The organism is Riemerella columbina DSM 16469, from assembly GCF_000374405.1.
GTDB lineage: Bacteria > Bacteroidota > Bacteroidia > Flavobacteriales > Weeksellaceae > Riemerella > Riemerella columbina.
Map to the genome: position 1 here is coordinate 57,672 of NZ_KB894251.1, position 57,671 is coordinate 115,342.

The window sequence follows — 57,671 nt, forward strand, 5'->3', positions numbered from 1 at the left end:
AAACCCCAACCTTATAAGATCCTATAATGCCAGAGGCTATAACCCTACTCTATTAGAAACACTAGAGTACGATGTAAAACAGCATTTAGGTATTTCAAATACAGATATTGTTAATCATATTATACCAGAACTAGAGGTAGAACAAGTTTTAAAAACAGACTTAGAAATATCAGAACAAGTAAAAGCAAGTCCCGAAGCCAGAAGCGAGTTTGAGAATATCTTAAAAGATATGAACGAAGAAGAAAAGACGGGGCTTAGATTTTCTACAGAATATCCCTTTCTTAGAGAAAAAGATTGTCCTAATGAATTGAAAATTTTAGCTAATGATGCGATTACAGCATTTCATAATTTCAAAAGTAAACACACAGAGTTATTTGAAAAAGTAGCCAATGTTACTGAGCCTAAACTAGACGAAATCCAAATATTTAAAATCGCTAATGAATTGTTAGAAGATTTTGAAGTGAATAGAGAAATCCATGATGAACTTCAATACTATAAAGAACATCAAGATTTTCTAGCAGAACACCCAATTTTTGAAGATTACAAATTAGAAAAAGAGGTGAAGGCTATGTCAGCTGAAGAGTTAGCAAAGACTAAAAATAATCTAAAATCCAATATTTCTAAAAAGAAAAAAGCGATTAAAGAAGCCGATGATGAAGAGCGAAAATCTAAACTTTCTGAAGACTTATCAATACTAGAGAAAAAGCAAAAGTTAGTAGATGAAAGACTCAAAGAAAAATAAATTTTTCACGCTTTCCTCACTTCATAAAGAAAAGAGGGAAGCGTTTCCAGAAGTTACTTCGGTATATTTAAACAAACATATTGACCGCATTGAAAACCTAAATCAACTCGTTAGAATACCCCAAGAGGGAGAGGTGTTTTTTCTACAAACAGAAAAGGCTTTCAATGCGTTTACCTTCATACCATTTATTGCAAAACTTCATTTTATTGAAGAATTATATGCCAGTACATATAGTATCAGCAGGCGTGTAGTAGAAGCATTGCAAGAACTACAGCAAAATGGGAGAATTGGAAAGGTAAGGTTACTTATTTCCGATTCTATGCCCAAAAGAAATCCATTAACAATTGATGTGTTAGAAGGTGTATGCAGACACAATGGAAACTTTAGTGTCAAATACTCCTGGAATCACTCTAAAATATGTCTTATAAAAACTGATGGGTTTCATTTGGTGTTAGAGGGTTCTGGAAATTGGAGTGAAAACGCACAGCTTGAGCAATATGTACTAACAAATTCTGAAGAAGTTTACGAATTCCGAAAAACTATATTTGAATGATTGAAATATTAAAAATGTTCGGACTGGTAGTCTTACAAAATGCCAGTTTCACACTTGTAAGTAGGGCGAGGAATAGCGATAGTATCACTTTTCATACAATAGCAAGTGTACTAAGTAACGGCATTTGGCTTTTGGTTATAAAAAATGTCGTTCAAAATTTTGATAGACCTATACTAATGCTCACTTATTTGTTAGGTTCTGTGGTAGGTAGTGTTTTGATGCACTATATCTCTATGAATTATTTTGAAAAGAAAAAGAAATGATACTATCAGATGATGAATACACGCAAATAGAAAACCTCGCAGGAGCGGGTTACGGACCTGAGAGAATTGCAATGTATCTGGATGTACCACGAAAGGACTTTATGAAAGAATGGAAAAATCCCAACTCTCAAGTCCGATATTATTACGATCGTGGGGTTTTGATTGTAGATGCTAACGCAGGAATGAAATTAGCAGAAAACGCCATGAGTGGTAATATAACAGCCCACCAGCAACTGGAAAAAGTAAGAAGAGGACAGCGTTTAGCAGAATTGAAAAAAAAGTATATCTATGGCGAAGAAGAAATTGACGGACTATAACCTAGACGATTTATATGATTGGATAGAAAACGGGCGTATGGACAATATGCCTGAAGGGTTTGTTCAATATGTCAATATGTTGGATAAAATTAGGGCTATGCGACTCCGCCACGATGTTTTTGGAACTAAAGAGGCTATCCTAAAACATCTTATTTCGTTTGAGCCAGATTTGAAAGGGAACAGACTTAAAGCCGTTCAACTTTACAATGAAAGTATAGAGTATTTCTACTCCGACAATGAAATTTCAAAGGCCGCATGGCGAAATGTTTATGCTGACGATTTAGACAATGCCTATAATTTAGCCATAGCACTAGCGGAAACAACCGCAGATATAGAGAAAGCATCTAAAATTAAAGAAAGAGCCTTTAAGTTTAGAGGGCTAGACAAAGAAGATCCTATCGAAACGCCAGAGGACGCACTCAGAAAGCCGTTTAAGGTTTATACTATGGATATGGACAAACACTTTGAATTACCAAACGAAGACCGTAAGGAAATTGAATTATGGATAGATGAAAATACAAAAGAACTGACTGAAAAAGCGAAAGAAAGGATAAAGCAGGAAGCATTAATTCTTCCTGTAAAAATATTCCAAGATGAAGAAGAAAATCCTCGTAAGAACTGATTTTAACGATGTAGAAGTGCGTTATGCTTCGTGGCTCAAAACATTAGTAGATGTGATGCAGCCACAAAATTTATTCCTCGTATTAGGGCGTGGTACGGGTAAAACTACGGACTATCAAGCTGAAAGGTTGATGGATGTTTGCTACGATATGCCAGGTTGCTATATTGGAATCGTTGGAGATACCTATACTAATTTGCTTAAAAATGTGGTGCCTTCAATAATAGAAGGCTGGAATCGTAAAGGTTGGGTAGAGGGTATTCATTATGTAGTAGACCAACCGCCTCCACAGCATTTTAAAAAGCCTTATAAAGCTCCACAAACTTATAAGCATACTATATCCACTTTTCTAGGAAATTTCTTTAACTATATTTCGATGGATACGCCCAGTTCTGGTGCGGGTAACTCCTACCAACATTTGGTAGGTGATGAAACGAAATATTTAGAAAAGCGGAGAATAGACCGCCTCTTCCCTGCCCTGCGTGGAGACTCCACAATATTTGGACACTCCGCTTATTATTTAGGATTAACATTTACTACGGATTATCCTAATATTATTATGCCTGGGGAGTATGATTGGATTCTGGATAGGGAAAAAGATATGGATAAACAGCAAATGAAATATTTGCTCCAAATTTCTTTAGAACTTAACGAAGCCAAAGCCGATGCTATCCACTACGCCAGAAAACGAAATAAAAGACTCCTCCAGAAAACTCAGCGGAAAATTGCTAAAATTTCTGAGCTTTGGGAACGGCTTAGGAAAAATTCTACATTTTTCTATATGGCGTCGAGTTTCGTTAATGTCGATATTTTAAGATTAGATTATTTTAAAACGGCTTTAGCAGCATTAGGAACAGTAGAATTTAATACCTCTGTGCTTTCGTTACCCCCGCAAGTAGAAGCAGGACAAAAATTCTATGTAGCGTTCGAGGACAAGCATATCTATGATGATGGTATAAACTTTAAATATTATCAGCAGTTTAACACTGGGGACGATGCAGAATTAACCTCATTAGGGTTACAATATATCAACCCTAACGCTAAATTAGAATTAGGTATAGACTTTGGCGACCAATGTTCTATGGTGGTAGCACAATCCAACAAACAGCTAATACGCGTATTAAAAAACTTTTGGACACTGGCTCCAGAGTCTTCGGAAGCGTTATGCTCTAAGTTTTTAGAGTTTTTTAAACATCATAAAACAAAAGAAATAGATTTGTATTATGATCGTTCAGGAAATCAATATCAGCAGTTAGGACGGGACTGGGCAACGGAAATCAAGAACTTTTTAGAAACAGACAAAGATGGAAACAAAACAGGCTGGAAAGTTAATTTAATGAGCCGAAATCAGGGAAATATTGAGCAACAAACAGAATTTATAATGGCTAAAGCAATTATGAATGGGACTTATCAAGGGTTGCCTGGTTTGGCTATCGACCGCTACCAATGTAGAGAATTAATTTCTTCAATGAATGTTGCCACTCAAATCGTAAAGCCAAACAAAAGAGGCGTTAATCAATTATTTAAAAATAAAACTTCGGAAAAACTCCCGCTAAAAAAACGCCCAATGTATTCTACCAATATGTCCGATGCTTTAAAATACCTTATTTGTCGCCGTCCATTCTTAGCAATTATAAAAAAACAACAGATGGAATGGAGCGACCCAGAAACTATGGGTTAATTTTTTAAAAAAAAGTTGTTAAAAAATTTGCTTATGATAGTATTTTTACTATCTTTGCATAGTCAAACAATATCAAAAACAACTAAAATGAAAAGGTTTAAAGTAAAAGAAATTCTAAAAATGCTAAAAGAAGACGGGTGGTATCTTAGCAAACACAACGGCACAAGTCACAGACAGTTCAAACACCCCACTAAAAAAGGAAAAGTCACTGTAAATGGAAAGCCAAGTGATACTTTAAGCCAAGAATTATTAAACAGTATTTTCAAACAAGCAGGGTGGCGATAAGCCCCCTGCACAAATAAAAACAATATGAAACAATTAAAAGTAAACATCGGTTGGGAAGATAAAAATTATTCTGCGGTATGTGATGATAAAGATATTAATGGTATTGTAGTCTGTACTCATAAAGATTTAGACACTCTAAAAAGAAGTTTTGCTGAATCCTTAAAATTCCATATTGAGGGCTGTATAGAAGATGGAGACCAGTTACCAGAATATCTTACGAAAGGAAATTATGAGTTAGTTTTTGACCTTGAAGTTTCTGCCTTATTACATAAGTTAGACGGGTTAATTACACGCTCTGCATTATCTAGAGTAACTGGAATTAATGAAAGACAATTAGGGCATTATATGACTGGTTATAGAAAGCCACGCCCCGATAAAAGAGAGCAAATACTCAATGGTATTCGGACTATTGGAAAAGAATTAGTAAGTGTATAGATATTGTTTGACAGCGTTTCTTTTACACTTTAAGCCTCCCCGATTTTCGGTGGGGCTTTTTTATTTCCCTAAATGCAACGCTTTGAAATGTTTTTATTATTTTTGTGGAAAAACAATTCTATGAAAAAAATTCTATCATTTTTATTACTAGTTCCTATCTATATATTGAGTCAGAATCAAGAAAAGTTAGATTCTTTACTTTATTACATAGATAATGAAGATAAAATATATACAAAAGTAAGTGAATATTGTACTATTGATAGTTATAGCAAATATCCACAGCCTCCAGAAGATGCCATGCTATTTATTAGTGGTTATTCCTCATGCGATAAATATGGTAGTGGTACATCATATTTTCTTAAAGTTATGTATGGAAGTTATGAATATTATTATCCCGTGAACTTTAATAATAAAGTTTATAGGTTAAATGGAGAAAAAACTTTTGTAGACTATATGGATTGGTATGATGAACTTTCTGAAGATGATAAAGAATTGATAAAACAGGAAGCTAAGAATTTATCCGAAGTATTAGTCTTAAAAGAAAAAAAACGACTATTTGAAAAATTAAACAGATATGAAAATTTAGGAATTGCCATACTTGAAGCAGTTCCTACAGATAATTACTCTATGACTGGAGCAAAATTTAGAATTATTAATTTTTCAAACAAAACAATAAAATATATCACTTTTAATTTTTATGGTATAAATTCAGTAGATGACAAGGTTCTATATCGAAGAGGAACATATAATGCTAGTCGGAAAGGTATTGGACCAGTTGAAAAATATGATATTTCAGAATGGAGTTTTGATGATGTATGGCTAACAGATATAGTTCAAACATTAGAATTAACATCAGTGAATATTCAATATACCAATGGTACTTCTAAAACTATAAAAATAACGAAAAATCATTGGCTTAATGAGGATATAATTGACAGGTACTCGGAGCTATCAAAAGAATTAGATCTAAAATAAAAACTATAATTCAAGCCCTATCAGGGGCTTTTTTAGTACCCAATATTTTTATAATAAGCATCCTCACATTGGCTTAATACAAGCTCTAAATCTTGTATTTCCTTATATTGTTGATATACTACAACCCCTAGAACAACTATTATTAGTAGCAAAACGATATAGATAACTTTCTGTTTCATAGCCTTTTTTTCTTCAAATATAATAATTTTATAGAAATTAAATTTATCCAATAAATAAGTGATATATTTAATTTTTTTTATATATTTGCAACGCTACAATATCGTAAGTAATCTTACATTTTAACGGATTTTAATCATCATAGATTAACCCCTATTGGAGAGACCGAAAGGTCTGTATCGTTCTTACGATGTTGTAGCAACTCCTTTGGGGGTTTTTATTTATTAAACATTTTACATTAACTTTTAAATAGTATTGTCATGCTACAAACAATCAATTTAGAAGGTAATCCAGACTTGGATATCTTCCGTTTTGCCAACGCACAGGCTGCAAAGGGTTTCACGACCAAACTACCAAAATTAGAAACGCCTTGCGAGTTCTATCGCAAAAACAAATTCCGCAGATTTAATTACAAATCACTAGGTAACGGGCTTTATCGCCTCTCGGTGCTTGACCAGCAGGGGCATACCCACTCCGCAGTTTCCAGAAACTTCCAACTTGCATATATCAAGTTACAGCGTCAATTTTATGGGCATTATTAACTAAAAAACATGTAAAAATGGAAGAAAAATTAACTCCGTTACAGTTAGTTGCTCAGCAGGAACTGGAGCAATTACGCGCACTATTCTCACAACAAGAGATAGAAGACTGTTTGTTTGAGGTATTCCGAGATGCCTACCTCTATGACTCTGATGTACCATACATTGAGAGAGAAAAAAGGGCGATGCTCCATGCCGCCCTTAGAAAAATTATCAGAACTCAAAGCAAAAACTCTAACTTAAAACCCTAACATTATGTATTACAGAAATATCATAGATATAGAACACAATGGAGATATTATAGAAGCAGGAAGTCTATTCACTAAAAGTGGTAAAATCCTGACTTTAGTGGATGAAGACCGCACAGCAATTCTTCATTTTAATTCAGAAGACTTCGTAGTAGAAGACAACCCCGATATTATTTCAGAATATAAAATTGTAACGCCTTATTTTAACTCCATTTTAATGCTTAAAGAAGCCCTGCAAGAAACACAAAGTGTCGGAAGCTGGAGTATTTCGTATGACGAAGTGGAGTATGCTTTTATTTTCAAATCTACTCTTACAGAAAGGCAAGTAAAAGTTATTATTTGCAATATCCCCTATATTAGATGTTGAAACTTTAAAAACACTTTAAAATGGCTTTAAAATATCTAAAAACAAGTTTGGCTATTGAAAGATGCTATATGAAAATAACCTCTGAAAATCAATTATATTATAAAGGGGTTGCCGTAGTGTTTAATGGTAACGAAACAAAACTAAAAACTATAATTGCAGAACATTGGCACGATATAGGAGCTTATCAGTACATAACCGAAGAAATTTCTAAAAAAGAATATGACGAAGCCTATAATATGGCTATGGAAATGCTGGAACAATTGTAAATTAGTTTGGCACGGCAACTCAAATGAGTTGCCGTTTTTTGCATTATGGAACAACTGGCTAACAAAGAAATTAATATCTATGATGCACTTAGAGCGATGCGAAAATTAAGTTCGCAAAACATTCCTTTTCGCATTGGATTTATTTCATGTGATAGAAGTAAGCAAAAAAGCAGTGGATATATAGAGTTAGACAGAGTTTTGCTTTCGGCTGGACTTCCAAAAAAGAAAAGTCGCTATGCCAATAATCTTATTGCCTATGAAGATACTGAAACAGGCGATAAAAAACATTTTTGGCTTCCATTACTGATGAAGTTTAACGGAATAAAAATCACGCATGATAGAGTTTATAGATGATCATAATGCGATAAGTACAGATGAACAATGTTCGTTTACTTATGAAGTAATAGATAAAAAGAGAGAAAACCATACGCCATGGTCACCTCTTGATGTTTTTGAGAGTCGCCCAATCGTATCAAGGTATGATGATTGGAATGTATTTCCGTATGGAGAAAACAATCAATTACCGCTTATCATTAGGAATATTGTTTATTCCAATTCTATTGCTCCAGGAATACTTAATAAAAAAACGCAACTGAACTGGGGACAAGGTCCTAAACTCTATGAAGAAAAGTTTGTAGATGGGACTTTAGTCAGAGAGTATCAAGATGACGCTGAAGTACAGAAGTGGCTAGACACTTGGGACTATGAAGGCTATTTAGCCAAATGCGTTACAGACTATTCCCATATAGAAAGCTGTTATACAAAAGTTATTTTAACAAAAGGTTGGCGAATAGGGACTAATCAGAAAGTCGCAAAGTTAGAGCATATAGTACCCTATAAGCCACTGGTGGTAGGTAAAAAGTTTACGCCTACACATATTATTCTACACAATCAAGACGAGCCAAACGAATACAATGTATATCCGATGTTTGATGAACAAAATCCGTTCAAATCGGGTATATCCATTAAGTATTCCAATCTATATACCTTTTGTTCGGACTTTTTTAGTATTCCGCATATATTAGGATCTATTCCTTGGATTATCCAGTCGAGTAATGTTCCTAAATTTTTGGCAGCACTAAGTAAGAATGCAATAAATATAAAATATCATATCACTTCACCTAAAGAATTTTGGGATGCTAAACGCGAAGAACTAAAAGAAAAATGCACTTTGGAAGGCAGAGATTATAAAGAATCTATGCTGAAAGCCCTACGAAGAAAAATATTAAGGGAAATTAAGGAAGTGCTATCTGGAATTGAAAATGCGGGGAAATTTTGGCATAGTGAACGAGTGCTGTATGTGGACGGAGCCAACTTATCAGAATTAGGTTGGGAAATCAATGTAATAGACCAGAAGATGCGGGATGTAGTCCAGAGCCACATTGATATTGCCAACAAAGCCGATGCCTCCGTAGCGACGGGAATAGGGATACATTCTGCACTCGGGAATCTATCGCACGGGGGAAAATCCGATAGCGGTTCCGAACAATATTATGCCTTTAATAATTACTTGCTTTCAGGAATAGATTTGCCAGAAATGGTGGTAATGAAAGTGATAAATGCCGCTCTTAAAATCAATTTTCCACACAAAAGGCTAAAAATGGGCTTTTATCACGAAAGCTCTAAAAGACAAGAAGATATTTCTAAAAAAGACCGTAATAAAATTATCAACTATGAACAATGAAATGCCACCTAAAGGCTGTCGATTGATAGCCGTTTTATTAGTAATATTCGCTGTTTTCTGTGCAGGATTAGGTTTTTATACACTATTAAGAATCATTTATGGACTTATTATTCGATAAAAATAACTTTTCCGCTGAGTTTAAGGAGTTACTGGGCTTTGTAGATGCGGATATTCGTTTTGCAAGGCTAAAATCCGCGTTGCAGTCGGCAACAGATGAAATTGTAGATTTAATTAGTGAAACTACATATCAACAATTGCTTTCTCTCAGTCCTGATGCAGAAATGCTTGAGTTGGTTAAATATGCTATTGCCTTAAAGGCTTACATTATTTACGCTCCAACTGCCGACCTATCCGTAACGAATAATGGCCGCCTAATGCGTAGAGATGACCATACGGTCTCTGCTTTTGAATGGCAAATTGAAGCCAATCAAGAGGCACTAGAAAACTTATACTATCGTCATTTAGATAGATTGTTAAAGTATATGCAGAAAAACAATATCACTATCAATTTAAAAAAGTATGATAGTATAGGATTGTTTATTCCAGATTTAAAAACTTTTGAAAAAGTGTATAATATTGGGGGGTCTCATCTACTCTATTTTAAATTATTGCCAGGACTTAGAGAGTTTGAAAAAATAGATTTGTTGAGTAGAATTGGCAAAAATTATTTTGATGACAGAACACTAATCACAACAGAACTTAGAGACCTAATAGAATTAGCAGCCGTTAATTATGCAATGGCTTGGGGTATTCGTAGGCTTAATATTCAACTATTTCCAAAAGGTGTTTTACAGTATTCCAAAACAGGGAGTGCTAATAAAAAGCAAGGGAGTAAATTAGAATACTTAGAAACAGCAATGGTTTTTGATAAAGATACCCTAAAATATCTTCAAAAGATAGAAGACTATATGAGTAAAAATAAACCTAAAAATATCTTCGTTGAGCCAATCAAGCCCATAGAATGGGATTTGGGTTTTAGCGGAGATGATGCCTTTGTGGATTTATGATTATAATTGATTTTCCAAAAGTAAATAAAACGCTATTCTTGCCAGAGAATTTAGCAGAATGCGACAAACGCCAATATGCAGATATGGCAAAATTGCTCTATATGTATAATGCTGGCGAAATTAACTATTTAGACTTTCGTGTCTTAGCGTTATATGCCTTATTAAACTTAAAGTCACCAAAATTTATTCCTAAAGAAATTTCCGAAGAGGATACAAAATGGCAACAGATTTTTATGTTATCAGAGCATATAGACCATTTTTTTGATAGAACAGAAACACCTGAAGGAACACAATTAGAAATAAAATTAGATTTTTATAATAATCACTTACCTTATCTCAAATTATTCACTACCTTTTTTGGACCTAAAGACGGCTTTGAAGATGTAGAATTTGGTCAATATGTGGACGGGCTAGAAGAATATATCTATTTCTCTCAAACTGGAGATATAGAAGCCCTACGGACTTTATTTGGTATTTTTTATTTAGGCAGGAATGAGCGTTATGAGTTAAAAAATGCCAAGAAAAAAGCAAAAGGTATATTCAAGCATGTGGATATTCGTCATTTATATGGATTTTATCTATGGTTTACCTCGATGCAGCAGTATATTTTAGGTGGAGAATTGATGGTAATGGGACAAAATATAAACCTTAGTATCATCTACCAAGAAACAGGGGCTGAGCAAAAATCCAATATTCCAGGAATAGGAATGCACAGCATCGTACACGATATAGCAGAAAGCGGAATATTTGGCTCTTATAACAAAGTAAGAGAAACAAATATGTGGACGATATTGCTAAGACTATACGAAATGAAAAAACGAAGATTAGACGAAATTCAAAACGAAAAAAATGAGTCCAAAACTATTTAATGAGTTACTTCAGGAAATAAAATCCGAAATAGAGGGTATTAACAAGGCATGGATAGTAGTCGATGATAGCCAACTGGGCAACACTTTAGAAAGAAGAGAAAAAAGTGATAACGCCTATTTGGTGGGCGTACTACCAAGTTATGGCACAGATGCTATCAATGCAGATGCTATAAAAGACACTATGGTGTCTCAAATTATGGTACTGGAAAAAACCGACTATTCCGAACTTTCAGAAGAAGAGTTTATAGAAGTTTTTGAAAGAACCTATCAACTGATGCGAAAAGTCAGAAATATTTTAATTAGGAAAATTTCAGACCCTTGCTATATGCCAATGGCAAATATAGATCTTAATGCTCTGGACTTTGACCCCGTGTGGAAAAAATCCCAGTGTAATGGCTGGAGCCTTGATATACAATTATAGTTATGGGACTACTAGACGAGAGAAAATCCGAAAAAGGTATCATAGAGGGACGATTTATTAAAGCCATGCTTGAACAGTATGGTGAAGATGTTTTAAAATCCAGCAAAAGAGTCAGAAGCAGGAATCAGTTTCGTTCTTCAAAATGGGAAAGGTCAAGCATTAGTGTTTCGGATAATGCGGTGGATTATCGTATTCCAGCCCCTATGCGATTTGTAGATATGAAAACACGAAAAAGCAAAGGCTATACCCGAGGAACACGAAAAGTACCAGGAGGCAAACGAAAAAAGAAAAACTACCCTGTACATAACAAGCCCACTATGGTACATAAGAAATTCCTAGTAAAATCCCTTTCCTATGGCTTTACGGAAGAAGTAAAACAACAATTCCGAGCCTTAGCAAATAGAGAAGGGTTGTTGTGAAAATCACTTTGTAAAAGTGCTAAAAAATTAATTCCAATGAAAAAACCGCTTCGCTGGGGTCCCTTACAACCCCAGCGAAGCGGCGTTTTTTTTTTGACAAAAAAAACGCCTTATAATGGCGTTTTTTCTTTTATTTCTTTCATTGCTTGTAAACATATAGTCCGCTTTAATTCTTTCAAAATACTATGTGTTTGCTCTCCTATTTTCAATTGTTTTTCTATCTTCTCAAGTTGTAAGTATTTTTGATTTATTTTATCATCATTATAGGCATTGTTTAAAATTGGGGTAATGATTTTTTTATAATCTTCCAATCTTAAAAATGGAATTACCGAACCAAGCAAAAAGGTTTCTAAAATTCTGCTTTCAAAAACAATAGTTAATATTTCAAAGGCAAAAGATAATTTGGTTCTAATTTCCCAACAATTTGCAATAGGCTTTTTTAAAGGTCTTCCAGCGTGTAATCCGTGAGATTGTATATAAAAAATATTTTCTTCTTTTAGTGGTTGGCTAATATTGCCGTTATATGTTTTGATAGTCATTTTCTGTATATTTAGGATTTTAAAATTCGTATTCTGCGAAGTCTGAAACATCACTATGATAGTTGATAAATTCAGATACAATTTTATCCGCTACTTCTCTATCGGTTAGATTTGATGTATCTATATTCTTTTTGAAATAGTTGTAATCTATCCAATTGAAATATTTAGAAAATCCTTGTTTTTTCAATTCTTGAAAAACAATATCAGAAATTTTTTGTACTTTTGTGGCTGTTGAGTTCATATGTTTGTTTTACTGCTTACTGTGAATTTTAAACAAAGCCCTCCCACTCGTCACAGTGAGAGGGCATTTTTATAGATTAAATTTGAAAATTAAGAATTTGCGTTTCGCTTTCTTCTAACATTTCATCTAATTTTTGAGAACAAATATCTAATAACTCAGATATAATAGTTCCGTTGCTTATCTCAAAACTTTCCTCATTGTCATTCATTACAAAAAGTTTTTCCCTAAGTCCATCACGAGAAACCATAAAGGAACTTAGGGCATCTCTTTTTTGTTTTAAAAACTTATGCTTATCCGCCATTTTTTGGATAATATCTAAATTTTTAATTCTTTGGTCAGCGGACTTTACAGACAGAATTTTTGATAATTCTTCTTTTTTGTCGTTTAAATCCTGTTTTACTGGATTTTTTGTTTCAGTTGCTTTAACACTTTTCTTTTGTTCTGTGGCAGTTGCTACTTTGTTCACAACTTTGCCGTTTTCTTGTAACTTGTTCATTTTGTTTGTTTTACTTATGTAAAAATACAAAAAATTTATGAAATAAACAAGTAAAAAATACACTTTTTTAACTGATAATCAATTATTTAAATTCATTTAAAATAGTATTTTTTGTTTTATAAAAAATCAACTTTTCAACCTTTAAACAGACTAAAAAAATATAAAACACTGATAACCAACACATAAACCTAAAGCGTAATTTTATGCTTTAGGTTTGTGTTTTTCTCCCTCCGACGCCGCCGAGAATCAAAAAAGCAGTTGCCGTATCCTATAATTTTTTAGAAATATGGCAAACAACCCACCAATAAGCAACTGCCTATGAAATAGGCATCCTTAATTAGCTTGGCACAATACACCACCACTATTACAGAATTTCGCATAAAATATTGGTTATGGCTAAAAAAATATCCGACGAAATTCTATCCTTAAAAGTGGTTGTTAATGGCAATGAGGCTCAAAAAAGAATATTAGATTTAGAAAAGGCTAACAATCTACTAAGTGAAAGAATGAATGAGCAAAAAAATATTATGCGTTCACTTTCAAAAAGAAGGAAAAAAGATTCAGAAGAATATAAGAAAGCAGAAAAGGAACTTGAAGCCCTAACTAAACGATATTTAGAAAATAAAAAAGCCATAAATGCAGAAATAAAAGCAATGGACATTATGAGTCTCACTATGCAACAATTGCGTAGCCGAGCTAGAGACTTACAATTTACTTTAAGCCATATGGCTCCAGGAACAAGGGAGTACAGAGCTGCTCAAGAAGAACTTAGGCGATTAAATAACCGTATGGGAGAACTCCGCTCTGGCACTAGAGCCGCCGGCTCATCATTGGGTAACCTAGCAGACAAGTTTAACAGATATTCTGGCGTAGTGGCCGCCTCAGTAGCCACACTAGCGGGAGTCGCTGTATCTATACAATCTACGATTGACCTAAACAATAAATTAGCTGATGCACAAACCGCAGTTGCAAAAACCACAGGACTTACCGATGACGCTGTAAAAGAACTTACAAAATCATTCTCTGAATTTGATACAAGAACCTCAAAAATAGATTTACTAAAAATAGCAGAAGTTGGTGGACGGTTAGGCGTACCAAAGGAAGAAATAAAAGACTTTACTAGAGAAGTAGATAAAGCATATGTAGCCTTAGGTGATTCCTTTTCTGGTGGTGTGGAAGAAGTGGCTAATAAGATTGGAAAAATAAAGGGTTTATTTAGAGAAACTAAGGACCTTGATATGGCAACGGCTATCAATCAGATAGGTTCCTCTATGAATGAATTGGGAGCGGATGGAGCTGCATCAGAGGCAAATATCGCTGAGTTTGCCACCCGTGTAGGAGCATTACCAGACAAACTAAAACCGACAGTTGCTGAAGCCTTAGCCTTAGGTGCAGCGTTTGAAGAAAGCGGTATCGATGCAGAAAGGTCAGCAACTGCATATTCTAATTTTGTAAGGAAAGCCGCGAATGATACTGAGAGTTTTGCGGAAATTATGAACTTACCTATTGCCAAAGTTAAAGAACTTATCAATACAAATCCTACAGAATTTTTTCTAAAATTCTCTGAAGGCATGAAAGGGCTTGATGCCACAGAAGTAGCCGCTATATTAGATAAATTAAAGTTAAATGATCAATATCTAACCTCTATAATTGGAGCCGCTGGGGAAAATACGGATAGATTTAGAAATAGTATTGAGCTATCTAACCAATCTTTACAAGAAGCCACTTCATTACAAGAGGAGTTTAATAAGGTAAATAATAATGCTGCTGCTATTTATGATAAAGTTCGCAAAAAATTTATAGGAATGTTTACTAGTGAAGCTGTGGTTAATACCCTAACATGGCTTATTGAAACCTTTGGTAAATTTATTGGAGCGGTTGAAGATTCTTCAGGTGTTGTAACTGGATTTAGAAACACTTTAATATATCTACTTAAAATAATAGCAGTTATTACAACTGCCACTGTTCTATATAATGCTTCCATTGGAACATATAACGCACTATTATTAGCTGCTAGAAATAGAGTTGCAGGATTATTAATTGTAGAGAAAGCTAGAAATGTCGTCAATTCAATTGCAAAGGCTCTACAATTAGCTTGGAATGCCGTCACCGGGGTTGCTATTTGGCTAACGGCTCAATTTACTAATAACCTAAAATTACAAATTATAGCTCAAGAACGACTTAATGCAGTTACAAGGGCTCACCCATTTGGTATTATATTAACTGTAATTTCTCTTCTCATTACCGCTTACATAAGTTACAAAACAGTTGTAGGAGAAGCAGAAAAAGCACAAAAGAATCTAAATGATATTACCAAAGAGAGCGTTAAAAACGCCGCTGCGGAAGTTTCAGAATTAGACAAACTATATAAAGCCGCTACAAATGTTAAATTATCTATAGAAGAGAGAACTAAAGCCGCAAAAAAATTACAAGAAACTTATCCAAATACTTTCAAAAATATTTCAACCGAAATTATAATGAACGGCAAAGCCGAAAAAAGTTATTATGCTTTGAGAAATGCTATCATTGAAACGGCAAGAGCAAAAGCTGCTGAAGTAGAATTACAAAAAAGAGCCGCTGAAGATTTAGCAAAAGATGAAGAATGGAGACAGCAATATATGAAAGAAGTAATTGAAAATCAAAAACTAAAAAAAAATAAAGGAAAAAAATATACTAAGAGAGTTGATGGTGGAGATGGAAAAATGATGACTATAGAACTGGACTATGACGATTTAATAGCATCATCTAATGAAAGGTTGAAAATATTAGAAAAAGAAAGATACGATAGGAAATTAAATTTCGCTAAAAACAATAAATGGTTAGCCGACAAATCCTCCTATCAAAGTGATTTATTAGGAAATGATGTAGAAGATTTTAAATCCCCTTATAATATCCCTACTAATGATGATAAAAAAACAAAATCGAAGAAAAAAACAGAAGCAGAACGCAAAGCAGAGCGAGAACTGAAACAATATGAAAACCTTAAAAAGAGAATTTTAGAGTCTGCCGAAAAATTTGCTGAACAAGAAGAGCAACTTGAAATCAGAAAACAAGAAAACCTTACTGAGCTACGCTCGGAAGGATATATAAAAGAATTTAATCAAATACAAGTTGAATTTAGAAAAAAGAAAGCTGAACTTGAAAAGCAAAAAGTATCTAAAAATGCATTAGCACAAATTGACGAAATTATAAAAAGAGAGAAAGATGGAGAGAAGAAAAAATTTGAAGCAATAAGAGATGAGTGGCTTTCCCAAAATAAAAAATTAGAACAATTACAAAAACAAGAGGAACAAATATCGGCCTTAAAAATTGAAGCTCTGAAAGAAAAGTATGAGGCAATTAGACTTCGTAAATTAGAAGAAAATTTCAACAGAGAAATATTCCTGCTAAAAACTAAAGAGAATGAAAAAATTGCAGAACTTAAAACCGTAGCAGAGCAAAAAGCATTTTTACAAGACAAAATATCGGATAAAGAATTAAGTAAAATCCACAATTGGGAAAATGGTAAACAAGCGATACAAAAGCACTTTCAAAAAGAAAACTTAAAACTTCAGGCAGATTACCTAAAGCAGCTGGTAAAGCAATTAGAACAATTACCACCTGCCGACCTTACCGATGAGCAAACTAAGGCTCTGGAAGGTATGCGAGCAAAATTAGCAGAAATAGGTGTAGAATTAGCTACCATCAAAAATGGTGAAGAAAAGGATAAATTCTCTTCTTTATCTAGTTTTGGTGGTCAGGCAGATTTATTTGGATTGACACCAGAACAGTGGGAAGCCATGTTTGAGAACACAGACCAACTGGAAGTAAAAATCCAAAAGATTGGAGCGGCCATGCAAGTGGCAAAAAATATCATGTCCACTTACTTCTCTTATATGCAAGCCAACCAAGAGGCAGAACTCCGAAGATATGAAGTGTCTTCAGATAGAAAAAAAAGAAAGCTACAAGCTCAATTAGATGCTGGGATTATTTCTCAAGAGGAATACAAGCATAAAACAATTGCAATAGAAAATGAATTGGCTATAAAAAAATGGCAATTAGAAGTGGACGCTGCAAGACGAGATAAAGCAATGAAAATAGCTGACACTATCTCAAATACTGCAATGGCAATAATGAGTCTTTGGTCCACACAAGCCAAAAACCCAATTTTAGCGGGCATATTAACTGGAGTAGTATCCGCGTTAGGTGCAGTTCAAGTGGCAACAATTGCCAAACAACCTTTACCCGCTCCTCCAAGTACAGTAGGTGCTGAAGATGGATATTATCCTGTAAGACGATTACAAGACGGCAAATTATTCCGAGCTAGAAAAAAAGAAAGTAGAAGCGGTATTTATGATGAACCAACAATGCTTGTTGGAGAACAGGGCAAAAACTTTCCAGAATTGGTTGTGAGTGGAAAAGCAATGAAGCGTATAGACCCAAAAATCCAAAGGGATTTTATGCAGGAAGTTTACAGAGCTGAAGGTTTTGAAAAAGGAAAATATCCAGCCCCTGAAGAAACTTCAAGAGACTATACCAATGAAATCATTTCTCTATTAAGCCGCACCACGCAGGTTTTGGAACGGATAGAACAATACGGTGTGCGTGGAGTATTTGAAAAATCTGCCCGTACTGGCAAGGATATAGAGGAAATGAGAAAAGATTATAAAAGATTAGTAGAAAAAAATAAACACTAAACTATGGCAATATCAACTGATAAAACTAATTATACGGTATATTACAATATGGAAACTGGTATATTTACTGGGGAACATATAATTCATGTTCAAGGTTCACATGGAAGCTCAATTTTTGAAAGTATAGGGTTAGAATTTCCTACACACGAATTTTATCAAATTTTAGATTTAAACAATATTCCAAATGTTGAATCCGCTGAAGATTTTCCTTTTCATGATAGTATTATCAATTGCGTCATAAAAAACAGAAATTTTTTAGGACAAAATCGAAGATGTTATTTTACAATTACCCTAAACATTGTTAATTCAAGTTTTACCGCTACACCAGAGTATCTAAAATTTAGTGTATCCAAATTAAAAGCAGAAACTAAGTCCGCAGAAATTAAGGTGTCTAATCCAAGTGGAAATAGTTTTGATGTTACAGTTCCTCCGTTCTTAACTTACACAAAAACATTAAATTCAATCACTGTAACTACCGTTAATTCTCAGGATTTAGAAGTAAGCAATAGAACAGAAAATATAACTATTACTCAAAATGGTACTACTATCACCATTCCCGTAAACCTCGTAGTTACCGATATGGTATCTTCGGAGTATGGAGAAATAAATTTTTGTTTAGATAAGAAAAAGTTAAACTTTACTAAAAACTCCACAAACGCCTCTATTTTAAAAGTATCAACATCTTATAGTGTATTTACTGGTAATTCGTTCAAACCTGTTCAAAATGATTATTATATCCCTTTTTATGATGGGAAATGCAGTATTGATATAGGAGAAAAGGTACATCAGCATTTACAGCAGTTTGGTAAAAACATTCTAAACTCGTCAGACAGAAACCATTTGGTAACGCATAAGACTATGGTAAATGTACAAGCAACCGAATTAGATTCTGACTTCAAAGAGCTATCTTCCGAACAGGTAGGCTTAATATCATTCTACCCTGGGAAAAAGCCCAAAGGATTTCCATTGCTGACAAATAATTTAGAAAGAAGAGTTTTAGACAATGACAAACTAATTATAAGTTATATTGTTGGTGAAACGAACCCAAAAGATTGGGGATTATTGGTACCGTTCGATCAAAGTATGTCTCCAGACTTAATAGGAGCATATAAAATAACACCAACAGAAATGGCTATTCCTTCAAGAAAGTCTATTGAAAAACTGAAATTATATAAATTTCCAACTCCAAAACGAAAAATCCACGCACAGTGGATTAACCAAAACTTATGTCCAGAATGGGCTACATTTACTGGAGAGTTTGAAATAAATAACACTTATCAATCTGCTATTAGCCAAGGGGTGTTCAATAATTACAAAAAGAAATTTGACAGCAAAAAAGAGCAAATTATAAAAATAAACACTGGTTTTTTACTTAAAGCCGAAAAAACCATGATTTCTGAACTGATAGAAAGTCCTGTTTGCTACCTTGAACTTGAAGACCGATTTTTAAAATGTATTCCTAACACTGAAAAATTAGTAGAGGAAGATAGTACACTACAATTGATAAGTTTTAATCTTGAAATGATAATAATCGACGAAATATGGAAATAAAATTTTTTACAGACAAAGGCATTTTAGATTTATCGGAACAGAAAATATCGATACAGGAAAACAACCCTGCATTAAGTGATAAAATGCTGACTAAATTTATGTTTCCATTTCAAATTTATGTAGATGATGATTTTCTAATAACTTTTGGAGATTACATAAGCTATGAGTCTTGGAATTTAGAAAAAGAAATAAAGGGTAAACTTCTTTTTGAAGGCAAAGTGCATGATGCTAAATTGGAAATTATCAGTATAGAAAATAAACTCCTTGAAGGGCAAATTGATTTTGGCTTTGAGGATCTTCCCAATTTTGATAAAAAATTGAGTGAATTACCTTTAGAATATTTAGAAGTAACAGATATTCATACCTACGCTGCGGATATTTGTAAAAAAACTTACCCCGAAACCAACTATAATTTTCCGCGTATTTTTACGAAAAAGTACGATACCTCACAAAAAATGTGGGACGCCTTTAATGGCTATTATAATAATACCGTAGGAACTGACGATAATTTGGTTATGATAGGCAACAGGTTGCCTTCAGAAAATAATAATTGGGAAATTGATAATATCAATATTATCCATCCATGTCCGCATATTCTTTATTTATTAAAATTAGGCTTTAAAGATGCTGGATTTGAATTGGCAGGAGATATTCTTTTAGATAAAAATTTAGAGAATGCTTGGGTCTTCTCTGGAGGAGAATATTTTAGAAATAAATATATCCTACTCAAAGAGCATATTGTAAAAGAAACCGAATATATAAGTAAAAATTGTAGTGGTAGTCCTACGCACTGCATCTATGACTATGAGAAAGAATTTATTATAGAGCATAAAGATAAGTACAGGTTTGATTTTAATTTCACAGCGAATGAACACGCAGAAATTAAATATTTAAAACTATTTTTAAATGGCAGCGAAACCATTGTCCCTACAAATAGTGAAAAAAAAGAATTTAGTTTAACCCACTTTATAGAAACTACAACAGAAAACACTACCTGCAAAATAAAATTCCAGTTTGACAGAGCCATGCGTTCTGGACCTTCGGGCGGTGGGTTTAGAACTGGAATTGGTGGTACACCTAATGCGTGGGTTCCAGAAAACATTTTGAGTTTGAAAATTAGATCTACTAAAAGTTATGAAAGTAGTAATAATAGCGATATTCAAGAAACTAAGGTAGTCAATAACGAAAACCTAATAGACTTAAGGAGAGCTGTACCTGACCTAACTTTTGGTGAGTTGGTTAATATTATTAAGAACTGGTTTAATTACACTTTAAAATTAAATCAAAACACAATTGAACTCAACAAAGTAATTAGTAGAAAACCTATAACGCCTAAGAGTTTCAATCAGTATGAAATACTATCCCCAAAACGCACATTACTTGCTGAAAAATCTTTTTTAGTAAAGTTTGAAGACTTAGATAATGAGATAAAATTGGATTCTATGTTATTCAATAATAAGGGGAACAAATTAAATGGTAAAGAGGATAAAAACACCAATATCATCGAAATTAAAGGTTATCCTCTACCTATTAAAAAAGCCAAAGCATTTGCACCAGAAACCGCCTATGTGATGAAAGATTCTGACACAATACTATCATTGGTAGGTTATAAAGGATTAAAAGATGGAAAAAATGATGCAATAGAATTAGATGGGGCTTTATTTCCAAATTTATTGGATAGTTGGGATAAATGGTTTGCCAATAGAATTTATGGCGTTCAATATGAATGGAAGTTTTTAGCCAATACATCAAAATTTAGAGAATATTCAATCAATGATTACATCTATGCTTACAATAATATTCATATTATCAGCTCGATGACAAAAGATAAAATAGCAGACAATACTTATGAGGTCAATATAACTACGGAAACTATGCCTTTCATCCCTACTTATAATGAGGAAGAAAATAACTATACCGCTCCAGAAATCGTATGGGAAGACAATACAACAGACGCAAAAATAGGAATTGAAAATACCACATTAGTTAAGTTAAAGAACTTAAATATTGATACCGGTTCTTTGGAATATTATAGTTTCTCTATTAACTATGGTAATGGTTATGAAGAAAAAATTAGGAATACAGAACAATTCACCGCAGAACTAAGAAAAGGGGTAAATAAAATTAGACTTGAAGTAAAACTTAATAATGGAAAAAAACTTCTCTCAAATACGCTTATTTATCGAAAAGCAGAGGCACAAAAGGATACTTGCAATGTATTTATAGCTAGTAAGAATAGATACCATGTTAGCTATTCTGTTACATATATGGATTGTGACGGAACCGAAAAAGAATTAGTTGCTAAAAGTAATAAGGCTTTCTGTGCCAAAACAATTTTAAACAATAATGGTTGTACGATTATTGATACTTCTCAAGAATGCACACCAGGGCAAACATACAGTCTGGAATATACTGTAAAATGGACAGCTGGTTTTAGAGAGGGTGGCTATGTAAAATACATTAATTCATCAGGGACAGAAGTTACCCTAACTATACCACAAAATGACACGAATCCACGCACTATCTGTGCTAGAGAAATCATCGAAAGGAGTGGCAATATATCAATACAACTCACAGGAAATATTTGCAGTTAGTCTTCATCTAAAATAAATATTGTATCATTAGCATCATCTTCGGTTATATGAGTATAGATTAGCGTAGTTTCAAGTTTACTATGCCCTAAAAGTTTTTGTAGATAAACAACATTACCACCTGCTTTTATGTAGGCGGTGGCGAAGGTATGCCTACCAATATGCATTGATAATTTTCTTTTAATCCCCACCATTTTTGCAACCTCTTTTAAATGCTTATTTATAGTTTGCTCTGTATAGAATTTATCCATCAATTCTGGAGTATGCTCAATTATTTTCCTTGCGGTATTGTTGAGTTTTATATTTTGTATTTTTTTACCCTTTACAGTTTTGATAGCGATTGTTTCATCATGTAGATTAATTCTTCTAAGTTGAAGCACATCAGAAACCCTTAAGCCAGTATAACAAGCAATAAGAAAGTACCCCAAACTTAGTTTCCAGTTATTCTTAATAAAATCGGAAAAATAATACCCCTTCAACCGTTTAACTTGTTCTTTAGTTAGCGAAACTCTATTTCCGGTTGTAGAACCAGTCTCAATTTTTTTCAAGCTAAAACCAAACACAATACCCTTTTCCTCAGCATCAAGTAAATATTGCTTTATAATTTTAATATTTGAATTAATTGTTGTCTTATTATTCCCAATTTTAGATAAATACTTTCGATACTCACGAATAAAATCTAAATCAATAGCATTGAAAGGAATTCTTTCTTGATATTTTTTGAGTTTATTATGTATAGACTTATGCTTCTTTATCGTATTATAATTATTCTGTGTTTCGTTGATTCTACTAATCATAAAACTATTAAAATCATAGGAGGGGGTTTTATTAAGAAAGTCTTTCAAAAAAAATTCTAAACTTAAAGTCTTTTTAGAAAGTGTATAGAAAGTCCTAATTTCAGTAGCTTTCGCTACCATATTATCTAAAATTAAATTGATAGGACCTTGCTCAGTCTTTTCTGTTTTTAGTCGTTGTGTTTTGGGATTCCATAATTCAGGCTTACAATAGTAGCCTGTATATATCCTTTTCCGTTTTCCAGAAATACTTACAGAAAATATGATTTGTCTTTCACCATTACTGTTAAGGTAACTATGGAGATAAAATTTTGTCTTCATTGAATTGTAAAGTCGCTTAGAATTGACTTCCAATAGAAATAGGTCTTGTTTCTTCATTTTTATATTCTTTTTTAAGAAACTGACCCAGAGAAAATGTTTTGGGACACAATTTGGGACAAAAGTTAAAAACGGATAGCAAATCTGTCTTTAATATAACCCCTTATACAAGGTGTTAGCGACTTATTTACTATCCGTTTTCTTTAAAAAGTGGTGCCTCCAGGAATCGAACCAGGGACACAAGGATTTTCAGTCCTTTGCTCTACCAACTGAGCTAAGGCACCATAACCACTTATCAGTTGTTTTAAAGTGGTGCAAAGATATAGTCTTTTATAATATCTCGCAAGTACTTCCTCCACTTTTTTATATATTTTTATTTAAAGTATTGGCTTTCAGAATTATTAATTTTCACTTTCTTTTCGCATCTTATCACTCATCTCTTCCAAAACTGGCTTTATGGTACTTTCTGGCAAATCGCTAATTCGGATATACATTAAGCCATCTACCGCATCATTAAAGTTGGGATCTACATTAAAGGATACCACTTTTGCATTTTGTTTAATGTATTTTTTGATCAACACAGGCAATCGCATTTCTGGCTCTAAATCATCGATTAACTTATCCAACTTGCCTAAATCGGCATCCATATCCTCAAAAAATAAATGTTTATCTCGTTCCTTAAGGTTGATTTTAAATTCCTTTTTAGGATGAATATATTGTGCCACTGCGGCATCGTAATAATGGGAACGCATAAAATCAATCATTAATGATTTAGAAAAATCCGAAAACTTATTACTAATGCTCACCCCACCCATTAGGAACTTGTGTTCAGGATTCCTTAGACATACATGGACAATACCACGCCAAAGTAAGAATAAAGGCAATGGCTTTTGCTGGTACTCCGAAGAAATATAGGCACGCCCCATCTCAATCACTTTTCTAAAAAAGGGCTGCAATTCCGAATCAAAATCGAATAGAGAACTGGTATAAAAGCCTTTGATGCCATGTTTTTTCATCACTTCACTACCCAAAGCCATTCTATAAGCCCCTGCTAATTTCTCTGCTTGGCTATCCCATAGAAACAAATGGTGGTAATGTTTATCATATTCGTCCAAATCAAAAGGCAGGTTACTCCCCTCGCCTACTGCACGGAAAGTGAGCTCTCTCTGCCTACCAATCTCGCGCATAATAGAAGGAATTTCTTCATAGGAAGAAAAATAAATTTCGTAATTCCCATTTTCAAACATCATTTTATCCTTAGACTTTAGATAATCAATTTCTTTTTTTAAATCTTCTTTAGGTGTTTCATCAATGATGTTTTGAACAATATTCTCGCTTCCCGTACTGGAAAGTTTTAGGTTAAGATTAGGCAATTTTAGCATATCCACTAGAGACTTGCGCTTATCGTAATAGGATTTCATGAGATAAATTTTCTTTTGTAAAAATTTCCCCAATTCTTCTGGCGTATCATAGTCCTTCATCGTTTTTACCGTTACGGGCTTCCCGATGCGGATGCGGATAGGCTTTTCTCTCTTATTCATCATTTCCGACGGCAACATCAAAGTCTGCAAATCGGGATGTAACTTTGCCATGGTGTAAAACCAACGGCTATTTTTGGCATGAAAATACATAGGCACCACAGGAACTTGGGCTTTTTTTATCAATTTTAAAGCAGGTTTTTCCCAAGGTTTATCCAATATTTCCCCATAATCATTATTTTTATTAGAAACCTCCCCAGCAGGAAAAATACCGAGGCAACCGCCTTGTTCCAAATGGGCTAAAGCCGCACGCATTCCCAATAGACTATTTTTGATATGTTTCCGATTTTCAAAAGGGTTTACTGGAATCACATAAGGCTTCATAGGCTCTATTTTTTCCAATAAAAAATTCCCCATCACTTTAAAATCAGGACGAATTTCGGATAAAATTTTACACATCAATATCCCATCAATAGCACCCAAAGGATGGTTCGCTACCAAAATAAAAGGTCCTGTTTTGGGGATTTTTTGTAAATCTTCTTCAAACACCACATATTTTAAAGCTCTTTCTTTAACGAAAGCATCAAAGAACTCTTTACCATTCAGGTGTTTTAGTTTATCATACAACGCATTAATGTCATTAATTTTAGTAAAATGCATCACCGCAGCGGCTAAGGGCTTCTTTACAAATCCCAACCGATTAAATCCTGCCGCTTGTATTAAATCTTTTTTAGAAATGAGGCTCATGGTCGTTAGTTTTTTTCTCAAGCAGTCACTACTTGTAAGGTGTTTTTAGAAATCTGTTCCAAAAGGATGGTTTTTCCTTCGTAAAAATGGGCTATTTTATTCATATCGGCGTGGCGTACCGTGTAGAGTGCCACATCGGAATGCACTTCTGTTTTAAAGTTTTCTTGCAAAGTTTCGTTTAGTGTTTCCAATTTATGGTATTTGTCCTCTAAACATAATGCTAAAGAAATCGCAGAATTTTGCATCAGCGATACTTTTATTTTGTTTTTAGATAGTAAATCAAAAATATAACTGATATGGTCTTCGGCAATGAATGAAAAATCTCGGGTCGAAATTTTCATTAAATACTGATGTTCTTTTAAAATATAAGATTCTAGTTCTTGATTTTTATCCGAGTTTCCAATTTTAGTTCCAGGTTGCTGAGGCTCCAAAAAAGACTTGACATAAAATGGAATATGCTTTTGTTTTAAAGGCTGAAGCGTTTTGGGATGAATCACCGAAGCACCGAAATAAGCCATTTCGATAGCTTCTTCATAAGAGATGTTAGACAATAGGCGTACCTCTTTAAACTTGCGCGGGTCCCCCGTCATTACACCTGGCACATCCTTCCAAATCACCATTTCTTTAGCATTAAGACTATACGCAAAAATAGCCGCCGAATAGTCCGAACCTTCTCTACCAAGGGTTACCGAAAAATTATTGGCATCAGAGCCTATAAAACCTTGTGTTACATAGCATTGGTTTGGGTCTAACTCAGAAATACGGGCTTCCGTAGCAGACCAGTCCACTAATCCTTCTCTGTAATTGTCATTCGTTTTAATGTAGTCCCTAGCATCTAACCATTGATTATCAAACTTTTGACTCTTTAAATAAGCACTTAAAATCTTAGAAGATATCAGTTCCCCACAGCTCACCACTTGGTCGTATACGAAACTGTATTTCGGGGATTTATTTCGTCTTAAAAAGGCTTCGATATCATCAAAAAACAAGGATATTTCTTCAAAAACAGGATGCTGAGACTCAAATAAATTTTGGGCAATATCTAAGTGTTCTGTTTTTATATTTTGGATGCCCTTTTGATAATCTTCGTCATTAAAATAAGAGGCGACCACTGCTTCCAAAGCATTGGTAGTTTTCCCCATAGCCGAAACTACAATAAGACATTGCTTAAATTGCTGATAATGTAATACATCCACTACATTTTTTATACTCTGTGCATCTCTTACCGAAGCGCCTCCAAATTTAAAAACCCTCATATAGTATCTAGATTGATTTTAAAATAATCCTCAAATGTATTAAATCCATTCGAAAAATGGAAATAAAAATAGAATTACCCCGAAAATTTTATCAAAAAAAATAACAACCCATTTAAAATGAATTGTTATTTAAGAATCATAGAATGTATCTATTTTATTTAATCTTGGACTTAAATTTCTTTTGAAAATTTTCCCAATCGTCTTTAGTTTTAATATTCTTATACGCATCAGAATGGAATAACGACAAATAAGGCTCCACTTCTTTTGCTGTAAAATAACCGATAAGGTTGGTAATATATTGCCCTTCTTCGTCTAAAAATACCATAGTAGGATAAGCAGAAACATTAAAATATTGGGCAAATTCATGCGGATAATTGCGCCCAGAAACATTCGGGCGGTAGTTCGGATTGCTGAACACTCTATCTTTATAATGCACCACTTCATTACCTTCACCATTGAATTTTACGGCATAATAATTATCATTAATAAATTGTGCGATTTCAGGATGCCCATAAGTATTTTTCTCCATCATTTTACAAGGTCCACACCACGGAGCATATACATCTAGCAAAATCTTTTTAGGATGTTCCTTTTGTGCTGCCATAGCCTCATCAAAAGTCATCCACTTTACGGTTTGAGCTAAAGAGAAATTTAAAATTAAAATACTGAAAACCAGAATTATTTTTTTCATTAGTAATGGTATTTTTGTTAATGATATTTCGGGTGCAAGATACTACATTTATATCAACTACACCAAATTTTGTCCAAGGTAAAAACAAATTTGATACCATTGATAAAATTTTAAGTAGTTTTGTAAAAATTAATATTTAGTGCAACTAGAACACGCAGAGATTAAAAATCCCACTCATACCCTCAACCTTATTTTGGTGTTAGAGTATGTACAGTCGCCCCAAAATATTGGGCTAATCATTAGAACCGCCGAAGCTATGGGCGTAAAATCCATTTATATTTTATCCCAAACTTATACACAACTCACCCCTAAAATTAAAACCATTTCTAGAAGTGCAGAACAATCCTTAGATATTCAGTTTTTTAAATCTTGGAAACAACTCACGCCCAGATTACAAGCCTTCAACTTACCATGGATTGCCTTAGAAAAAACCGATAGAAGCATACCATTTAAAACTTTTAACCCACAACAATCGTGTATTATCTTCTGCGGCAACGAAAAAAACGGCATATCCGAAGAAACCCTTAGCCTATGCAATGCCCACCTACACATCGATATGTATGGTAAAAACACTTCTATGAATGTAGCGGTAGCAACGGGAATTTTATTATCGCATATCGTGCCTTAGTTAATAAGATTCTGCTCGTACACCTCATCTGTTAATTTATCTTAAAACTTTGGCAATATCGTTTAATTAGATTATTTTTGAAGATTAAACACAAGTTGTTACAAAAATAGTATGAATTACCATTTTTTTGCACATAAGCAGATAAGAAAAAACCTAAAAGAAATTTTAGAGCAATACGCTTTAGAGGATTTGCTGACAATCCCCGATGGTTTTAATAATAATATGTATTGGAATATCGCCCATTGCGTAGCAACGCAGCAGTTACTACATTATTATCTAAGTGGCAATCCATTTAGAATTGATACCTATTGGGTGGAAAAATACAAAAAGGGAACTTTACCCAATTTTGATGTTAAAGAAACTGAAGTGGAAGACCTTATCTTTCTTTTAGAAGAAACTTCTAAGGTGCTCGTAAAGGATTACGACGACGGCTTTTTTTCCGATTATAGCCCTTACACTACCAGTTTTGGTTTGGATTTAAGTAATATTAATGATGCCATTACCTTTAACAATATCCACGAAAGTATGCACTACGGCTATGTTTTAGCTCAAAAGCGTGCGTTAATGATTGATTAAAATTTATAATGAAAAAATACCCACAAAAACCATTTTATAAAAAAGAAAAAAAAGAGAAATCCGATGATTTTATTTTCGGGTTGCGTCCTGTGATAGAAGCCTTAGAAGCAGGAAAAACTATTGATAAAGTGTTTCTTCAGAATGGCTTGCAAGGTCCTATATATGCAGAACTAAAAGGACTTTTAGCCAAACACAACATCAGGCCGAACTATGTGCCTATTGAAAAACTCAACCGATTCACTAGAAAAAATCATCAAGGGGTAGTGTCATTTATTTCGGATATTCCATTTTATAGTATCGAGAATGTATTACCACAGATTTTTGAAGCAGGGAAAGTCCCATTTTTAATTATGCTCGATAGGCTTACCGATGTGAGAAACTTTGGTGCCATTGCCAGAACGGCAGAGTGTGTAGGTGCTGATGCCATCATTATCCCAGAAAAAGGAGCCGCACCTATCAATTCAGATGCTATAAAAACTTCGGCAGGGGCTTTGTATAATGTAAAAGTGTGCAAAGAAAAAAATCTAGCCCATACCGTAGATTTTCTACAACAATCGGGGGTCATGGTATTGGCAGCCACAGAAAAAGCAGAGCAGATGATTTATGATGTGGACTTTAAAGTGCCTTTTACTTTGGTCATGGGCAACGAAGAGAAAGGGATTTCTAAAGAAGTGCTACACCATTCGGACGAAAAAATAAAACTTCCTATAGAGGGTAAAACCCAATCGCTTAATGTTTCTGTGGCATGTGGTGCTATTCTATACGAAGCTGTAAGACAAAGAATTAAATAATAAAACAATAATGTAAGATATGATTAAAAAAATCACCGCTATCGGTTTATTTGCATTGGCATTAACCGCTTGTAACAAAGATAAAAAACAAACTAAAGTAGTCATCAACGAAGCAACAGGGAAAGTAGAAACTATTGCTGTAGACACCCCACAAGAAGAGGCTGCTAAAATTGAAGAAGTAAAACCTGCCATCTCAGACTCAGCAGGAATCTATACCCTTAAATTCCATCTTGAAAAAGGGAAAACTTACCCTCTAACTTCATTTCAAAAAGATGTAACCACCGTAAAAGACCCTTCTGGAAAGAGTATGAGCGGCACCCAAGAAATGACCGACGAAATATCTTTTACCGTTAATGATTTTAAAGACGGCATATACGATGTGACGGTAAATCTAGTGGGGAAAGTGAATAAAAGTTCGGCACAAGGTAAAACTGTAGTAGTAGACACCAAAAAAACCGCGCCAAAAGAAGACCAGCTAAAAGCCATGTGGACCGTAAACAAAGCTATGTCAGGCAATACACTCGCTATGAAAATGAATGAGGATGGCAAAGTGCTTTCTATTTCTGGATTTGATGCGATATACAAAAAAATTGAAAAGGAAATGGGTAGCATCATCAAAGATGCTAAACAGAAAAAACAATTTATAGACGGCTTCAAACAAGGGTTTAATGAAAAGGTATTCAAAGAGCAATTCTCTAAAAGTCTTAATGTATTACCCCAAAAAGGTGTTAAAATTGGTCAGACTTGGGTAGAATCTGAAAACCTAACACCAGATGGTAAACTGAAAATTACCACTACTTATAAACTAGATAAAGTGGAAAATGGTGTCGCTGAAGTAAGCATCACTGGAGGTATTCCTAAAAAGTCTGAAAGCAAAAAGCAAGAAGGCTACACCCACAGCATCAGCGTACAAGGTAACCAAAGTGGTAAAATCACGCTTGACGCTAATTCTGGCTGGGTAAAGAACGCCAACCAAAAGATGACGACAATACAGAAAGAAACCCTTTCTGATGGTAAACAAAGCCAAACCATGACTCAAACCACCAATTCTAGTATTGTGCTTAATCCTTAATTAAAAATTCTATGAAATATATTTTAGAGTTTATTCTCATAACAATTATTATCTTTTTCGTTTGGAATACACTTAAAAGATTATTTTTTAATAAATTTTATAATTATTTCCCACATCAGAAAAAACAAAACCAACAACAGCGTACCGAGCAACAACGCACCACCAAGAGAAAAAAGGAAACCCTTAATTGGGATGCGGAAACCGTAGAATACGAAGAAATTAAAGATTAATAAAACCCTAGTTCATTATGCTAAAGAATAGGAAACACATAATCTATATTGTAGGCAGCCTTGTGCTGCTTACTTTGTTAGCACTCATCTACACCAATCCCATTTTTTCGGGAAAACAATTGATGCAACCCGATATTGTGCATTACAAAGGAGGAGCTAAAGAATTATTGGACTATCGTGCCAACCACCAAGACGAAACCTATTGGAGTGATGCCATGTTTAGTGGTATGCCAACTTATCAAACAGGGGCACAATTTCGTGGCGACTTGATAAAATATGTGGATAAAGCTCTCAACTTTCTACCTAAACCTGCCAACTATCTATTTTTATTATTCGCAGGGTTTTTCCTATTGGGAATGGTAGTGGTTAGAAACTGGAAATACGCCCTACTAGGCGCTACATTTTTTGGACTATCCACCTATTTTTATATCATCATTGCGGCGGGGCATAATGGAAAAGTCCATACCATTGCCTATTTTGCACCGCTACTGGCAGGGATTTTATTAGTTTATATTCGTAAGAAATATGTCTTTGGGTTTATCTTAACCACCTTATTTATGGGCTTGGAAATTGCCGCCAACCATATCCAAATGACTTACTATTTATTTATCGCCTTAGGATTTTTATTTTTATCAGAATTGGTGCGCGCGATTAAAGGAAAAGTCGCTTGGCAACATTTTGGAATTTCTACTGGTGTACTGGCTTTAGCAATGGCTTTGGGCATCGGAATGAATGCGCAAAGGCTGATGGCAAACTCCGAATATGTAAAAGAAACGGTAAGAGGTAAAAAAATCATTAAGGAAGAAGGTGACACCTCAAAATCTGGAATGGATAAGGAAAGTATCACCATGTGGAGTTATGGCAAGCTGGAAACCCTTAACCTGATGATTCCAAGACTCTATGGTGGTGGAAGCCAAGAGGAAAGTTCAGACGAGTTTAAACAAGCAGTAAGAACCACTTTAGACAGCCAAACCGACGACCCAGACCAAAGAGCCTATATCTACGAAGTCCTTACTACCCAAGTGCCTAAATATTGGGGCGAACAACCTGGCACTTCTGGACCTGCCTATCAAGGGGCGGTGGTTTGTTTTTTAGCCATTCTAGGATTTGTATTTGCGAGAAGACAATACCGCTATTGGATTTTAGGAGCGTCCATTCTGACTATTATGTTGGCTTGGGGTAGACATTTTATGCCATTAACAGATTTCTTTATTGATTATATTCCATTGTACAACAAATTCAGAGCGCCGTCATCTATTTTGGTGGTGGTAGAATTATTATTTCCATTGATTGCCATTTTAGGACTCCACCGATTCTTTACCGATAAAAATTTCCAAGATAAAGACAAACAGAAGTATTTACTCTATACAACTGCGGGAGTGGCTGGCGTATTGTTGATTCTGCTATTTGGAGGACCATCGTTTTTAGATTTTTATCAACATCAGGAACAACAAGCTCTTCCAGAAGTTTTACTCAATTTGGTAAAAGACGAACGCTACCGAATGTTTAGAGTAGATGTTATTAAAGCTTTGGTTTATGTGGTTCTCATTGCAGGGATTTTATTTTTAAGTTTAAAGAAAAAACTATCACAAAATATAGCTTTGATTGCCATTGGTGTGATTAGTCTTTTCGACCTTTGGACGGTAAATAGACGCTATCTTAATGATTCTAATTTCGTAGATAAAACCTTTGCCGAGCAACCATTTCAAACCGAAAATTCGGAATACTTAATGAGTAAGGCAGGTGATAATCCGTATATCTATGGCTTATTATCACAGGTTAATGTCAATAAAACTTTGGAAACTTTAGCCGAAAAAGACAAAGGGCATTATCGTATTTACAACAATGTGCTTTCGCCTTTTAGCGAGACCAATACCTCTTATTATAAATCATCTATCGGTGGGTATAGTGCGGCTAAATTAAGACGCTACGACGATTTAATTAATGAATATTTTATGCAGCAGGATTCTATAAAAATGCCGAAAATCCTGAATATGCTAAATGCTAAATACTTCATCGTGGGCAACCTTAATCAACCACAGTCCTTCTCAAATCCCGAAGCCAATGGCAATGCGTGGTTTGTATCCAATATTGAATGGGCAAACACCCCAAAAGAAGAGCTTCATAAAATTGGAAGTATTGATAATAAAACTACAGCAGTCCTAAGTGTTGAAGATAAAAATCAGCTTCATTCTATGCCTTTAGCAAAAGACAGTACCGCCTATATCGAACTGAAACAATACCAGCCTAACGAATTGGTTTACAAAACTGTATCCAAGACACCACAATTGGCAGTATTTTCAGAAATCTACTATCCACACGGGTGGAAAGTATTTTTAGATGGAAAAGAAGTCCCTTATTTAAAAGCCAACTATCTACTAAGGGCATTACCCATTCCTAAAGGCGAGCATACCGTTAAAATGATATTTGAACCCGAAGTTCTTAAAAAAGGGAAATTGGTTTCTATGATTGCATTTGGAATTTTTATATTACTGAGTTTATTCGGGATTTATAAATTATCGAAACTCCACCTAAATAAAGATGGAAAATAAAAAAAACATCTTAATTGTAACCTATTACTGGCCACCTGCAGGTGGGCCAGGAGTACAGCGGTGGCTGAAATTTGTAAAATATCTACCAGAATTTGGTTGGAATCCTATTGTCTATACGCCTGAAAACCCAAGCTATCCTTTAGTAGACGACACTTTGGTTAATGAAGTAGCCGACGACTTAGATATTATTAAAACTAAAATTTGGGAACCTTATCATATTGCAGAACAGCTCAGTAAAAGAAATAAAAAGTTCAAATCGGGGCAGTTTGATGTGGCTCAAAATCAATCTTGGAAATCCAAACTTTCGATTTGGATTCGTGGTAATTTTTTTATTCCAGATGCACGTGTATTTTGGGTAAATCCATCGGTTAAATATTTAAAACGCTATCTAGAACACCATAAAATAGACACTCTAGTCACTACGGGACCACCGCATTCTATGCATCTGATAGGACTGAAACTGAAAGAAGCCATGCCCCATTTAAAATGGATTGCCGATTTTAGAGACCCTTGGACAGAAATTTCTTACTACAAATACCTAAAACTTACCCGTTTTTCTGATAGAAAACACCATAGGCTAGAGCAGCAAGTATTTAAAAATGCCGATATTACACTAGCCACCAGTTATACCGATGCTGAGAAGTTTAAGGCTAAAGGCGCTAATGCTTTTTGTATTACCAATGGCTTTGATGAAAGACCAAAGGCTCATATCTATTCCAAAAATTCGCATTTTTTGATGAGTTATGTGGGCGTATTAGAGCAATTAAGAAATCCTAAAGTACTATGGGAAGCCTTAAATGAGATTCTCTGTGAAAACCCTGATTTTAGAAAAGACTTTAAACTAAAATGGGTAGGTAAAGTGGACGATACCATCCAAACCGAATGGAAGGCGACGCCACTGGCTCACCATATTGAATGTCTTGGCTATATGCCTCATCAAAGCGCCTACCAAGAAATGCTAAAGTCTGATATGTTGCTGATTACAAACTTTCCGACTCCACAATCTAAAGGCATTATCCCCGGTAAATTATTTGAATATCTATCAACCAACCAACCGATTATATCCTTCGGACCTCAAAATGCCGATGTTGAGTTAATTTTAAAGCAAACCAAAGCAGGACAACATTTTGATTACCAAAATAAAGAGGTTGTAAAACAATATATTTTAGAGGGCTACCACCGTTGGAAATCAGGTTTGCCACATGAAAACAATTCGGACTATATCCAGCAGTTTTCTAGAAAGTATTTAACAAAAACTTTAGTAGAGTTAATCACCGCTAATACATAAAAAACCTCAACCCAAAGGCTGAGGTTTTATAATAATCTAAGGGTAAACCCTTCTATCTTTAAACGCTATTAAGAATTACTTCTTTTTAGCACCTGCAACAGCGTTAGCCAATTCAGAACCAGCTTTAAATTTCGCTACTTTTTTAGCAGGAATTTTGATTGCTTTTTTAGTTGCTGGGTTGATTCCCTGTCTTGCAGCTCTTTCAGTTACAGAGAAAGTTCCGAAACCTACTAAAGATACTTTACCATCTTTCTTTTTAAGTGTTTCTGTAACACACTCCATAAAAGATTCTAATGCTTTTTTAGCTGCCACTTTTGAAATTTCGGCATCTTGAGCCATTTTGTCGATTAATTCAGACTTGTTCATAATATTATAAATTAAAAGTTAAGTTTTATTGATAGCAAATTTAAAACTTTTTTTTACATATACAAATTTTTTTTAAGATTTTTAATTTTAATTTTATAAATTCACAATTAATTATTACAATTTATAAAATGGTTTTCCTACGAAAAATAAAAGGTTTTAAATAATAAATTAATTCTTATTTATTGATAATTAAACAGTTATATTTATTATATATTTTCTATTTTTCATTATCAATTATTAAATTCTACATGGATTGCATTTTGAAGCTCATACTTTCAATCACCTTTAAAATCGCTTCCACCGTATCCATAGAAGTTAAACACGGCACCCCGTTTTCTACCGACATTCTACGAATCTGGAAGCCATCGCGTTCAGATTGTTTTCCTTTCGTCATCGTATTGACCACATATTGCACTTTCCCTTTTTGTATCAAATCAATTAGGTTAACATCTTCCTCACCAATTTTGTACCCTACTTTGCAAGGAACACCATGCGTTTCAAAATACTTAGCCGTTCCCTCCGTTGCCCAAATTCTAAAACCTACTTGGTGGAAACGCTTGGCAAATACAGCGGCTTCTTCTTTATGCTTGTCCGCCACCGTAAATAATATTGAGCCATGTGTTGGCACTTTTCTTCCCGCTGCAATTAATCCTTTGTAAAGTGCTTTTTCTAGCGTAATATCTTTACCCATCACTTCGCCAGTAGATTTCATTTCAGGACCTAAAGAAATATCCACTTTCGTCAGTTTAGAAAATGAGAATACGGGTACTTTTACAAATACGCCTTCTTTTTCTGGCACTAATCCATTATCATAGCCTAAATCTTTTAGTTTTTGTCCCAAAATGACTTTCGTAGCGAGGTTTGCCATAGGTACATCGGTAATCTTTGAGAGAAACGGCACCGTTCTAGAGGAACGCGGATTAACCTCAATAACATAAACTTGGTTTTCGAACAGTACATACTGAATATTCATCAAGCCTTTTACATTTAAGCCTTTCGCTAAGCGTTCAGTATAGTCTACCAAATCGCGAAGACACTTTTCATTGATATTTTGTGGTGGGTATACCGCAATAGAGTCGCCAGAGTGAACCCCTGCGCGCTCTATATGCTCCATAATACCCGGAATTACCACTGTTTCACCATCGGAAATAGCATCTACTTCTACCTCTTTCCCCACCATATATTTGTCAATTAAAACAGGATGCTCCGGACTGGCTTCTACGGCATTTTCCATATAATGAGCCAATTCTTTTTCATTATATACGATTTCCATCGCTCTACCTCCCAATACATAACTCGGGCGTACCAGTACGGGATAGCCAATTTCATCGGCAATTTTTACGGCTTCTTCTTTGGAGGTAGATGTTTTACCCTCGGGCTGCGGGATATTGAGGCTTTGCAAAGCTTTTTCAAATTTATCGCGGTTTTCGGCACGGTCTAAATCTTCCAAAGACGTTCCTAATATTTTGACATTGTGTGCTGCGAGTTTATCGGCGAGGTTAATAGCAGTCTGTCCGCCGAACTGCACTACTACCCCCTTAGGTTTTTCCAGCTCTATGATATTCATCACATCTTCCTCCGTAAGAGGTTCGAAGTAGAGCTTATCCGAAATAGAGAAGTCCGTAGATACGGTTTCTGGGTTGTTATTAATGATAATCGCCTCGTAGCCCATTTCTTTAATTGCCCAAACGGAATGCACCGTAGCATAATCAAACTCCACACCTTGTCCAATTCTGATAGGTCCAGAGCCAAGCACAATAACTTTTTCTTTGTCGGAAACTATGCTTTCATTTTCTTCCTCATAAGTTCCATAGAAGTAAGGCGTTTCGCTTTCAAATTCCGCAGCACAAGTATCCACCATTTTGTATACGGGCATGATGTTATTCTCTTTCCTTAGATTAAAGACTTCACGCTGTGTGATGCCCCAATGGTAAGCGATATTAATATCGGAAAAGCCTAAACGCTTCGCCTCTTTTAAAACTTCTAAATCCATCTTGTTCTCGGTGATGGTGGTTTCAAAATCGACTATTTTTTTAAGTTTCCAAATGAAGAATTTATCTATTTTACTCCATTCCATGATTTTCTGCCAATCAAAACCTCTACGCAATGCCTCGCCGATAATAAACAGTCGCTCATCATCACAAACCTTGATGCGTCTTTCTATATCTTCCTCGGTAAGAGCTTCGGCTTGTTTCTTTTTTAATCCCAAATGGCGAATACCCGTTTCTAAGGAACGAATGGCTTTCTGCAATGATTCCTCAAAATTTCTGCCAATGGCCATCACTTCGCCTGTGGCTTTCATTTGGGTTGAGAGACGGCGGTCGGCGGTTTCAAATTTATCAAAAGGGAAACGCGGAATTTTAGTAACTACATAGTCCAACGCAGGTTCAAAACACGCATAAGTTTTACCCGTTACGGGATTCATAATTTCGTCTAAGGTGAGACCTACTGCGATTTTTGCCGCAATTTTTGCGATAGGATACCCCGTTGCCTTACTTGCCAAAGCTGAAGAACGCGATACCCTCGGATTAACTTCTATGACATAATAATTGAAAGAATGAGGGTCTAACGCCAGTTGAACATTACAGCCACCTTCGATGCCCAATGCTCTGATGATTTTCAGGGAAGCGTTCCTTAGTAATTGGTATTCTCTGTCGGATAGCGTCTGAGACGGTGCTACAACGATGGAATCCCCCGTATGCACGCCCACAGGGTCTATATTTTCCATATTGCAGACCACAATGGCGTTGTCATTGGCATCTCTCATCACCTCATACTCTATCTCTTTGTAGCCCGCAATAGATTTTTCAATAAGACATTGTTTAACAGGGGAATATTTAAGCCCCAGCTCAGCAATTTCTTTTAGTTCGGTTTCATTGGCAGCGATACCGCCTCCTGTTCCTCCCATGGTAAAAGCAGGACGAACAATCACTGGATAACCAATCCTTTCGGCAAATTCTAAAGCCCCTTCTACGGTATTGACGATATCGGACTCCGGTACAGGCTCTCCCAAATCTTTCATTAAAGCACGGAATAAATCTCTGTCTTCCGCTTGGTTGATGGCAGAGAGTTTCGTCCCCAATACTTCTACCTTGCACTCCTCCAAAATCCCTGATTTTTGAAGCTCTACAGCTATATTAAGCCCAGTTTGTCCTCCAAGGGTCGGCAGAAGCGCATCAGGTCTTTCTTTCCTAATGATTTGGCTCACAAAATCTAGTGAAATGGGTTCTATATAAACTTTATCTGCAATTTCCTTATCTGTCATTATAGTAGCAGGGTTAGAGTTAATGAGAATTACCCTGTATCCTTCCTCTTTCAGCGATAGACATGCCTGCGTCCCCGAATAATCAAACTCCGCTGCCTGCCCAATAATGATAGGTCCTGAGCCTATCACCAAAATAGTTTTTATATCTGTTCTTTTCATTTTTTCGTTTTTAATTTAGCAATGTATTTAGTGTAATAATGTATCTGATGTAATAATGTATCAAATTAGTATGATTCATAAATAAATTATTGATTTCATTGCTCTTTAGTGTTTTTTATACTTGTACTCAAAATTTTATAAATTATTTTACTGATAGAAATAATTTGTATTTCTAATTTTTCATCAAACGGATAAGTTTTCGAATGTTTACATAAATATAGCCAGTATTTTGTTTCTTCTAATTCTTTAGCTGCAATTTTTATTTTATTAATAAAATCTTTTCTACTTGCAGGATTTTGTGCTTCAAAGACATTAGCACCAATGCTCGTACCAGAACGCAGTAATTGATTAGCCACGATATTTTTTTTATGTTTTTCTAATAATTCACAAAACTCAATTAATGACAATGAAAAATTTGTACACAAAGTTAATAATGGATTATGCTCAAAATTAATCATATAATGGTTTTTAAAATCTATTATTGGTAGCTACTTACATTGATTCATCAATACATAGATACATTGTTACATTGATACATTGTTACACTTTATTAAACTCATTCATCATCTCCACAAATTCATCAAACAAATAGTTGGCATCTTCTGGACCAGGACTGGCTTCGGGGTGGTATTGTACCGAAAAACAAGGATATTTCTTATGTCTTACCCCCTCGTTGGTTCTATCGTTAAGTGCGATGTGCGTTTCTTCCAACTCTGTATTTTTTAGACTCTCTTGGTCTATCGCATAGCCGTGATTTTGAGAAGTAATAGCCACTTTCTGCGTGCGGAGGTCTAGCACAGGGTGGTTTCCTCCACGATGCCCAAATTTAAGCTTAAAAGTCTTAGCGCCACACGCCAAACCGATGACTTGGTGCCCCATACAAATCCCAAAAATAGGGACTTTGCCCAATAGTTTCCTTACCGTTTCGTGGGCATGGGGAATGTCTTGTGGGTCGCCAGGACCGTTGGACAGCATAATGCCATCGGGTGCCATCATAAGAATTTCTTCGGCAGTGGTATCGTGAGAAACCACTGTAATATCGCAGTTTCTTTGTGAGAGTTCTCGGATAATGCCCAGTTTGGCACCAAAGTCCATTAACACCACTTTAAAACCTCTATCAGGTGCTGCAAATGGCGTTTTAGTAGACACTTTTTCTATTTGATTGGTGCTTAGTGGCTGAGTTTTTAGTGCTTCTATAACTTCGCTATCGTGGGCATCGGCATTCACGATTTTACCTTTCGTTACGCCTTTGGTTCTAAGAATTCTGGTGAGTCTTCGGGTATCAACGCCAGAAATTCCTGATAAGCCTTTTTTCGTAAAAAACTCATCTAGCGACATCTGCGAGCGGAAATTGGAAGGTAAATCACAAATCTCCTTTACAATAAGTCCTTTAATAGAGGGCTCTATACACTCGTAATCATCTCGGTTGATGCCATAATTTCCAATTAGTGGATAGGTCATACACACGATTTGATCGCAGTAGGAAGGGTCTGTCAGTAGTTCTTGGTAACCCGTCATCCCAGTATTGAAAACCACTTCGCCCGTTGTATCTTCATCACACCCAAAACCAACGCCATAAAAGACTTCCCCCGACTCTAATATTAACTTTTTTTTCATTTGAATTTTTATCAGATTTTATTAAATTTTTATGTAAGAATGAACTAAATTTCGCAATTATTCTTTTATTTCTTCAAAAGAAACTCCTTTTTGTTCCAAAGCATATTTTAGTATTGCCATTCTGGCAAAGACGCCATTTTGCATTTGCTTAAAAATGCGTGAGCGTTGGCATTCTACCAAATCGGTATCTATTTCTACGCCTCTATTGATGGGTGCTGGGTGCATAATGATGGCATTAGGTTTCATTTTTTGTTCTCTTGCTTTGGTAAGCCCATAGTTTTTATGGTATTTATCTAGAGAAATTTTCATTTTTTCGCCGTGGCGTTCGTGCTGAATTCGTAATAGCATTAGGACATCTACTTCTTTTATTAAACTCTCAATTGAAAGATAAGTACCATTGATAAATTCTGCTTCATCAAACCAATCTTCGGGACCTGAGAAATAGACTTTAGCCCCTAATTTTCTAAGTGCTTCTGCATTAGAATTAGCCACTCTGCTGTGCTTTACATCTCCTACAATTCCCACCTTTAAGCCTTTGAATTTCCCAAACTCTTGATAAATCGTCAGCAAATCCAGTAAACACTGCGATGGGTGATTGCCCTTGCCATCGCCACCATTAATGATAGGGATATTGATAGACTTTAACTCTTTATAGAACGCATCTTTGGAGTGCCTTATCACCACTAAATCTACCCCAATGCTTTCCAAAGTTTTTACCGTATCGTAAAGCGATTCGCCTTTGTTTACCGAACTTGTAGAAGCATCAAAAGGCACCACTTGAAAGCCTAGTTTTCGCTCTGCAACATCAAAACTGGTTTTGGTTCTCGTGCTATTTTCAAAGAAAAGATTAGACACAAAAATGTCTTTTTTGCATTTAGCCGTTTGTCCATTAGCAAATGCCTCCGCTTCATGGATTAGCGTTTGAATTTGTTTACTCGAAAGGTCAGAAATTGTTAGCATATCTTTCATTTTTAGATAAAAAAAAACGAAGCCTAAAAGACTTCGTTAATATAAATAAACCGATTGCTGAGGAAGTGCTGTTCCTCTTGATATCAATCTGGTCTTGTTTTCTATCGTGTACATTGAGGCAAAAATATAAATTATTTTAATACTAGCCAAATAGAATTTTGAGAGTATAACGGAATGTAAAAAAATGTAAAACCTGCATTTAACAAACTTTAACATAATTTTAGCGAATTTTATTTTGGAAATGGTACAGTTTTATTGCAATTTTACCCCATATTTTTACCCTATGGCAGAATTACATCAAGCAGAAGAAATAAAAATTCTAAGCGAAAAAATACAAGCACAAAATTATTACTTTAAACTCCTTAAAGACGAAATCAATAAAGTGGTGATTGGGCAATCTTATATGGTAGACCGTCTGTTGATTGGGCTACTGGGCAACGGACACATTCTACTGGAAGGCGTCCCAGGGTTAGCAAAAACTTTAGCCATTAAAACCCTTTCGGAAGCCTTACATGGGCAATTTTCCAGAATACAGTTTACCCCAGATTTGCTCCCAGCCGATGTGGTAGGTACCATGATTTATAATGTAAAAGACAACGATTTTAGCATCAAAAAAGGACCTGTGTTTGCCAATTTCGTTTTAGCCGACGAAATCAACCGTGCACCTGCCAAAGTGCAATCGGCACTCTTAGAAGTCATGCAAGAGAAGCAAGTAACCATTGGTGATGAAACTTTAAAAATGCCTAAACCATTCCTTGTAATGGCAACGCAAAACCCTATCGACCAAGAGGGAACTTATCTTCTACCCGAAGCCCAGACCGACCGTTTTATGCTTAAATGCAAAATAGACTATCCAGAATTTGAAGACGAAAGAACCGTTATGCGTATGGCATCGGCATCGGAAATGCCAAAGATAAACCCTATTGTAACGCTAGAGCAAATTTCCGAAGGAAGGGAACTCGTCCATAAAGTCTACTTAGACGAAAAAATTGAAAAATATATCTTGGATATGGTGTTTGCGACCCGCTATCCTGAAAAATATGGACTTTCGGAACTCAAAAATTACATCAGTTTTGGGGCATCGCCTAGAGCTTCTATTAGTATGGCGATTGCCTCCCGTACCTTGGCATTCATTAAAAGTAGAGCATTTGTAATCCCTGAAGATGTAAAAGAAATTGCTAAAGATGTGCTAAGGCATCGTATTGGACTAAGTTTTGAGGCAGAGGCAGAAGACATCACCACAGATGATTTGGTAGACCGCATATTAGCCCGTGTACAAGCGCCTTAATTCATTAAAATCTGCCCTGAAAGGATAATGGAAGTAAAAGACATCATCAAAAAAGTAAAACAAATAGAAATCCGTACCAAGAAAAAGACGGAAGCGGCGCTTATGGGGCAATACCATAGTGCATTTAAGGGGCAAGGTATGGCATTTTCGGAAGTCAGACAATACCAGTTGGGTGATGATATCCGCCGCATCGATTGGAATAAAACCGCCCGCTTTCGCGAACCTTTTGTAAAAGTAATGGAGGAAGAAAGAGAACTGACCATTATCCTGATGGTAGACATTTCTGCCTCTATGGATTACGGTTCCAAAATCGCATTAAAAAAAGAATATGTGGCAGAAATTTGTGCCAGTTTAGGATTTTCCGCAGCGGGGAATAATGATAAAGTCGGCTTAGTGCTTTTCGCAGATAAAGTCTATAAAGTAGTACCACCACAAAAAGGGCGAAAGCATATTTTGGCATTGCTCAGTCAAATCTTAGCGACGGACTATGTAGCCGCAGAAACGGATTTGGATACGGCTTTGGAATATGTGATGAATGTGTTTAAAAAGAAATCGTTTCTATTTTTACTTTCTGATTTTAAAGATGACCTTCGCGATAGAACCCTTAAAATTGCTGCAAGAAAACATCAACTATTAGGCATCAGCATTGCCGATGATAAGGACTTAGAAATTCCTAATATTGGTTATGCCTTTTTTCAAGATGCCGAAACAGGACAACCAATTTGGGTTAATACGGCTAATGTACGCATTCGATACCAATACGCCGAAGAAGAAAAGCAACACCGCAAAGCTATGCAAGAACTCTTCGAAAAAAGTGCCGCTAGTTTTATCCAACTTAAAACCGGTGACGACTATGCTTCGGCGCTGTATCAATATTTTCAAAAAAGATAATTTTCAATTGAATTAATGAAATTAAAACTATACCTTTTATTATGTCTTTGGCTGAGCAGTTTTTCTCTAGCTCAAACCTTATCCTCTAGCCTCAATAAAACTAAAGTGGCTCTAGGCGAACCTGCCGTGATTAAAATCAACATCAATAATTTGCAAGGTAAAGATGTCTTATCTGCTCCTAAAAACGAGCTCCTACCCTTCCATTTTGAGGAAATAAAAGATGATATTAAAAAAACGCAAGATCAATATACTCGGATTATTGAATTTGCTATTTTTGAAGAAGGCGATTTTAAAATTCCACCTTTAGAATTTAGCATAGATGGCGTTACCCAAACCACTATTCCGTATACCATAGAAGTGGTAAACACAGCACAAAAAGACGACCAGATTGCAGATATTATGAATAACAAAGTCCCAGAACTAGGCTGGAAAGACTATTGGGATTTGTATAAGCTCTATATTTTAGGAGCTTTGATACTAATGGCATTGGTGTTTTTAATTATTGTATTTATAAAATATGGTAGAAAAAAATCAGCAGAAGCCAAATCGCCAACAAATAAAACACTAAAAGCATTAGAGCAAATTAAAAAGAAAAAATACATCCAAAACGGACAATATCGCCTATTCTATGTGGAATTGATTGATACCACCAGAACCTTCCTTCAGGAACAATACCATGTTCCCGCAGAAGTGCTTCTAACCGATGATTTAATTGCCTTAATGAAAAACGAAGATAAAATATCTAGCGAGAATGAAAAAGTGGTAGAAGAAGTATTTCTAAGAGGCGATTTGGTGAAATTTGCTAAAACCATTCCCGACACCGAATTGATGGAAAGCGATTACCAACGCATTTATGAGTTTGTAAAACGCTCTTATCAAGATATAGAATTTGAAAACCTAAGGAAAGATGTATAATTTTGAATTTCATAGCCCGTGGTTTTTGTTATTATTTCTTTTGTTGATTCCTTTAATCTTTAGGGACATCAGCCAGAAGAACAGTAAAGGTATTTTAGTCCCTAGCACCAAACATATGCAGCAGTCGCGTGGAATGAGTGCGGTTCTTACCTTTTTAAAACTAACCAAATACATCATCCTTTCTGCCTTGATATTGGCAATGGCTAGACCGCGTACCTACAATATTTCTCAGGATAGAGACGAAAGCAAAGGAATGGATATTGTACTTTCCATAGATGTTTCGCTAAGTATGTTGGCTAAAGACTTAGAACCCGATAGACTGACTTCGCTTAAAGATATTGCTAAAAACTTTATAGAACAAAGGGTAAATGATAGAATTGGATTGGTAGAATATTCGGGGGAAGCCTTTATGAAAGTGCCTTTAACTACCGACCACAAAGTAGCCGTGGAAGAATTAATGTCCTTCAACCCGATGGATTTAGAAGGCGGAACTAATATCGGTGAAGGTTTAGCCGTCGCTGTAAAGCATCTGAAAAATTCTAAAGCCAAAAGTAAAATCATTATATTGATGACGGATGGAGTCAATACCATTGAAAACGCCATGCAGCCTCAAGTGGCAGCTCAATTAGCAAAAAATAACGATATAAAAGTCTACACCATCGGGATTGGGAGCAATGGCTTAGCCCTAATGCCCACCCAGCAGGATATTTTTGGTAATTTAGTCTTTACCGAAGAACCCGTAAAAATAGATGAATATATGCTGCGCGATATTGCAAGAATAACGGATGGAAAATACTTTAGAGCCACCTCTAACCAAAGTTTAAAAGAAGTTTACAGCGAAATAGACCAACTCGAGAAGTCCAACATCAAAGCCTCAAAAATTTACAATTATGATGAATATTTTAGAGTATTTCTTTGGATAGCACTCGTGGCATTAATCTTAGATGCTATGATGCGTTGGTTTTTATTTAAAGTCTTCAACTAATTACAATACAGAAGGATAACGAACATATGAATTTTTATATAGGAAACTACTGGTACATTTTGTTGCTATTGCTTATCATCCCGATAGGCTACTGGCTATGGCATTACCTTAAGTGGAAGAACCAAGCTAGAACCACCTTTGCAGATAGTCGGTTTCAGTCGGTGTTGTTTCAAAAACCTACGGGCTTTACTAAGGTATTCCCGTTTCTGTATCTTATTGGTTTTTTATTTTTAATCTTTTCGATGATCGACCTTTTAGGTGGGAAAGAAGAAATAAAAGTGCAACAAAAAATGAGCAATGTGATTTTCCTAATGGATGTATCCAACTCTATGAACGCCCAAGATGTAAACCCAGACCGACTAACCTTAGCCAAAAATATTGTCATTAATACTTTACAACAGCGTATGAACGACCGTGTGGGTTTAGTGGTCTTTGCTGGCGATGCCACTTCGGTTATGCCACTAACCACAGACTATTCTGCGGCAGAAAGTTTTATTTCAGGAATTGAAACCTCAATGGTTTCTCACCAAGGCACTGATTTTAAAAAAGGCGTAGAAGTTACGGCATCCAAATTCAAAAATATCACCAAAGGAACTGGAAAAATTGTCCTCATCAGCGATGGCGAAGACAATGAAGGAAACGAAAATGATGCCATCAAAATCGCCAATAAAGAAGGGATTCAAATCATTACTGTAGGAATAGGCACCGAAGAAGGCGCCCCAATTCCAGAGTACTTTTATGGTCAATTAATGGGATATAAAACTGATTTGATGGGGGAAACCGTTATTTCTAAACGCGCCACCCAAGCCTTAAATACTATTGCTAAAGAAACAGGCGGCACTTATATTGATGGTAACGACCCAGACCAAGCCATCGAGGATATTCTAAAGGCATTAAAACAATCCACTAACATCTCTGAAACTACGGTTAAATCTCAAACGGCTATCCATTACTATCAATATTTTTTAGCCGTTACCTTAGCTTTATTTTTTATCATTTTTTTAACAAATCCTAAGCGAGATTTTAACATTTAAAATGCGTATTTTTGCAATCGTAAATGATTAAAACTCTTTTTATTAGTCTTTATTTTTTAATCGGTTGTCTTTTAGTATCAGCACAGGACAACAGCAATATACTATTGTATAAAGGTGAGCAATCTTTTAAAAGTAAAAGCTTTGACAAAGCAACCTCTTATTTTTCCGAAGCCTTAAAGAAAAAAGATAACTTTGATGGACATTATAACCTAGGCAATGCCTTCCACAAAAGAAAAATGTACACCGAAGCCAAAGCCGAATACGAAAAAGCCTTAGCCCTAGCCAAAAATAAAGAAGACCGCATGGCAGCACAGTATAATCTGGGGAATAATGAAATGCAAGAAAACAATTTTGATAAAGCCGCAGAACATTATAAAAAAGCCTTAAAACAAGACCCTTACAACGAAACTATTCGCAAAAATTATAATATTGCTAAGCTAAAACAAAAAGAAAAAGAACAACAGCAAAAGGCTCAGCAAGAATCTAAAAACGAAAAACAAAACCAACAAAATAATAAACAATCGAAAGACGAAAACAGTCAGAATCCATCGCAAGACCCACAGAACCAAAGTCAGCAAAACCAAGGTGAGCAGAAAGAGCAAGATGGTAAGGGCAATGGCAACAACCCAAAACCTAAGGAGGATGGTAAAGGCAATGGTTTCTCTAAAGAGGAAGAAGAACGCATTATGCGCAGGTTAGAGGGTAAAGAGCGAGAAACTGCCAGACGAATTTTAAATCGTAAGGCACAACTAGACCCTAGAAGTAATGACAAAGATTGGTAATGTTTAAACGCTGGTGTCACATATTATTTTGGATTTGGTCTGCAAGTATCTACGGGCAGGTGACTTTCCATGCCGATACTGATTTAAAGGAACTCAAAGCAAACGAAGCCGTAAGGTTTACCGTATTTCTACAAATCAATGGTGCGGAATATGTTCAAGAATCGCTATTACAGTTACCCGATTTTTCAAAATTTGATGTGATAGACGATGGCTCTACACGAAACACCTTTGTAGACCCAGCCAAAAATATCGCCGTTGCCCAAGTGGTATACCAAGTGCTATTATTGCCTAAAAAAGCAGGAAAGATAAAAATGGGAAGTGCCTTGGTGACCATCAATGGAAAAATCTATAAAACCGAACCTTTTGATATTTTAGTAGAAGGCAAATCCGAGCCTGCTACCGTAGCCAAAGCCAATGACGAAATACAACTAAAACTACAATCTAAATCCAAAAGAGTTTATCAAAACCAACCAACCATTGTGGTATTGAGAGCCTTTACGAAAAATATAGACAATTTCCAGAAACTATCTGATATCAAAATTCCAAAGACCAACGGACTTACATTCTACCCTATATCGCAGAAAACAAACGATATAGAGCAAGGGTCGGGTAATTTATCGCTATCCAAAGTATTAGGCGTCTATTTACTTTATTCTACCCAAGGGGGCACTGTGGAAATTCCAGAAATATCTGCTAAAGTTTCTAATGCAGGAAAAACGGAAAAGGTCAACACCCAAAAAGTAGATTTAAAAATCAAAACGCTTCCTAAAAATGCCCCTCAAAATTTTAAAAATGCGGTGGGCGATTTTAAATTAGATATCAACTATCCTGATGATAAAGAATTAGAATTAGATCAGCCCACAAAAGTAACGATAAAACTTTCAGGAATTGGAAATTTTGATAAAATTCAATTACCAAAAATTATTAATAACTCCAAATTCCAAACATTCCAACCTAAAATATCTAAATCTATAAAGCCTTCTACTCAAGGACTAAAAGGCAGTGTTCAAGCAGAATATATCATCATTCCAAAAGATTCAGGGGATTTATCTATTGCGGTAGAACCTTTCTCTTTTTTCAACCTTAAACATGAACAATACGAAACCATAAGTCCTGAAATACAACATTTTAAAACTAAAACAGCCGCTAGTGAGACTATTAATGACCAACAGATTGAAAAAATGATAGACAACACCAACAAAATGTTGGATTTGGTAAAATTACCTCATATTGATAAAAAGCAATCTGAATCTAAAAATCGTTGGTTATTCTATGGACTAAATCTTATTGGATTATTAATTATTGCTAGTCTTTTTTACTTTTTCATAAAAAACAGAAGGAAAATCAAAAAATCTATAATTCATTTAAAATCAGAATATACCGAAACTAAGCCAGAATTAAATTTTGATTTTGAACACAACTACTCTCAACTAAAAAGTGCTTTAGAAGAAAAAAATGACACTTTATTCTTCAAGGCGTTTCAAGATTTACAAGAGAAAACCATGGCTTATCTAGATACGAGTTATACTAAACTCAACCATACGATAGAAGCAAAATATGGTCATAGAGTAGCGGAAGAATATCGTCTTTTAGTTTCTAAAATAGAAGTAGAAAAATATACCCCTATTAAGGATTGGGAGCAACTGAACCAATTGTATTATGAAATCATTAATTGGCATCATCGCATTGTGGGATAACCAATATTTATTCTTACTTTTGCAAAAAATTTAAATAATGGATTTTATCGGGGATTTTTCAATCAAAGAATCAATGACCAGTTTTATGGTCTTATTTGCGGTAATTGATATAGTAGGGTCTATCCCAATTATTGTATCGTTAAGAAAACGCTTTGGGCATATCGAGTCAGAAAAAGCGGCGATTGTGTCTGGCGTATTAATGATTTCTTTTTTGTTTATTGGGGACAAAATTCTACAATTTATTGGTGTTGATGTCAATTCATTTGCCATTGCAGGGGCTTTGGTTATTTTCGTGATTGCCTTAGAGATGATTTTAGGGATAGAAATTCATAAAGCTGGGGAAGTTAATGCCGCGTCTATTGTGCCTATTGCTTTTCCATTAGTTGCTGGTGCTGGGACTCTTACCACTACCCTATCACTTCGTGCAGAATATAGCCCCATTAATATCATTATCGGGATTGTGCTTAATATTGTGGTGATTTATATCGTATTAAAATCTGCCAATTGGCTAGAGAAAAAATTAGGAGATGCTACTTTAATGATTTTCCAAAAGGTATTTGGTATCATATTATTAGCTATTTCTATCAAGCTATTTACGGCTAATTTTGCTCAATTAATTTCTAATTATATTAATATTTAATTCATCATTATGAAACTTTTTTATAAAATCTTTCTAATTATATTCATTATTTTTATCGGGATTAATCTTTATGCCATAGATTGGAATTTAGGATTTATGGATAATGAAAATACCAAGTTCATCTTTTCTATTGCTGCTGGAATTTTAGGTATTTTATTGGTTTTTGTGTTACATAACTGGAGCCGATTATCGGATAAAAAGTAAGTGGAAAATATCCTTACTAAAAAATCCTACAACTATTTTCAGAACGGGATAACATTATACAAAAAAAGTCCAAACAACTAATCGTTTGGACTTTTTTAACTTTATAGTAAAGTCAATCATTTTACTGACTTTTCATCTCTGTGTAATATTGGAAAAAGTACGGAATACTTTCAATACCTTTGTAGAAATTAAATAGTCCATAGTGTTCATTTGGCGAGTGGATGGCATCGGTGTCTAGACCAAAGCCCATCAGTACGCATTTAGCGTTAAGCACTTCTTCAAATAAAGCCGTGATAGGGATACTTCCACCACTTCTAAATGGTAAGACTTCTTTACCAAAAGTTTTTTCCATCGCTTTTTTAGCCGCCTTAAATTCTTCGGTATCACTTTTTAGGACATAAGGCATTCCTCCGTGGTGTGGCGTTACAGTAACTTTTACACTATCTGGGGCAATATTCATAAAGTGTTTAGAAAACTTTTCGGTAATTTCTTCCGGCGTTTGGTTGGGTACTAAACGCATAGAGATTTTTGCAAAGGCTTTGGAAGGAATTACAGTTTTTGCACCTTCGCCAGTGTAGCCACCCCACATCCCATTAACATCTAAAGTTGGACGAATAGAGGCACGCTCCAAAGTTGTATAGCCTTCCTCACCTTGTACGCCTTTTAGCCCAATTGCTTTTTTAAAGGATTCTACATCATCTTTTAATTTATTCATTTCGGCACGCTCTTCTGGCGATACCACTTCTACATTATCGTAAAAACCTTCTACTGTAATTTTACCTTCATCGTCAATTAAACTGCCTATCATTTTTGATAACACATTAATAGGGTTTGGCACAGCACCACCATACAAACCAGAGTGTAAATCTCGATTAGGTCCTTCCACTTCTACTTCTACATAACTAAGCCCTCTAAGCCCCGTGGTTACAGTAGGTTGCTCCATAGAATACAATCCTGTATCCGAGATTAAAATCACATCACAAGATAATTTTTCTTTATTTTCCTTTAAGAAATCGGCAAGACTTGATGAGCCTACTTCTTCTTCCCCTTCAATGATGAATTTCACATTACAAGGTAGACTATTGGTTCTCATCATCGCTTCAAATGCTTTTAAGTGCATAAAAAACTGACCTTTATCATCAGCAGCGCCTCTCGCAAAAATGGCACCTTCTGGATGGAGTGGCGTTTCCTTTACCACAGGCTCAAACGGTCCACTTTCCCATAATTCCAATGGGTCTGGCGGTTGCACATCGTAGTGACCATAAACCAAAACCGTAGGTAATGAAGGATTGATCATTTTCTGACCAAAAACAATTGGATAGCCTTTCGTTTCGCAAACTTTTACATCCTCTGCCCCTGCATTTTTAAGGTGTTCCGCTACGGCATCGGCACAGTCTAAAACATCTTGATTATAAGCTGGATCGGCACTTATAGAAGCTATTTTCAGTAATTCTATTAACTCGTCTAGAAATTTTTGTTTGTGTTCTTTAATGTAATTTTGTGTCTCTTGCATTAGTTTAAATTTTGATTGAGTAAAGATAAAACTTTTTGATGGATTGGGAAAATGGTGGTTTAATTCTGCTCAAATTCCTTAATTAATCAAAGAATTTATTCTTATTAACCGATAGCAAAATCTTTATTGTCCTAAAACTAAAAAACTGATTTTTCTCAAATGTTAACAAAAATTAATATTAGAATTTCGCCGACTACTTTTTTATGATGATATTTGCTCTACGAAAATTATAATAACAATTTAAAACATGGGAATAGGAAATATTTTTAAAGCATTCCAGCCAAAAGACAAGGTGTTTTTTGCGCTTTTTGAAAAAATGGCAAATACTTTAGTGGATATGTCCAAAACTTTTCACGAAGGAATTAAAAATTTTGATGCTAATGACGATGAATTTCTAAAGAAAATTAGTGACTTCGAGCATCAAAATGATGATATGACTCACCAAATTTATGTGGAGTTAGGTAAAAACTTCATTACCCCTTTCGATAGAGAAGACATCCATCATCTTGCCAGTGGTTTAGATGATATTGCAGACTATATCTACGCATCTTCAAAATATATTCTACTTTATAAAAGCCCAGAAAACCAAGCGTTTGAAGAATTAGCATTATTAATTCATAAAGCATGTTTGCAAATTCAAGTAGCGATTGAAAATTTAAAAGAGTTTAAAAATCCTGCCGCAGTAAAAGAAGCCTCTATTAAGATTAATAGTATAGAAAATATCGCCGATGATGTGCATAGCAATGCTATGACAAAACTTTTTGAAACTACAGATGCCATTAATGTCATTAAAGTAAGTAAAGTATTGGACTACTTAGAAGAAGTGACCGACAAGGCAGAAGATGTAGCAGATATTTTAAATAATATCATCATTAAATACGCTTAATTCAACAAAATATTAAAGTATGAGTTTTCCGATACTTCTTATCGTGATCATTGCATTAGCTCTGGTTTTCGACTATATCAACGGCTTCCACGATGCTGCCAATTCTATTGCTACCATTGTTTCTACTAAGGTATTGACCCCCTTCCAAGCAGTACTTTGGGCTGCACTTTGGAATTTTGCAGCATTTTTTATTGCCTTTTACATTGTAGGGGAATTTAAAATTGGAAATACCATCGCAAAAACCGTTAATGAAGATTTCATCAATTTAGAAGTGATTTTTGCAGGGCTTGTAGCCGCTATCGCATGGAATTTATTGACATGGTGGTTTGGGATTCCATCTTCTTCGTCCCATACCTTAATTGGGGGATTTTTAGGTGCAGCGCTGATGCACGCTTTAGTTACAGATTATCATCAAATCGCCTTGGCACAAGCAGACTTATCTACTTTTGAAACGATAAAATTGGCTTTTAAGCAACTCTTTAGCCAAGATGTAGTAAAGTACGGTAAAGTAATTCCCATCTTCCTATTTATCTTTATGGCACCCTTTATAGGGATGGTAGTTTCTATAATTATCACTCTGATTATCATTAATATTTGTAAAAGATCCAACCCTCATAAAGCGGAAAAAGCCTTTAAAAAATTACAATTGGTATCGTCAGCGTTGTTTAGTTTAGGTCATGGTTTGAACGATGCTCAGAAAGTGATGGGGATTATCGGTGCGGGTGTGATCTACTATCATGTGTCTATGGTAGGTGGGGATGATATCTATGCTACCATGCCCGCTGCTGATCGTTTTAATTTCTTTGCTAAGCACTATGTTTGGGTACCTATTGCCTCTTTCGTAGCCATCGCTTTGGGGACTATGAGTGGCGGATGGAAGATTGTAAAAACTATGGGAACTAGAATTACCAAAGTAACGCCATTAGAAGGTGTAAGTGCGGAAACCGCTGGTGCATTAACGCTATTCCTTACCGACCATTTCGGTATTCCTGTATCCACTACCCATACCATTACAGGATCTATTATTGGCGTGGGACTTACCAAAAGAGTATCTGCCGTGCGTTGGGGGATTACCATCAGCCTATTGTGGGCGTGGATATTAACCATTCCTATTAGTGCTATTGTAGCAGGAATTACTTATTTAATCGTGATTATGTTTTAAGGCTTATGCCACTTTATAAAGAATTTTCAACCCAAGACACGGCACTACTGGTATGGAAGCACCACCCAGATACCGAGTCTTGGGTTGATGATTTATCGGACGCTACTAATCGTTCAGTTTCTAAACAATATGAAAAATTGATGATTAGAAAAATGTTGCAATCAGCATTACCGAATCATCAATTATGTTACGAAGATAATGGCTCACCTTATGTAGAACCGCTATCTGCAAAGATTTCTATCAGCCATTCTTATCCATTCGCCGCACTAGCGATTTCAAATCAAAATATTGGAATTGATATTGAAAAACAACAGCCGAAAATCCTGAGAATTAAATCTAAATTTTTATCTGATACCGAATTAAAATGGCTTAAAAATGATGATTTAGCACTTCTAACTATTATTTGGAGCATCAAAGAAAGTTTGTATAAAATCCACTCTAAGAAGCTTTGGTCGTTTAGAGTGCATTATCACATTGATGAATTTTCGCTTAGTTCTTTAGACCATATTTCTTGCCATATTATTGAGAATGAAGAGATAACACATTATAAAGCCTCGGTGCAATTAATTGATACAGATTATGTATTAACTGCCGTTTATGAAGTGTAGTCTTTATTCAGCTGAACAGCAATTTTTCTTTGTTCTTTGGCTACATTATAAATTAATTCTAGCAACTCCTGAATGTTTTTTAATTCCGTTAAGTGCGTTACTTGTTTTGGATCTCGATTATTAAAAAACTCGTGCTCATCAATTTCTGCTTTTCGTTTTTTGATGAGCGATGCCACATAGTCCTCTGGTTGAATATCGCTTTTTTCGATAAGTACCTGACCATAAACTTCCCCATTGAGCAGAGTTTTAGTTTTGCAAAACTCCGCTTTGATTTTAGTTTCCCAAGAAGAAAAATCAATTTCGGGATAGTGCTTCTTCGTTTTGGCATATTGTGATAACGAGGCGATATAGGCTGTTAATAAATGGCTCGTCGTCACAAATTGATGGATATCTTCTAATTTTTTCTGTTGTGTTTTAGGGTCAGACAACATGCGTTGAAAATTATCCGAAAGATTCGCTAAGGCTATAATGGCATTTTTTCTTAGCAGTCGATACTTTTGGTCGTCTAAATTTTGATGTTGTAACAGGCTTAATACTTCCTCAAAATATTGAAAATTGCAATCTTGGGACACCTTCATCAAATTTTTATTCTGTGTATGTTCCCAAACTGGCAACACAAAATAGGACACGGCAAATACAACGACAACGGCAATTCCCGTATCAAAAATCCTATCTTTTAAAATAGTTTCAAAATTGCCTGGATTTAAAAAATTGAACGCAAGAAATACATAAATCGTCATAAACAAAACTGCCCAAAAGTATTTCGTCTGAAGCATAGTAAAGCACATCGCCATAGATACAAAAAGCAGTGCTAATAAGACGAATGCATTATGCACAAAATAGATAATCAACGCTCCAAAAATTGCGCCTACAAAAGTGCCGTACAGCCGAAGTAAATTTCTACTTTTGGTAATGCTATACGCAGGACGCATAATGGCGATAATAGTAATCAAAATCCAGTACGAATGCCCCAAACCATGAAAGGTCATTTTAGAAATAGCATATCCGATTAGCATTGCAGTGGTTACCCGAACAGCGTGCCTAAAATGGGTAGATTGTCTAGAAAAGTTAGTCTTAAACACCTTGAAATTAAGCGGTGCTTCTTTAGGTAAAAATTGTGACAAATCTAATCCCGACGATAAACTTTTAGCCAACTTTATATCATGTGATGTAATCTTATAAACCGATTTTATTTCCTCCGCAATCTCGGCAATTCGCATCATAATTTGACGCAAAATCATAAATTGGTCTAAAGTCTCGGCAGAGAGTTTCTTGGTTCTTAAATCAAAATAAGTGTTAAAACAATCTTCGATAATGGCATCGATGTTTTGTTTAGGCTTAGGCTGTTGCCCAATTTGAGTACTCACCCCAATATGATTGAGTTCTACGGCTAAAATGTGAAGGGTTTTATTGATTTTAACTAAAATTTTATCTTGACCAAAATTTTTATGTAATGCGCGATAATCATTTTCAGAAGTCATCAATTGCTCATAAAGGTCTATACTGCTGATAAAACTCAATACGAGGATTCGGCTTGTGGTGGTAGATTCATTCACAAATTTTCTAGTTCTAAATATCAGATCTCGCGTATCTTCTTGTATGTTTTTGATTAAAACTTGCTGGGTTAGCAACTGAGAAATCAATTGATCTATATCGGCATTTTTCGTATAGAATTTAGATTTTATTTCTAAGAATTTTCCCAGTTCTATATAATTATTCCCTACCATCTGTTTCGCCAATTGGTAAGGTTGTAGTTTGGCTAAAACCAAAAATAAAACCAGATACCAAATCGTTCCTGAGGTAAATACCAAAATACTTTTTAAAATATGGCTTCCCGTAAGATGCCCATCAATAAAAATAGCGAGAACTACCAGAGATAACCCACCTAAAGCAGCTAAACGCTGACCATACACACCTATCATATTGAAAAACAACCCCATTACGATAAGTTCTAAGAATACTAATACGGTATAATCTTTTAACAAACTCGCAATAGTCGTCACAAGAAAAAATGAAATGACAGCACCAATTAAAGTGTTACGTCTACGAATATAAGGTCCAGGTTGGTCTACAAAAGCAATAAAACTGGTTCCCAAAGGAAAGAGAAAAAAATCCTTAAACACCCCAAAATAAGTAAAAAGCAACGAAGGTACTAAAATGGCCAAAGATATTCTAATACCAGCAAAAGTATGATGATCAGAAAAGAATTTTTTTAGTTCGGTAGCGTAGTTTTTCATGGTGCAAATTTAGAAAATCTTAGAACGCATATAAAAGTATTATGTACTAAAATAAAATTAGCTCTATAAAAACTTTTGTCGTTCTTCGGGCGTTGGTAAATAGCAAGAGGGCGACATTAAATTCATACGATGCTTAGCTACCATATCATATAGTTTGTTACGAACCCATTGGGGGATAAATTTCCCCACACTTAATCCCTGAAATTTCCCACCCAAAATACTTCCTATTTTGATAATGGCATCGGATTTTTTAAGGTAAAACTCTTGTGGCTTCCATAGATATAGCGAATCGAAATCCTTTAAAGGTAAACCACGCTCTTTTAAAAACTGCTGACCGTACTCAGATTGCAATGCCATAAATCTAAATTGGTCTTTTTCGTCATGCTTTAGCACCCACTGCACCCAACGATTGCATAAGCCACAATCACCATCGTATAACAAATAATATTTGGAAGTGTCTAATGGCATGAATTAAGGTGTAACAGTTTCAATGATGGTGTTCATCAATCGTGTTTTTTTCGCTTGTTTTCGAAAGTAGGTTACCAATTCTTCTTTTTGTTCATCGGTTAATTTAGCCTCTTGATGTATGACTATATAAGAACCCAATGGCATTTCCCCCTGTTCTATTTCATCTGCACATTCGTCTAACTTCCGGGCTTGTACTCTAGGCTCATAAGTAGAAAATGTAGAAAAGTTAAGATGTTTTCTTCCCTCATCTACATGACGCTGAATAAACCATCCTAAAGGTTGAACTCTGGTATATTTAGGATAAACCGTTTCGTTGGAATGGCAATCATAGCATGCTGTTTTAATGAGTTGTGCCGTAGATTCTGGCGTATTTTTAGTATTTAAAAAATCCATTCCTTTGTTGGTAGCAGGAAGACTTTTGTCAATAGGAAAAAACTGAATTAGTATGCCTACGACAAATAAAATTAAAATTATTTTTTTCATCTCATTTTATATTTTTCTTGGGCAAAGATACATACTAAAAATCTATTTAAAAAAAATGGTGGAAAGTAAAAATTGACAGTAAACATTTTTTTGAGTATAGGTTGTGAATTTCAAATCATAGATGATGCTAACTTAGAGCTTAAAAGTGATTTTGTATAGTATAACAAACCGTAGTAGCATCTTCTGCGTCAGTAGATTTTAATCTAGTTTAAGCGGTTCTACGAAACAATATAAAGACAAAGTTTCTCATTCTTTTGCATTTTTTAAAAATAGTTTTATATTTGGGAGGTGATTATTTATTAATAAAGACAAATTATGACGGCAACGAGATTATTCGATTTTGCATATAAAGCATTAGAACAAGCCCCTAAGAAGGATGCACTTGTAACAAAATATAACGGCGAATGGAAAAAAACTTCGTCTTTGGAGTTCATCAATATGGGAAATAAAATCTCTAGAGGATTACTAAAGCTAGGGATAAAACCTGGGGATAAAATTGCTCTGATCTCTTCTAACAATCGTACGGAGTGGGCGGTGATGGATTTGGGTATTTTACAAATTGGAGCAGTGGATGTTCCCATCTACCCTACCATATCTGTAGAAGATTATATATATATTTTTAATAATGCAGAAATTAAATATTGTTTTGTCTCTGATGCCGACTTGTATGAAAAAATGAAAAATGTAAAACCTCAGGTGGAATCTCTTGTGGGCATATTTACATTTGATAAAGTAGATGGTGCCGCTAATTGGAACGAAATTTTGGATTTGGGCGAAGATGACGCTACTCAAGATGAAGTAGAAGCGTTAAAAAAAGGAATTAAAACCGAAGATTTAGCCACCATTATTTATACTTCTGGGACTACTGGAAGACCAAAAGGCGTTATGCTCTCTCACGAAAATATCGTGGCAAATGTAGAAGCGGCTACACCTATTATTTTAAAGAAAAAGCCTAAAGATGGTAATGCCAAAAGTTTAAGTTTCTTGCCCATTTGCCATATTTTTGAAAGGATGCTATTCTACTTCTATATCAATAATAGCATATCCATTTATTTTGCAGAAAGCATAGATAAAATGGGGGACAACATCAAAGAGGTTCAGCCACATTATATGACCGTAG

Annotated in this window: 58 protein-coding genes and 1 tRNA gene (2 of these 59 cut by a window edge); 42 read left to right on the forward strand and 17 right to left on the reverse strand. The window is 35.1% G+C overall.

Annotated features, from left to right (window positions below; all coding sequences use genetic code 11):
• The 19 genes from C237_RS0108705 to C237_RS0108800 all read left to right on the forward strand — a co-directional run.
• Positions 1-742, forward strand: partial view of a hypothetical protein gene (locus C237_RS0108705; protein ID WP_018676112.1) — the 3' portion only. It extends 92 nt beyond the left edge of the window; 742 of the gene's 834 nt are visible here — the last part of the coding sequence; its start codon lies off the left edge, out of view; it ends in the stop codon at positions 740-742.
• Complete coding sequence (locus C237_RS0108710) at positions 720-1,295, forward strand: phospholipase D-like domain-containing protein (protein ID WP_018676113.1); 576 nt, start codon at positions 720-722, stop codon at positions 1,293-1,295. Before C237_RS0108705 ends, C237_RS0108710 begins: the two co-directional genes overlap by 23 nt.
• Positions 1,292-1,558, forward strand: a complete 267-nt coding sequence (locus C237_RS0108715; RefSeq protein WP_018676114.1) for a DUF1145 domain-containing protein — start codon at positions 1,292-1,294, stop codon at positions 1,556-1,558. The genes C237_RS0108710 and C237_RS0108715 overlap by 4 nt, the downstream gene beginning before the upstream one ends.
• On the forward strand, positions 1,555-1,875 hold the full coding sequence (locus C237_RS0108720; RefSeq protein WP_018676115.1) for a hypothetical protein: 321 nt from the start codon (positions 1,555-1,557) through the stop codon (positions 1,873-1,875). The genes C237_RS0108715 and C237_RS0108720 overlap by 4 nt, the downstream gene beginning before the upstream one ends.
• Positions 1,847-2,497, forward strand: coding sequence for a hypothetical protein (locus tag C237_RS0108725; protein WP_018676116.1), 651 nt, complete (start codon positions 1,847-1,849; stop codon positions 2,495-2,497). The genes C237_RS0108720 and C237_RS0108725 overlap by 29 nt, the downstream gene beginning before the upstream one ends.
• Positions 2,469-4,175 (forward strand): hypothetical protein, encoded by a 1,707-nt coding sequence (locus C237_RS0108730; protein ID WP_018676117.1) that lies wholly within the window; start codon positions 2,469-2,471, stop codon positions 4,173-4,175. Before C237_RS0108725 ends, C237_RS0108730 begins: the two co-directional genes overlap by 29 nt.
• A gap of 87 nt (positions 4,176-4,262) precedes the next feature.
• On the forward strand, positions 4,263-4,460 hold the full coding sequence (locus tag C237_RS0108735) for a type II toxin-antitoxin system HicA family toxin (RefSeq protein ID WP_018676118.1): 198 nt from the start codon (positions 4,263-4,265) through the stop codon (positions 4,458-4,460).
• A gap of 24 nt (positions 4,461-4,484) precedes the next feature.
• Positions 4,485-4,895 (forward strand): hypothetical protein, encoded by a 411-nt coding sequence (locus C237_RS0108740; RefSeq protein ID WP_018676119.1) that lies wholly within the window; start codon positions 4,485-4,487, stop codon positions 4,893-4,895.
• 120 nt (positions 4,896-5,015) lie between these two features.
• Positions 5,016-5,870: a hypothetical protein gene (locus C237_RS0108745; protein ID WP_156809740.1), complete on the forward strand. Its 855-nt coding sequence runs from the start codon at positions 5,016-5,018 to the stop codon at positions 5,868-5,870.
• Positions 5,871-6,307: 437 nt separating this feature from the next.
• A complete protein-coding gene (locus C237_RS0108755; RefSeq protein ID WP_018676122.1) occupies positions 6,308-6,589 on the forward strand; it encodes a hypothetical protein in 282 nt (93 codons plus the stop codon).
• Positions 6,590-6,606: 17 nt separating this feature from the next.
• Positions 6,607-6,837: a hypothetical protein gene (locus C237_RS0108760; protein WP_018676123.1), complete on the forward strand. Its 231-nt coding sequence runs from the start codon at positions 6,607-6,609 to the stop codon at positions 6,835-6,837.
• Between the two features lie 4 nt (positions 6,838-6,841).
• A complete protein-coding gene (locus tag C237_RS0108765; protein ID WP_018676124.1) occupies positions 6,842-7,201 on the forward strand; it encodes a hypothetical protein in 360 nt (119 codons plus the stop codon).
• A gap of 20 nt (positions 7,202-7,221) precedes the next feature.
• A complete protein-coding gene (locus C237_RS0108770; RefSeq protein ID WP_018676125.1) occupies positions 7,222-7,467 on the forward strand; it encodes a hypothetical protein in 246 nt (81 codons plus the stop codon).
• 45 nt (positions 7,468-7,512) lie between these two features.
• Positions 7,513-7,821: a hypothetical protein gene (locus C237_RS0108775; RefSeq protein ID WP_018676126.1), complete on the forward strand. Its 309-nt coding sequence runs from the start codon at positions 7,513-7,515 to the stop codon at positions 7,819-7,821.
• A complete protein-coding gene (locus C237_RS0108780; protein WP_018676127.1) occupies positions 7,802-9,151 on the forward strand; it encodes a hypothetical protein in 1,350 nt (449 codons plus the stop codon). The genes C237_RS0108775 and C237_RS0108780 overlap by 20 nt, the downstream gene beginning before the upstream one ends.
• Before the next feature lie 98 nt (positions 9,152-9,249).
• Positions 9,250-10,158, forward strand: coding sequence for a DUF6712 family protein (locus tag C237_RS0108785; RefSeq protein WP_018676128.1), 909 nt, complete (start codon positions 9,250-9,252; stop codon positions 10,156-10,158).
• Positions 10,155-11,027, forward strand: a complete 873-nt coding sequence (locus C237_RS0108790; protein WP_018676129.1) for a hypothetical protein — start codon at positions 10,155-10,157, stop codon at positions 11,025-11,027. The genes C237_RS0108785 and C237_RS0108790 overlap by 4 nt, the downstream gene beginning before the upstream one ends.
• Positions 11,008-11,448: a hypothetical protein gene (locus C237_RS0108795; protein WP_018676130.1), complete on the forward strand. Its 441-nt coding sequence runs from the start codon at positions 11,008-11,010 to the stop codon at positions 11,446-11,448. The genes C237_RS0108790 and C237_RS0108795 overlap by 20 nt, the downstream gene beginning before the upstream one ends.
• Positions 11,449-11,450: 2 nt before the next feature.
• Positions 11,451-11,867, forward strand: a complete 417-nt coding sequence (locus tag C237_RS0108800) for a hypothetical protein (RefSeq protein ID WP_018676131.1) — start codon at positions 11,451-11,453, stop codon at positions 11,865-11,867.
• A 110-nt stretch (positions 11,868-11,977) separates the two neighbouring features.
• Here C237_RS0108800 and C237_RS0108805 read toward each other — a convergent pair whose 3' ends face one another.
• From C237_RS0108805 to C237_RS0108815, 3 genes are all read right to left on the reverse strand, one after another.
• Entirely contained in the window at positions 11,978-12,406 is a 429-nt protein-coding gene (locus C237_RS0108805) for a DUF6943 family protein (protein WP_018676132.1), read from the reverse strand.
• A 19-nt stretch (positions 12,407-12,425) separates the two neighbouring features.
• Positions 12,426-12,647 carry a hypothetical protein gene (locus tag C237_RS0108810; protein ID WP_018676133.1) on the reverse strand — a complete coding sequence of 74 codons (222 nt, stop codon included), beginning with the start codon at positions 12,645-12,647 and terminating at the stop codon, positions 12,426-12,428.
• A gap of 76 nt (positions 12,648-12,723) precedes the next feature.
• Positions 12,724-13,143, reverse strand: a complete 420-nt coding sequence (locus C237_RS0108815; RefSeq protein WP_018676134.1) for a hypothetical protein — start codon at positions 13,141-13,143, stop codon at positions 12,724-12,726.
• Between the two features lie 392 nt (positions 13,144-13,535).
• On the opposite strand from C237_RS0108815, the gene C237_RS0108820 reads away from it, so the two are divergent.
• Genes C237_RS0108820 through C237_RS0108830 form a run of 3 tightly spaced genes read left to right on the forward strand, consistent with a single transcriptional unit; the run spans position 13,536 to position 21,964 of the window.
• Positions 13,536-17,819, forward strand: a complete 4,284-nt coding sequence (locus C237_RS0108820; RefSeq protein WP_018676135.1) for a phage tail tape measure protein — start codon at positions 13,536-13,538, stop codon at positions 17,817-17,819.
• 3 nt (positions 17,820-17,822) lie between these two features.
• Positions 17,823-19,370 carry a hypothetical protein gene (locus tag C237_RS0108825; RefSeq protein WP_018676136.1) on the forward strand — a complete coding sequence of 516 codons (1,548 nt, stop codon included), beginning with the start codon at positions 17,823-17,825 and terminating at the stop codon, positions 19,368-19,370.
• Positions 19,361-21,964: a hypothetical protein gene (locus tag C237_RS0108830; protein ID WP_018676137.1), complete on the forward strand. Its 2,604-nt coding sequence runs from the start codon at positions 19,361-19,363 to the stop codon at positions 21,962-21,964. Before C237_RS0108825 ends, C237_RS0108830 begins: the two co-directional genes overlap by 10 nt.
• Here the strand turns inward: C237_RS0108830 and C237_RS0108835 are convergent.
• The 5 genes from C237_RS0108835 to C237_RS0108855 form a co-directional block, all read right to left on the reverse strand.
• Positions 21,961-23,133 carry a site-specific integrase gene (locus C237_RS0108835; RefSeq protein WP_018676138.1) on the reverse strand — a complete coding sequence of 391 codons (1,173 nt, stop codon included), beginning with the start codon at positions 23,131-23,133 and terminating at the stop codon, positions 21,961-21,963. The genes C237_RS0108830 and C237_RS0108835 overlap by 4 nt on opposite strands.
• A 151-nt stretch (positions 23,134-23,284) precedes the next feature.
• A tRNA-Phe gene (locus C237_RS0108840) sits at positions 23,285-23,357 on the reverse strand.
• A 117-nt stretch (positions 23,358-23,474) separates the two neighbouring features.
• Complete coding sequence (locus C237_RS0108845; RefSeq protein ID WP_018676139.1) at positions 23,475-25,298, reverse strand: bifunctional lysophospholipid acyltransferase family protein/GNAT family N-acetyltransferase; 1,824 nt, start codon at positions 25,296-25,298, stop codon at positions 23,475-23,477.
• A gap of 17 nt (positions 25,299-25,315) precedes the next feature.
• Positions 25,316-26,554 (reverse strand): aspartate kinase, encoded by a 1,239-nt coding sequence (locus C237_RS0108850; RefSeq protein ID WP_018676140.1) that lies wholly within the window; start codon positions 26,552-26,554, stop codon positions 25,316-25,318.
• Between the two features lie 154 nt (positions 26,555-26,708).
• Entirely contained in the window at positions 26,709-27,245 is a 537-nt protein-coding gene (locus tag C237_RS0108855) for a thioredoxin family protein (RefSeq protein ID WP_026315596.1), read from the reverse strand.
• Positions 27,246-27,384: 139 nt separating this feature from the next.
• On the opposite strand from C237_RS0108855, the gene C237_RS0108865 reads away from it, so the two are divergent.
• The 7 genes from C237_RS0108865 (at position 27,385) to C237_RS0108895 (ending at position 34,382) form a co-directional block, all read left to right on the forward strand.
• Positions 27,385-27,873: a TrmH family RNA methyltransferase gene (locus tag C237_RS0108865; RefSeq protein WP_018676143.1), complete on the forward strand. Its 489-nt coding sequence runs from the start codon at positions 27,385-27,387 to the stop codon at positions 27,871-27,873.
• Between the two features lie 111 nt (positions 27,874-27,984).
• Complete coding sequence (locus tag C237_RS0108870) at positions 27,985-28,449, forward strand: DinB family protein (protein WP_018676144.1); 465 nt, start codon at positions 27,985-27,987, stop codon at positions 28,447-28,449.
• A gap of 8 nt (positions 28,450-28,457) precedes the next feature.
• Positions 28,458-29,240 (forward strand): 23S rRNA (guanosine(2251)-2'-O)-methyltransferase RlmB, encoded by a 783-nt coding sequence (gene rlmB, locus C237_RS0108875; RefSeq protein WP_018676145.1) that lies wholly within the window; start codon positions 28,458-28,460, stop codon positions 29,238-29,240.
• Positions 29,241-29,259: 19 nt separating this feature from the next.
• Complete coding sequence (locus C237_RS0108880; RefSeq protein WP_018676146.1) at positions 29,260-30,312, forward strand: DUF6263 family protein; 1,053 nt, start codon at positions 29,260-29,262, stop codon at positions 30,310-30,312.
• 11 nt (positions 30,313-30,323) lie between these two features.
• On the forward strand, positions 30,324-30,542 hold the full coding sequence (locus C237_RS0108885; protein ID WP_018676147.1) for a hypothetical protein: 219 nt from the start codon (positions 30,324-30,326) through the stop codon (positions 30,540-30,542).
• Between the two features lie 17 nt (positions 30,543-30,559).
• Positions 30,560-33,094, forward strand: a complete 2,535-nt coding sequence (locus tag C237_RS0108890) for a YfhO family protein (protein ID WP_018676148.1) — start codon at positions 30,560-30,562, stop codon at positions 33,092-33,094.
• A complete protein-coding gene (locus C237_RS0108895; RefSeq protein WP_018676149.1) occupies positions 33,084-34,382 on the forward strand; it encodes a glycosyltransferase family protein in 1,299 nt (432 codons plus the stop codon). Before C237_RS0108890 ends, C237_RS0108895 begins: the two co-directional genes overlap by 11 nt.
• A 75-nt stretch (positions 34,383-34,457) precedes the next feature.
• Here C237_RS0108895 and C237_RS0108900 read toward each other — a convergent pair whose 3' ends face one another.
• From C237_RS0108900 to C237_RS0108920, 5 genes are all read right to left on the reverse strand, one after another.
• On the reverse strand, positions 34,458-34,748 hold the full coding sequence (locus C237_RS0108900; protein ID WP_018676150.1) for an HU family DNA-binding protein: 291 nt from the start codon (positions 34,746-34,748) through the stop codon (positions 34,458-34,460).
• Between the two features lie 244 nt (positions 34,749-34,992).
• On the reverse strand, positions 34,993-38,172 hold the full coding sequence (carB, locus tag C237_RS0108905) for a carbamoyl-phosphate synthase large subunit (protein ID WP_018676151.1): 3,180 nt from the start codon (positions 38,170-38,172) through the stop codon (positions 34,993-34,995).
• 95 nt (positions 38,173-38,267) lie between these two features.
• Positions 38,268-38,630 carry a four helix bundle protein gene (locus tag C237_RS0108910; RefSeq protein ID WP_051081513.1) on the reverse strand — a complete coding sequence of 121 codons (363 nt, stop codon included), beginning with the start codon at positions 38,628-38,630 and terminating at the stop codon, positions 38,268-38,270.
• Positions 38,631-38,712: 82 nt separating this feature from the next.
• On the reverse strand, positions 38,713-39,789 hold the full coding sequence (gene carA / locus C237_RS0108915; RefSeq protein WP_018676153.1) for a glutamine-hydrolyzing carbamoyl-phosphate synthase small subunit: 1,077 nt from the start codon (positions 39,787-39,789) through the stop codon (positions 38,713-38,715).
• A gap of 57 nt (positions 39,790-39,846) precedes the next feature.
• Positions 39,847-40,749, reverse strand: a complete 903-nt coding sequence (locus C237_RS0108920; protein WP_026315599.1) for an aspartate carbamoyltransferase catalytic subunit — start codon at positions 40,747-40,749, stop codon at positions 39,847-39,849.
• A 292-nt stretch (positions 40,750-41,041) separates the two neighbouring features.
• Between C237_RS0108920 and C237_RS0108925 the strand changes: the two genes are divergently transcribed.
• From C237_RS0108925 to C237_RS0108965, 9 genes are read left to right on the forward strand one after another with little or no spacing between them, the layout of a single operon-like run.
• Complete coding sequence (locus C237_RS0108925; protein ID WP_026315600.1) at positions 41,042-42,046, forward strand: AAA family ATPase; 1,005 nt, start codon at positions 41,042-41,044, stop codon at positions 42,044-42,046.
• A 27-nt stretch (positions 42,047-42,073) separates the two neighbouring features.
• A complete protein-coding gene (locus C237_RS0108930) occupies positions 42,074-42,937 on the forward strand; it encodes a DUF58 domain-containing protein (protein ID WP_018676156.1) in 864 nt (287 codons plus the stop codon).
• 15 nt (positions 42,938-42,952) lie between these two features.
• Positions 42,953-43,852, forward strand: coding sequence for a BatD family protein (locus C237_RS0108935; RefSeq protein WP_018676157.1), 900 nt, complete (start codon positions 42,953-42,955; stop codon positions 43,850-43,852).
• A complete protein-coding gene (locus C237_RS0108940) occupies positions 43,845-44,837 on the forward strand; it encodes a VWA domain-containing protein (protein ID WP_018676158.1) in 993 nt (330 codons plus the stop codon). Before C237_RS0108935 ends, C237_RS0108940 begins: the two co-directional genes overlap by 8 nt.
• 26 nt (positions 44,838-44,863) lie before the next feature.
• On the forward strand, positions 44,864-45,871 hold the full coding sequence (locus C237_RS0108945; RefSeq protein WP_026315601.1) for a vWA domain-containing protein: 1,008 nt from the start codon (positions 44,864-44,866) through the stop codon (positions 45,869-45,871).
• Between the two features lie 23 nt (positions 45,872-45,894).
• Positions 45,895-46,653, forward strand: a complete 759-nt coding sequence (locus C237_RS0108950; protein ID WP_018676160.1) for a tetratricopeptide repeat protein — start codon at positions 45,895-45,897, stop codon at positions 46,651-46,653.
• Entirely contained in the window at positions 46,653-48,350 is a 1,698-nt protein-coding gene (locus C237_RS0108955; protein ID WP_083917665.1) for a BatD family protein, read from the forward strand. The genes C237_RS0108950 and C237_RS0108955 overlap by 1 nt, the downstream gene beginning before the upstream one ends.
• A 37-nt stretch (positions 48,351-48,387) precedes the next feature.
• Positions 48,388-48,990, forward strand: coding sequence for a MarC family protein (locus C237_RS0108960; protein WP_018676162.1), 603 nt, complete (start codon positions 48,388-48,390; stop codon positions 48,988-48,990).
• A 9-nt stretch (positions 48,991-48,999) separates the two neighbouring features.
• Positions 49,000-49,194 carry a hypothetical protein gene (locus tag C237_RS0108965; protein WP_018676163.1) on the forward strand — a complete coding sequence of 65 codons (195 nt, stop codon included), beginning with the start codon at positions 49,000-49,002 and terminating at the stop codon, positions 49,192-49,194.
• Between the two features lie 121 nt (positions 49,195-49,315).
• On the opposite strand, the gene C237_RS0108970 is transcribed toward C237_RS0108965, so the two are convergent.
• A complete protein-coding gene (locus C237_RS0108970; protein WP_018676164.1) occupies positions 49,316-50,707 on the reverse strand; it encodes a dipeptidase in 1,392 nt (463 codons plus the stop codon).
• Between the two features lie 247 nt (positions 50,708-50,954).
• Between C237_RS0108970 and C237_RS0108975 the strand changes: the two genes are divergently transcribed.
• From C237_RS0108975 to C237_RS0108985, 3 genes are read left to right on the forward strand one after another with little or no spacing between them, the layout of a single operon-like run.
• Positions 50,955-51,593: a DUF47 domain-containing protein gene (locus C237_RS0108975; RefSeq protein ID WP_018676165.1), complete on the forward strand. Its 639-nt coding sequence runs from the start codon at positions 50,955-50,957 to the stop codon at positions 51,591-51,593.
• A gap of 19 nt (positions 51,594-51,612) precedes the next feature.
• On the forward strand, positions 51,613-52,755 hold the full coding sequence (locus C237_RS0108980; protein ID WP_018676166.1) for an inorganic phosphate transporter: 1,143 nt from the start codon (positions 51,613-51,615) through the stop codon (positions 52,753-52,755).
• Between the two features lie 5 nt (positions 52,756-52,760).
• Complete coding sequence (locus C237_RS0108985) at positions 52,761-53,363, forward strand: 4'-phosphopantetheinyl transferase family protein (RefSeq protein ID WP_018676167.1); 603 nt, start codon at positions 52,761-52,763, stop codon at positions 53,361-53,363.
• Here the strand turns inward: C237_RS0108985 and C237_RS0108990 are convergent.
• From C237_RS0108990 to C237_RS0109000, 3 genes are all read right to left on the reverse strand, one after another.
• Positions 53,351-55,600, reverse strand: a complete 2,250-nt coding sequence (locus tag C237_RS0108990; RefSeq protein ID WP_018676168.1) for an FUSC family protein — start codon at positions 55,598-55,600, stop codon at positions 53,351-53,353. The two genes, C237_RS0108985 and C237_RS0108990, sit on opposite strands and share 13 nt — an antisense overlap.
• Positions 55,601-55,663: 63 nt before the next feature.
• Positions 55,664-56,068, reverse strand: coding sequence for a thiol-disulfide oxidoreductase DCC family protein (locus C237_RS0108995; protein WP_018676169.1), 405 nt, complete (start codon positions 56,066-56,068; stop codon positions 55,664-55,666).
• 3 nt (positions 56,069-56,071) lie between these two features.
• Positions 56,072-56,551: a heme-binding domain-containing protein gene (locus C237_RS0109000; RefSeq protein WP_018676170.1), complete on the reverse strand. Its 480-nt coding sequence runs from the start codon at positions 56,549-56,551 to the stop codon at positions 56,072-56,074.
• 315 nt (positions 56,552-56,866) lie between these two features.
• Between C237_RS0109000 and C237_RS0109010 the strand changes: the two genes are divergently transcribed.
• Positions 56,867-57,671, forward strand: partial view of an AMP-dependent synthetase/ligase gene (locus C237_RS0109010; RefSeq protein ID WP_018676172.1) — the start only. It continues 974 nt past the right edge of the window; only the first 805 of its 1,779 coding nucleotides appear in the window; it begins with the start codon at positions 56,867-56,869; its stop codon lies off the right edge, out of view.

Coding starts and splice junctions, on each gene's coding strand:
- C237_RS0108790 (WP_018676129.1), top strand. CDS start 10,155: ATGATTATAATTGATTTTCCAAAAGTAAATAAAACGCTATTCTTGCCA.
- C237_RS0108845 (WP_018676139.1), bottom strand. CDS start 25,298: ATGAGCCTCATTTCTAAAAAAGATTTAATACAAGCGGCAGGATTTAAT.
- C237_RS0108900 (WP_018676150.1), bottom strand. CDS start 34,748: ATGAACAAGTCTGAATTAATCGACAAAATGGCTCAAGATGCCGAAATT.
- C237_RS0108945 (WP_026315601.1), top strand. CDS start 44,864: ATGAATTTTTATATAGGAAACTACTGGTACATTTTGTTGCTATTGCTT.
- C237_RS0108985 (WP_018676167.1), top strand. CDS start 52,761: ATGCCACTTTATAAAGAATTTTCAACCCAAGACACGGCACTACTGGTA.
- C237_RS0108975 (WP_018676165.1), top strand. CDS start 50,955: ATGGGAATAGGAAATATTTTTAAAGCATTCCAGCCAAAAGACAAGGTG.
- C237_RS0108880 (WP_018676146.1), top strand. CDS start 29,260: ATGATTAAAAAAATCACCGCTATCGGTTTATTTGCATTGGCATTAACC.
- C237_RS0108930 (WP_018676156.1), top strand. CDS start 42,074: ATGGAAGTAAAAGACATCATCAAAAAAGTAAAACAAATAGAAATCCGT.
- C237_RS0108940 (WP_018676158.1), top strand. CDS start 43,845: ATGTATAATTTTGAATTTCATAGCCCGTGGTTTTTGTTATTATTTCTT.
- C237_RS0108775 (WP_018676126.1), top strand. CDS start 7,513: ATGGAACAACTGGCTAACAAAGAAATTAATATCTATGATGCACTTAGA.
- C237_RS0108765 (WP_018676124.1), top strand. CDS start 6,842: ATGTATTACAGAAATATCATAGATATAGAACACAATGGAGATATTATA.
- C237_RS0108835 (WP_018676138.1), bottom strand. CDS start 23,133: ATGAAGAAACAAGACCTATTTCTATTGGAAGTCAATTCTAAGCGACTT.
- C237_RS0108720 (WP_018676115.1), top strand. CDS start 1,555: ATGATACTATCAGATGATGAATACACGCAAATAGAAAACCTCGCAGGA.
- C237_RS0108890 (WP_018676148.1), top strand. CDS start 30,560: ATGCTAAAGAATAGGAAACACATAATCTATATTGTAGGCAGCCTTGTG.
- C237_RS0108780 (WP_018676127.1), top strand. CDS start 7,802: ATGATAGAGTTTATAGATGATCATAATGCGATAAGTACAGATGAACAA.
- C237_RS0108735 (WP_018676118.1), top strand. CDS start 4,263: ATGAAAAGGTTTAAAGTAAAAGAAATTCTAAAAATGCTAAAAGAAGAC.
- C237_RS0108820 (WP_018676135.1), top strand. CDS start 13,536: ATGGCTAAAAAAATATCCGACGAAATTCTATCCTTAAAAGTGGTTGTT.
- C237_RS0108725 (WP_018676116.1), top strand. CDS start 1,847: ATGGCGAAGAAGAAATTGACGGACTATAACCTAGACGATTTATATGAT.
- C237_RS0108785 (WP_018676128.1), top strand. CDS start 9,250: ATGGACTTATTATTCGATAAAAATAACTTTTCCGCTGAGTTTAAGGAG.
- C237_RS0108960 (WP_018676162.1), top strand. CDS start 48,388: ATGGATTTTATCGGGGATTTTTCAATCAAAGAATCAATGACCAGTTTT.
- C237_RS0108715 (WP_018676114.1), top strand. CDS start 1,292: ATGATTGAAATATTAAAAATGTTCGGACTGGTAGTCTTACAAAATGCC.
- C237_RS0108910 (WP_051081513.1), bottom strand. CDS start 38,630: ATGATTAATTTTGAGCATAATCCATTATTAACTTTGTGTACAAATTTT.
- C237_RS0108830 (WP_018676137.1), top strand. CDS start 19,361: ATGGAAATAAAATTTTTTACAGACAAAGGCATTTTAGATTTATCGGAA.
- C237_RS0108870 (WP_018676144.1), top strand. CDS start 27,985: ATGAATTACCATTTTTTTGCACATAAGCAGATAAGAAAAAACCTAAAA.
- C237_RS0108885 (WP_018676147.1), top strand. CDS start 30,324: ATGAAATATATTTTAGAGTTTATTCTCATAACAATTATTATCTTTTTC.
- C237_RS0108920 (WP_026315599.1), bottom strand. CDS start 40,749: ATGCTAACAATTTCTGACCTTTCGAGTAAACAAATTCAAACGCTAATC.
- C237_RS0108980 (WP_018676166.1), top strand. CDS start 51,613: ATGAGTTTTCCGATACTTCTTATCGTGATCATTGCATTAGCTCTGGTT.
- C237_RS0108800 (WP_018676131.1), top strand. CDS start 11,451: ATGGGACTACTAGACGAGAGAAAATCCGAAAAAGGTATCATAGAGGGA.
- C237_RS0108995 (WP_018676169.1), bottom strand. CDS start 56,068: ATGCCATTAGACACTTCCAAATATTATTTGTTATACGATGGTGATTGT.
- C237_RS0108740 (WP_018676119.1), top strand. CDS start 4,485: ATGAAACAATTAAAAGTAAACATCGGTTGGGAAGATAAAAATTATTCT.
- C237_RS0109000 (WP_018676170.1), bottom strand. CDS start 56,551: ATGAAAAAAATAATTTTAATTTTATTTGTCGTAGGCATACTAATTCAG.
- C237_RS0108805 (WP_018676132.1), bottom strand. CDS start 12,406: ATGACTATCAAAACATATAACGGCAATATTAGCCAACCACTAAAAGAA.
- C237_RS0108755 (WP_018676122.1), top strand. CDS start 6,308: ATGCTACAAACAATCAATTTAGAAGGTAATCCAGACTTGGATATCTTC.
- C237_RS0108970 (WP_018676164.1), bottom strand. CDS start 50,707: ATGCAAGAGACACAAAATTACATTAAAGAACACAAACAAAAATTTCTA.
- C237_RS0108760 (WP_018676123.1), top strand. CDS start 6,607: ATGGAAGAAAAATTAACTCCGTTACAGTTAGTTGCTCAGCAGGAACTG.
- C237_RS0108955 (WP_083917665.1), top strand. CDS start 46,653: ATGTTTAAACGCTGGTGTCACATATTATTTTGGATTTGGTCTGCAAGT.
- rlmB (WP_018676145.1), top strand. CDS start 28,458: ATGAAAAAATACCCACAAAAACCATTTTATAAAAAAGAAAAAAAAGAG.
- C237_RS0108815 (WP_018676134.1), bottom strand. CDS start 13,143: ATGAACAAGTTACAAGAAAACGGCAAAGTTGTGAACAAAGTAGCAACT.
- C237_RS0108850 (WP_018676140.1), bottom strand. CDS start 26,554: ATGAGGGTTTTTAAATTTGGAGGCGCTTCGGTAAGAGATGCACAGAGT.
- C237_RS0108770 (WP_018676125.1), top strand. CDS start 7,222: ATGGCTTTAAAATATCTAAAAACAAGTTTGGCTATTGAAAGATGCTAT.
- C237_RS0108745 (WP_156809740.1), top strand. CDS start 5,016: ATGAAAAAAATTCTATCATTTTTATTACTAGTTCCTATCTATATATTG.
- C237_RS0108855 (WP_026315596.1), bottom strand. CDS start 27,245: ATGAAAAAAATAATTCTGGTTTTCAGTATTTTAATTTTAAATTTCTCT.
- C237_RS0108965 (WP_018676163.1), top strand. CDS start 49,000: ATGAAACTTTTTTATAAAATCTTTCTAATTATATTCATTATTTTTATC.
- C237_RS0108935 (WP_018676157.1), top strand. CDS start 42,953: ATGAAATTAAAACTATACCTTTTATTATGTCTTTGGCTGAGCAGTTTT.
- C237_RS0108825 (WP_018676136.1), top strand. CDS start 17,823: ATGGCAATATCAACTGATAAAACTAATTATACGGTATATTACAATATG.
- C237_RS0108795 (WP_018676130.1), top strand. CDS start 11,008: ATGAGTCCAAAACTATTTAATGAGTTACTTCAGGAAATAAAATCCGAA.
- C237_RS0108950 (WP_018676160.1), top strand. CDS start 45,895: ATGATTAAAACTCTTTTTATTAGTCTTTATTTTTTAATCGGTTGTCTT.
- C237_RS0108925 (WP_026315600.1), top strand. CDS start 41,042: ATGGCAGAATTACATCAAGCAGAAGAAATAAAAATTCTAAGCGAAAAA.
- carA (WP_018676153.1), bottom strand. CDS start 39,789: ATGAAAAAAAAGTTAATATTAGAGTCGGGGGAAGTCTTTTATGGCGTT.
- C237_RS0108990 (WP_018676168.1), bottom strand. CDS start 55,600: ATGAAAAACTACGCTACCGAACTAAAAAAATTCTTTTCTGATCATCAT.
- C237_RS0108810 (WP_018676133.1), bottom strand. CDS start 12,647: ATGAACTCAACAGCCACAAAAGTACAAAAAATTTCTGATATTGTTTTT.
- C237_RS0108710 (WP_018676113.1), top strand. CDS start 720: ATGAAAGACTCAAAGAAAAATAAATTTTTCACGCTTTCCTCACTTCAT.
- carB (WP_018676151.1), bottom strand. CDS start 38,172: ATGAAAAGAACAGATATAAAAACTATTTTGGTGATAGGCTCAGGACCT.
- C237_RS0108895 (WP_018676149.1), top strand. CDS start 33,084: ATGGAAAATAAAAAAAACATCTTAATTGTAACCTATTACTGGCCACCT.
- C237_RS0108730 (WP_018676117.1), top strand. CDS start 2,469: ATGAAGAAGAAAATCCTCGTAAGAACTGATTTTAACGATGTAGAAGTG.